This window comes from Sporomusa sp. 246TCP1 (genome assembly GCF_057319775.1).
This window is the reverse complement of the sequence record NZ_CM170492.1, coordinates 5,710,515-5,768,185: the sequence shown is the minus strand read 5'-3', so window position 1 is coordinate 5,768,185 and position 57,671 is coordinate 5,710,515. Positions and strand designations below refer to the sequence as shown.

Sequence of the window (57,671 nt, the reverse complement as noted above, 5' to 3'; positions counted from 1 at the left end):
TTCAAGAGAAATGGGCCGAATGCGCGATGAAGGTCTGATTGAATATTATCGATCAGCTATAAAAATTAAAAATCTGGATGCTCTGAAAAAGATTATCCGGTAAAAAACTCAGGACTACAGCTCTAGGCTGAGTCCTGAGTTTTACATTCTATTTATTCACTGCTTAATACTAGAAAAGGTTTATACCGGCAGCCCGATTAGCAGACTCAATTGCCTGACGCGCGAATTCACTGGCTTGAGCGGCTGAATTCAGACTTTGATCAGGATTATGGAAACCCATGCTGCTTTCAGCAGCGACAAAATCCCAGTACCATTGGGCTTTGCGCACCAGTTCCCTGGCGTTAGCCAATTCGTCCTGATTCACATTAGGTATCTCGGAAGCTTTTTTGATAGCCTCATGGGCACGTGCCACGTTTTGACCAGCAGCATGCAATACTTCAAAGGTATAATCCTGGGTAGTCTTGACTTGATCCAGCAGCCAGGCGCTGCCTTGCGTATGACAAGCACCACATGACGCATCAAGGTTTTTGAGCGGGCTGGTCATCGTATGTGAACTATATTTTTGCCCGTCCTTGCGCTCATATGGCATATGGCAATCAGCACAAGCTACCCCCGCCTTACCATGGGTTCCTGTAGACCAAGTTTCAAAATCGGGATGTTGCGCTTTTAGCATTGCAGCTTTAGAATCCGGGTGTTGCCAGTCTTGCATAAAACCAAGTGGTTTATCAAGATAATAAGCATAAATATCACTAGGTTTCGAGCCTTTATCCCAGGGAAATACAACACGAGAAGTATTGGGCTCAAAAAAGTATTCTGCATGACATTGGCCACATACATAACTCCTCATGTCTTCACGACTCGCCTTAGTTACATCAACACCCTTGCGATCCATTGCTTCGATAAACGCCGGGTTAATGACCCGCAAATTCATATTTCCGGGATCATGGCAATTGGCGCAACTGATATAGCCGTGGGACGGAATCGTATCCATCACTTGGGAAAACGGAAGTTTAGCATAACCCCAGCCTGTCTCCTGGACAAGCTTTTCCAGATAAGGAGTCTTGCAGGTTATGCAGGCTCCCGGCGATTTGGGCCCAATCCGCTTTGTTTCTTTAATATCCTCAAGTGCATAAACATGACCACGATCTTCGGTATAGTCTACACTGAAAGGATTACCTTTAAAATTAGTTTTGATTTCAGGCATCATATCAGATTTCTGAACTTTCAAACTGCCGCCATACCCTGTTGGCGATGACTCCATAATAGAGTTTTTCATATAACTCTCATACTCCAATGGATAAAACTTCCCCCATACCGCCGGATCATATTCCCCTGCCGGAATTTTTGCTATTTTGACGGTAGATGCGGGCTTGGCAAAGCCAATCCTGATAATAACAAAACCAAAGAAAACTAGCAGCACACCTAGCAAAGCAATCATAGATTTCTGTGATTTATTCAAGCTTTATCCCTCCTTTGCTTTTGTTCATGCCATGGACTAAGCCCCGATGGCATTGGGTGCAATCCTGCCCACCGGCCCCCATGCCGGTTTTTTCAACCGTAGACTGATGACAGTGCAGGCAGTTATCTGCTATATAGCCTTTTCCCTTTGTTGATACCTGGATTGTTGCCGGATAATCTCTCAGTACTTCATGATACACATCATTCATACCGGTCTGAGCTTTAGCAGCCAATTTTACCGCTATATTGCCATTTGGCAGATGACACTCAGCGCATTCAATCTGTTTGTGGTTAGACGCCTGCCAGGATGTATAAGCCTGTTCCATAGAATGGCAGCTTCCACAAAACTCAGGTGTTTCCGCGTGAGCATAGCCAAAAGCTCCAAACAAAACCCCCACCACTGCGACAGCGCAACCAATTGCCATCAGCTTTAACGCGTTACGGTTTAAGTACTGACTTATATCCAACAATATCCCTCCTCTCCTCTTTTTTGGGCTAATTATAAGTCCCGGCAGAAGGACAATGACCCCTTGACAACGTTGTAGCACCTACTCAAAATAGCGCATACTGATCTTTTTTAATTCCTGAGTACTGTAAAATATCTTTTAGCGCCCACAGCTGCACCACGGCTCCTCTGCTAAATAATTGCCATCCGAGTAATAATAAGCTCTAGCTCGGCAACCGCCGCAGATGTCATCATAGCCGCACCGGCTGCAAGCACCTGTCAACGGTTCATGCCTGAACTCATGAAAGAGCGGACTTTCTTTCCAAAGTAAGTCGAATGCTTTTTCCCGCACATTCCCTGCTTTTAGCGGCAAGTACGGACAAGGATGCACATCTCCGTTAGGCAAAATAACACAATAGGATGTACCTGCCAGGCAGCCTTTGGTAAAACGCGTTGGTATATTTTTTTGTTTGGCAATACGCATAAATTGCGGCGCACAAGTCGGCTTGATCTCGATAGGTACCTCAGTCTGTTTATCAAGAATGCGCTCTAATAGGGCCTCATAATCGGCCGTCTTAAGCGTAGTCGCTTCAATATCCTTGCCGCGCCCGGTAGGCACCAGGAAAAATATGTGATGAGCCACCGCCCCTAATTCAACAGCAAAGTCGGTAATGGCGGTAATCTCGCCTTGATTATTGTTCGTAACAGTAGTATGGATCTGAAATGGCAACCCGGCAGAGCGGCAGGCCGCCATGCCGCTCAATGTTTTATCCCAAGCGCCGTCTGAACCGCGAAACTTGTCATGCTGAGCCTTATCCTTACTATCCAGACTGATCCCGGCGCATACCAGACCGGCTTCTTTTAACTTACCGCCAATTTCAGGAGTTATCAGAATACCGTTGGTCCCTAGCACCGGGCGCATACCTAAATTGCGGGCGTGACTGATCAATTCGTAAATATCAGGCCTGAGCAGCGGTTCACCGCCACTAAAAATCATAATCTTAAAGCCAGCCTTCGCTATTTCCGAGAGCAGTTTCTTTCCTTCAGCAGTATCCAGTTCGTCGCTGCGCTTAATCCCGGCGTCGCGATAGCAGTGAATACAGCTAATGTTACAAGCCTGCGTTGTATTCCAGGAGATAATCATCGTACTTGCTCCTTTCAGTCATATTGATAGCATCCTTTTTTTTCTCTGTGTTCTATTTAAGAAGACGCCGCCTTTTTATTCATACAAAGCTTTCGCCGACTAACGCCTGCCGCGACCGTGCCGATCGTTATTAAAACAGTTCCCAGCCAGACAAGGTTTATGAGCGGCTTGCGGCTGATTTCCACATCTACGCGCGACTGCTCCGGCGGCGCCGCTAAATCTTTTATCCCAACTGTTACTGTCCCATCCCCCATATTGAGTGCCGTAAGAATTAGTTCATAATGGCCGAATACTTTAAAAGGTACCGGTATCATCTGCCCGTTGCGTGATATTAATTCCGGCTTAGCCTCTTCGGCATTACCATCCTGAGTAACTTCCAGCAGTGCATATACCCGCATGTCACCACTGGCCCCACTGCCGCCCATACCGTACCGGATGAGCTTAACCGCTACTGCTTCTTCCTGTTTCTGTTCACCTTTATGTAAGGTCATTTCTTTATGCGGGCTTTCCTCTTGCTGCATAGCTGGCGCTAAATAGATATCTGCGGACAACATCCGATAAATTCCGGGTTCCCGCGCTGCCGGACGGCCTTCCTTATTCAACTTTGTATATGGCTCTAAAACAGTATTGGCTTCACCTGCCAAGGAAAAGCTTTGGTAAAAGCCCTGCTCCTCAGTATCCGGCCGCATTCCCAGGTAAGTAAAGTCAGTTCCCAAAACCTGTTTACTTTCCCCCTGCTCAAAGCTTACATACACAGATTGAGTAGCCAAGGATGAAAACAGAATGCCGATAAGAGTGATCGCTACGCCAACATGAGTAAGTCCGGCACCACGGCTAATTCTCTTAACTCTTACCGCCACTATACTGGCGGCAATAATCGCCGCAGACAGCCCGACTGTCACGAAAGCAACCGGCTGACGAATTCCACCGGCTACCGCAAGAACCATCGAAATAATGGCTAAGCCTGCAATCCACCAATAGCGAGCCAATAAACTGGTTCTAGTTTCGCCCCAGCCAACTAAAGATCCGACAGCAAGCAGCAAGGCCAAACCAGCCGCCAGCGGCAAAGTCGTTGTATTGTAGAAGGCGGTACTGACATTTTGCGGATTGCTTAGCAACATGGCCACAAGTGGTGTTGACATGCCGACAAGGACGATAACTCCTAGCGCCGCAAAAATAATTGCCGTTGCCGCCAGGAAAAATTCCCGGCTCTTAACCGCCGGATACAACTCACCCTCAGGCAGAGTCGGCCAGCGAATAATCAGTATCCCCAGAGCGCTAACCGCAGTAATTAGTACAAAACTGGCCAATATTCCGCCCACCCCTTCGTCGCTAAAAGAGTGGGTTGAAAAATCACTTAGTATTCCGCTGCGAGTGAGGAAAGTTCCATACATAACCAGGACAAAAGTAAATAGTGCGGCAAAACTGGCCGGTCTGACGGCTGCTAACCTGACACGTGCCAACAATAAAAGATGTACCAGCGCACCGCAGGCCAACCAGGGAACAAGCGAAGAATTTTCAACCGGGTCCCACCCCCAATAGCCACCCCAGCCTAACACCTTATAAGCCCAAAAACCGCCTAAAAATATCCCGGCTCCCAATGCTGCCCAGGCAAACAGTGTCCAGGGCAGTGCCTGACTTACCCAGTTTTTATGACGTCCGGTTATGATGCCATCCATGGCGTAGGCAAAAGGCACTGCCAACCCGGCATAGCCAAGAAATAGTACTGGCGGATGAACCACCATCCAGGGGTCTTTCAATAACGGATTGAGACCAAATCCGTCCAGCCGGGGTTCTGTCAGCATCATAAACGGGCTCTTGGCAAGCAAAATAATAAGCAGCATAATTTGCACTCCGGTGTATACCGTCATAGCACAGGGTTGATTTTTCCGGGCCAATAACAAACCAAAACTGACATGAAAGAGCGCCCACAACAGGAAAGATCCTTCCTGTCCGGCCCAAAAGGCCGACAGCTTATAAATCAGACTAAGATCCCGGGATGAGTAGCCAAATACATAAGCAAACTGAAATTGATCGCTTACAATAATATAAAACAAATACAAGGCTGTAACGGCGATAAACAGAGCAGATAAGCGATAGTAGAATAATCCCTTGTCCCGGCTAGCCGATAACCTCTGAGCTGAACGGCGGGTCGATGAGGCCATATGGGCATTTAGATAACAAAACAATGCAATCCCTGTTGTCAATAAAGCCATAAATAGTGCTGCATAGCCAATCATGCTGGTTTCACACTCCCCTGGTATTTAGATGGACACTTAATCAGCAATTTTTCGGCCATAAACTGGCCGTTTTGATATTTTCCAACAGCCACAATACTAGTGGCTTGATCCAGCCCCTCCGGTTTGGTCCCCTGATAAATAACCGGCACCGCTTCACCGGTTTCATCTCTCAACAAAAACGTAACAGTCTTGCCGTTCTCTGTCACCGATATCTTTTCTGTGGCAAGCACCCCACGTACCTGAACTGCTCCAGTCGAAGACTTGGCCTGGGCAAAACTGACATAGGGTGTTAGGGAAGTCTGAAAGGCAATAAAGCTATAAGCCACAAAGACAATAATAATCAACAAACCGATACTATGCCGTAATTTCATCATTTCACGCCTTCTTCCCCGCTAATGGCCGCCGCTTCGCGCTGACGCCGGGAGTTGATCCGGCAGTTTAGTAACTGCCAGAAGATAGCCGTGCAGGCAATCAAGGCAGCAATAAGCACAACCAGCATACTAGTATCCATTTCGATTCTGGCACCACTGTTAATGACCGGTGCAGGGTGCAGCGAAAAATAATAACGTGGAATAATAAATACTAAAAATGGTACTGTGATGAAGGAACAAAGGGAATATACCGCTGCGATGCGGGCTTTTTGTTCTTCATCTTCAATGGCTGAGCGCAGGGCCAAATACGCCCCGTAAATCAACAGCAAAATAAAAATAGTTGTCTGCCTGGGATCCCAGTTCCAGTAAGCTCCCCAGGTTAGTTTGGCGAAGACTGCGCCACTGACTGTCGCCAGAATGCAGAAAATAAAGCCCAGGGATGCCGCGGCCGAACTTCTCCAGTCGTACTCAGCCTTGCGGGTACGCAGATACATAAATGCCCAGACAGCAGACAATAGCAAGGCCAATACGGAAACCCAGGCCACCGGTATGTGAAAAAAAGCAATTCGAACCAAATTACCTAAGCCTTGGGCTGGCGGCACAATATAAAATACTGCATAGAGAACGCCGACCGTCCAGATGCAAATACCGGAAATGCTTACATAACTGCGTTTCACCGGAAAGCCCCCTTTCAATTCTCCCAGAGATAGTCGAATAAAATTGATGCCGCAATTATCACTGTAATATCATAGCCTGCCATAAACAAGAAGTCCTGTACTCCAGGCAGGATACCGTCAAATACACAGGTAGTAGCTGCAATCACCATCAGGAATTGCGGCAATAACAAGGGAAAAGTAACTACAGTAAACAGTGCTCCCTTGCCGCCTGCCTGGCAAACCATTAGCGCAGTCAGCGTAGCTATCGTGGCGATTCCCACATCACCCAGCACCAGCACGGCACCAAGCTCCAGCCATAGTGGTATTGTAACGTTAAGCAATATAACAAATAACGGGATAACAAGCACAGTTACGGCTATTAGTACTAAACCATTGAACAGTGTCTTGCCAAAATAGACCGCCTGCCCATTGGCGTACAGGCGAAGTGTGAACAGCGTTCCCGCTTCCTGCTCTTGAACGAATACTCGTGATAAACCGGCCATAGCACAAAAGAAAAGAATTATCCATAACAGTGCCGCAGCCAACGCAGAACTGATAGCCGCGCCAGCCAAACTCATACTAATGCTAGCCAGCGTAACAAGGGCAAACATCGTCAGGGCGCTAAACGCATAGCTAGACCGCAGCTCACACAGCGCATCCTTGTGAACTATCGCCCACACCATACTATACCAAGGCAATTTTTTGTCCGGCATAGTTGGCCTCCTCTCGCTCATTAGTAGCTATAATGACTGCCACCTGCTGCGCCAGTGCGTCCTTTATCAACTGCTTTACAAGCTTCCTGCCTTCTTCATCAAGATTGGAGGAAGGTTCATCCAGCAGCCAAATTGGCGGCCTTAGGGCATCCAATATGGCAAACTTTAACCGTTGCCGCATTCCGGTTGAATAGGTACTGAGCAGTTCCTGCTGGCGTCCGCCTAGTCCCACGTTCTCAAGACAGCTTTGCAGTCGTTCAGCCGATAACTCTATTCCGCGGGCCTGTACCAGGAACTGAAGATTTTCATAGCCTGTCATGGCGTTATAGAGGATTAATTCCGGCGATATCAGGCCAAAACAGCCCCTTCGGTTATCAACAGCTACTTCATGGCCGTGATTATGTACATTTACTATACCAGAGCTTGGCCTAATCAGACCCGCAATAATTTTGAGTAGTGTGGATTTACCGGAACCGTTGGGACCCATTACCACAATGCAGTCTCCCGAACAAATCCGCCGGTTTACATTAATGAATAATTGCCGATGACCGTATCTTTTAGAAACATTAACAAGTTCTACCTCGATCCCCTGCATTGTCATTCCCCCAGAGTCCCTCTTATTTGTAATACTTTCTTAAGATCTTACCCATTGCGCCACATAGGAGCCCATTTTATACTTAACTAAACAACAATAATATTTTAAGGAGGTATACAAAGTCAATGGCAATTTCAAGTATGATTATACAACCGGTGACTGGCTCTATCAGCATGGTATTACAAGCATTGTCAGCCATAAGCGGTGTTACCGTTCATTCCGTATCCCCTAAGCAAGAGATCATCATTGTGGTAGAAGCGGCCTCGTTAACACAAGTCAACGAAGTCGCCCGCACCATTGAAGTTAGTCCCGGTGTACTCGGCGTCTTCCCCACATACATAACAACAGCCGATGAGAAGGAAGATAGGATCAGTTAAGCTTTCGCCAGTTTTACAGCACATATTTTATATTCGGGCTGCTTGGAGACATCGTCAAAAGCATCAATTGTCACAAAATTAATCATTCTGATCATTTCAGTGTCGTGAAATGGCACGTACACCATCCCTGGCCGTGGTTGACCACGGCCATTAATTTTAGCCTTCAGCTGGCACTCACCGCGACGGGAAGTTATTTTTACTAATTCACCATCGTTTACTCCTATTTTACCAGCATCAGTCTGGTTAAGTTCAACATACATTTCCGGCATAGCACGTTTGAGTTCTGGCACATTCATTGTCATAGTGGACGTGTGCCAATGCTCCAGAACACGGCCGGTAGATAAATAAAAGGGATATTCAGCATCAGGGACTTCCTGCGGGTTGGCATGAGGTCTGGCAAAAATAACGGCCCGGCCATCAGGTTTGCCGTAAAACTGGATGCCTTCCTTAACATATGGATCATAGGGCGCGGCATAACGGATATAGGTATCCGGGCCGTTTGGATCCGGCACAGGCCAGGTCAAGCCCCGCTCTTTTTTCAGTCTATCATAAGACGGTAACTCCATTTTCGTACCGATAGTGCATTTACGGTATTCTTCCCAGATTTCGTCATTCGTTTTATAAGGAAATAGATCTCCAAAACCTAGCCGCTTAGCTACTTCTATAAGAGCCCAAACATCTGGTTTGGCTTCCCCTGGTGCTTCCACGGCCTTGGCAATATGCTGCGTACGACGTTCACCGTTGCCAAAGACCCCTTCCTTCTCCATCCATAATGCCGCTGGTAGAACAACATCAGCCAGTTCGCTGGTTCGCGTCGGATGGTAGGTTTCGGAAACAATCATAAACGTCTTTTCCATCCCCTCACGGTAAGGTTTAAGGTTAGGGATAGACTGTCCGGGGTTAGTACAGACAACCCATAATACTTTGAGCGCACCACTCGCTGCCGCCCGGAACAGTTCGATGGTATGATATCCCGGTTTCGGACTGATTTTAGCAGGATCTATCCCCCAGATTTTGGCGATTTCTTCCCGGTGTTTAGGATTAGCCACTACGCGATGAGCAGGCAGCAGATGAGATAGTGCACCTACTTCACGGATACTGCCGCAAGCACTTGGTTGGCCGGTAAGCGAAAACGGCGTATTCCCCGGTCGGCAGATTTTGCCTGTAAGAAGATGCAGGTTGTGCACCAGATTGTTGGCCCAAGTGCCATGAATCCGCTGGTTAAGTCCCATCGTCCACATCGACATCGTATTTTGGCCCTTTGCCGCAAATAAACGAGCCACTTCGCGAATTTGTTCTGCAGGCAGCTCTATCAGTCCTGTTACCCTTTCCGGCGCATAATCAGCGAGGAATGTTTTAAATTCATCAAAGGACAGTTTTTTCTCACCTTGCATAAAATTTGTATGTTGATCTACAAAGTCCTTGTCAACTAAGTTTTCCTCAATAATCACATAGGCCATGCTATTTAACAGAGCTAAGTCGGTTCCAGGTACAAACTGTAGAAAAACATCAGCTATATCGGCAGTACGGGTACGCCGGGGATCGACAACAATAATTTTGACGTTAGGATTACTATTTTTACGATCAACCAGCCTTGAATACAAAACCGGGTGAGCTTCCGCCATATTGGCACCAATAATGAAAAATACATCGGCTTGCTCAATATCCGCGTAGGACCCCATTGGTTCGTCTTCGCCAAAGGTGGTTACATACCCTGCTACCGCACTGGCCATACAGGTGCGGGGATTACCATCAATATTATTGGTACCAATCGCTCCCTTAAATAGTTTATTAGCAACATAAGCTTCTTCCGCGATATTCTGACCGGAACCATAATACCCCACTGAATCCGGCCCAAATTGGGCAATGGCTTCTTTGAATTTTGTGGCAATGAGATCCAAGGCCTCATCCCACGAAACGTTAACAAATTGACCGTCTTTTTTAACCATTGGATGGAGCAAACGATCTTTGGTATCCATAATTTCAGGCAGAAGTATCCCTTTGACACACAACTTGCCCTTATTAACAGTATTTTCCGGATCGCCTTTAACCGCAACTATTTTTCCTTTACTGACTCCTGCCAGTACGCCGCAGCCTACACCGCAGTACCGGCAAACACCCTTGACCCATTTTTCCGCGTCGTGCTGCGAGGTTGTCCCCTGTGCACCTCTACCGCCAGAGTCAAGCGAACAGCCAGAACTAACTAATGCCGTACTAACGGCAATCGCTTTTAAAAAATCCCGGCGAGAAAACTTCATGAAAAAACCTCCCGGCAAAATAGTAGTCTTATTTCTGCATTGCATCCAAGTGGCATCTGGCACAAGTATCGCGGCTTGGTACCGCGTTGTTGCGTTTGGTATCATGGACTAGGCCGCTATGACAGGTAACACAGGTCATGCCATCGTCAAAGTGTTTGACTGTATGCGGATCCTTTGCTGCCAGCGCCTTATCGGCATTGAGTTTTACTTTATCCTGATGACAGTTGTAGCAATTAATATCGTGCTCATTAGCTTTGGGCTCGATCTTTGAACTGGTAATATGCACATAGACTTCTTTCATTCCTTTGGCCTTAGTCTTCACGAGTCCGATGGCTCCCGGCTCGCCATGGCAATCCTCGCAGCCAACATTTTTATGTGCAGACATTTGCCAAGACTGATACGTTGAATTCATTTCATGACAAGAAGAACCACAAAACTCCGGACGAGATGAGTAATCGGCCATCCAGCCGGCAAAAATCAGTAAGATAACAAATATAGTGCCAACTACTCCTATATGCCGTCCTGTCAATTTTTCTTTACCTCTTACTACCATCCACAGATTCACTCTGTACAACACCTCCTTTCTGCTTGTTTTTCCATGTAAAATAGACCGCTTTTGCCGCGCAAGCATCTACGCAGTCGCCACAATTGGTGCAGGTCAGCTGATCAAGCGACCTGTGATTGCCGACATCCACCTGCATGGTACATGCATTTCTGCATTTATGGCAACTCAAACAATTGGAATGGTCAATACCAATTGATACCAGTCGCCATTTTCCTAGCAGGCCGTATAACGCCCCAACCGGACATACATTACGGCACCATGCTTTACGGTCATAAAGCCATTCCAAGGCAATAAGCGCCACCACAAAAAGTAATTCAAGTCCGACGCCGATGGCAACTGTTCTGGACAAAATGCCAATTGGTGATAGCATGGTAAACAGCGGTAAATTTGTTATTAACGCGGCTAATAAAAACAGAGCCAGTATTTGATAAGGCAACCAGCCATTTCTGTTTCTGCGAACCCTGGGGGCCCTGATACTGGCTGCAAGTTCAAACACCGTATTTAACGGACAAATCCAGCTGCAGAAAACCCGTCCTAACAGTAACGTTGCTAAAAGCAGCGGGATCATCGACCCAATAAGCGGCCACCAAATCATCTTGCCAGCCAACATAACCTCAATCGCCGCCAGCGGATCAGTAAGCGCCATTCCTACTGCCTGAGAGGATAAATAGGTTCCGAGCCACATCCAATTCGCAGGCCAAACAAGCGGCAGAAACAACAGAGAAAAAGCCAAAAGCTGAACCGTTCGCCGTACAACCTTAACCTTCATTAGCGTTTTCCTGCCTGAACTTTGATTGCCGCCGGCTCGGCAATACATACATGTTCACAGACGCCACACCCAACACAAATGTCCTTGTCGATAATCGGGCGTTTATGATCTTCCAGTTTGATGGCTTGATTATAAAACGGGCAGCTGGTATAACAGATTTTACACTCATCACCCAGCCAGGCCAGACAGGAGTCATGGTCGATCTCTGCCAGTCCCATCCGGACATTTGCTTTTTCAACTGGCCGCAGTGCACCGCTGGAACAGACACCAATACAATCCAGGCACAAATTGCATGCTGCCTCCCGGGGTATGAGATATGGTGTACCGATAGCCAACCCGCTATTGCCCTGCCCGATTTTAATCACCTGTTGCGGGCAAACCTCCGCACACTTACCGCAGCGAAGGCAGGTTGCCAAAAACTCCGGTTCATTCAGCGCCCCCGGCGGCCGGAGCAAGGCATTTTTCGCTTTATTATCAGTAAAACCAGATAGCAATAATGTCATGACGCCGCCGATAAACAAGGCTGCCTTAGCACCCCTTTCCATAAAATAAGCCTCCCTTAATTCTTCTCTGTCATCATCATACCGAAAGATAATGACAGAATTATTAAGTAATTCTTACAAAAGTATTACATTTCAGCAAGCAACGTAAAAGAAAAAGCCACCGATATAAAATCGGCAGCTGAAAAATATATTATTAAGCTCCTATATTGCATTAAAAGCTACATCCTGGTAAAAACCTGCTGAGAATTACTTATGTATCTTTACTACGAATACTAAATTCTGAACTTGCTTACAGCAACATCTCTACACGTTACTATTAAAACGTCATGCTTTTATCTTTTTGTAACCATTCAATTAAAATATTTTCCCGTGTTTTTTTGATTTTTTGTAATGCCTCCGGTGTCCAATCATAAAGTCCTGTACCGGTTTTCGCACCAAGATTTCCTTCCCGCATTGCCTTCTTTAGCAACTCGGAGGGTTCATTAACATCGCATAAATCAGCATATAAATAAGCAGCGATGTTATGGAAAATATCCAAGCCGCCTAAATCTGCTGTTTCTAGTGGGCCTGTCGTTGACAGGCGGCGGCCAATACTGTATTTTACAGCTGTATCAACAGCCTCCTGGGTGGCAATTCCGGATTCCACAATATATAAAGCTTCACGCAGCAGCGCCAGCTGCAAACGGTTGCCAATAAACCCTAGTGCTTCCCGCTTTAATGCTACTGGCTTTTTATCAATTATTTCAATTAGTTTCCAGGTGATGTCAACCGTTTCTTGTGACGTGTGTTTTCCTGGAACAATCTCAACTAAAGGAACAAGATGCGGCGGATTCCAGAAATGGGCAACAACAAACTTTTCTTTTCTTTGTAGCCCTTCGGCAATGGCTGTTGGACTAAGCCCCGAAGTATTTGTCGCAAAAATTGCATGCGGTTTCGTAAGTGCTTCAATTTTGGCCCAAACTTCTTTTTTTACAGCCAGATCCTCGGCAATCGACTCAATAACAAAATCTGCTCCTTCAGCTGCTTCTTCTAACGTTGTACAACCCTTAATTCTAGCTATAATTTGCGGAATTTCCTCTACTGTCACCAGCTGATTCTCTTTATATGTTTCTAAAGCTGCTTTAATATTGGCAAAACCACGTTCAACACTTGCTTTTGAACGGCCAAACATCCGGACATTATACCCTTTCTTAGCAAACAGCAATGCCGTGCTAAACCCCATTGTCCCTGTTCCTAAATTACAAATATTTTTAATATCTTCTACCTTCATGCAATACCCTTCCCTTCTTCATTTTATATTTCGTTTATACCGCAAACGGTATAAAGGTTAACCCTAGGAACATAATGATCCCCAAAACAATAAAGGCTACAAATGAATAACCGACAAAATCTTTAAACTCAAGTCCTGTAACGGCCATAAATGGTACCGCAAAAAACGGCTGTACTAAGGCTACCAAATCTCCGCCAAACATATAGGCAATAATTGTCTTTGCATCCGGTACACCTAAAGCTTGCCCTGCCGGAATCAGAAACGGTGCTTCAATAACCCATTTACTGCCCCCTGATGGGATAAAGTAACCAATAACTGCTGTAAGCATTGCAGCAATGGCTGGAAATGTAAATTCTGTACTGAAACTGATAACCCATTTAGATAAAATATCAACCAATCCAGTAAATTTCATAATACCAAAAATCCCGGCATAAAACGGAAATTGCAGAATAACTCCCCATGATGCGGAAGTAGATGCTTTAATTGCCTTTATCAAGTCTGCCGGTCTCTTATACAAAAAAATAATCAACATCAAGAAAATAAAATTGAGCACATTAATATCAAGTGATTTACCAAGTTCTACAAAATGATAATAAAGATACACGATAAACATGATCCCAATTATATAAGAAAACCACGGTGAGTATGTAAACCATTCACTTGGCGTTGTAATTTTAACGTTTTGAACGGTTTCCACTTTTTCGTCTTGTGCTAAATCCGGTCTTAAGTCGGCAAAAGTTTTAATTTTTGCCGCATCTGTCGGCAGCAAAATTTTCCAGAACAATAAGATAATTGCCAATACAGACACGCCAGTCAGAATTAAATTATAGGGATGAAAAATCGTTTGTGTGATCGGAATAACACCAATTTCTTTTACCATGAAGTGATTTGCTGTCGCAACAAGCAACGGAGCTGAACCAGATAACCCCATGTGCCAAATATAAAACGTAGTCCAACTAGCACCGCATAAGAAGCGATAATCAACCAAAATTCCTTTTTTCGCCGCCTGTCTTGCTAATTCTTTTGTGATTAATGCTGCAAAAACTAACCCAAATCCCCAGTTAAGATAATAACCAATGGAGGAAATAAGAACAGCCCATAAATACACTTGCGGTGCAGACTTCGGCTTGCTGCAAACATTGATAATCAGATTTTTACAAAGAGGTGTTGTCGCCAATGCATATCCGGTAATAACAATCAAAGCCATCTGCATTGAGAATTCCAGTAAAGTCCAAAACCCTTTTCCCCAGGCCTGCACAATTTTGTACGGATTATTGGGAGTAAAAATTGCCGCTAGCGCGAATGCTACAACGCTCAATACAAGCGCTATGACATATGAATCCGGTACCCAGCGTTCGGCGAATTCTGTAAAATAATCGGTCAATTTTTTTTTGCTTTGTTGACTTGCTTCATGACCAGTCATATAAAATTTCTCTCCTCGTTTCCCCATTTTTACTTACATTAACCACAACGAAAAGCCACACCTAATGTCCCGTCAGGATATTTCCATTGAACAATTCCTTTATCCTTACACATAATACGGCAGGTCCCGCATTCCAGACACCCGGCATAATCAAAGCTAATCTCACCATTATCATTCAGCCTGTATAATTTTGCCGGACAAACAACTAAGCATGGTTTATCTTTGCAGTTTGCACAAATCTCTTTATTCAAAAGAATATGGGCATTTTCTTCGTCTACATTAAATTTATCTAAGCCAAGTAATTCATCAACCCCTTGTCTTTTTACTGTCATATTGATTTGAACCCCTTCCATGCATCTGAGAGCAACTGTCCCATGCTTACGTATTTTTTCAAAATCTGATACATTGCTTTTGGCATTTTTTCTGGGACAGAGCCATCTACTTTAAATAAAAAACCCATCATTTCATTTGCCATTGCGGGGTAGGCAGTAACCATGCGTTCAATTCCCGTGATTTGCGGCCAACCAGCAAACAATTTCATTGTTGCTGTTACATGTAATTTTTCTAATTCCCTTACATATTCCGGTCCGACTTCACTTGAAGCTGCCCCTGCTAATACCGCATGTGCGGCAGCTACCCCGCTCACAATGGCCAAATCTATACCTCGGATAATTGTCCCCGTATTGATCACAAGCCCTGCCGCATCACCAATTACAAGAAAACCATCTCTATACAGTTTTTCCGGCACACTATGCCAGCCATTTTCTGGCACCAGGTGGGCACTGTACTCTATTGTCGTCCCGCCTTCTATGGCACGATATATGGCTGGGTGCATTTTGAAATCCTGATATATGTCGGCAATTGAGCGTTTTTGCCGGGCCAGTGCTTCCGGACTGAGTACAAGCCCAAGTGATATGCTGTCTTTATTGGTATAAAGAAAACCACCACCCTGCACGCCTGCGGTGTTACCAAGCAGTGTTCTTGCTACCCCTTCAGCTTCACAGACCTGAAAACGATTGTTGATAACCTCTGGCGGCAATTCAATGATTTCTTTTACCCCAACCCCGACTTCATGACCATTCCACTCTTTTTTTAAGCCGGCTTTTTGGGCCATAAAAGAATTTACGCCATCTGCGGCAATCACAATATCAGCATACATCTCATCTTCGCCGGCTTTAACGCCAACAACTTTGCCGTTTTTAATGATTAAATTGTTCACTAAAATTCCGGCGGCAAGCATAGCTCCCTGTTCTTCAGTTTTACCTGCAAACCATTCGTCAAAAGGTGCTCGAAGTACTGTATAGGACTGTGGGGGTATTGTTTCACTTTGTTCTGTTTCATCAAAATAGTCGATGGTTAATCCTGTTTTTTCTGTGAGCAGCATGATTTGTTCACGTACAACTTTACGTTCCAGAATGGCTTCTTTATACAATCCAGGTTCTACCAGTTCCAAAGCATATGTATATAAGCGACCTCCTGTAACGTTTTTATTGCCAGCTGTATCTCCACGTTCAATAACAAGGACACTTTTTCCTTCTCGTGCTAATACATAAGCGCACGCTGAACCGGCCGGACCGGCGCCAACAATTATCGCATCAAATTTTTCTTCATCTTCCACTGTATTTCACCTCCGGTCAGTCAGCATTTATTTAGCCAGTTTTTGAATTAATGCTGGTACAATTTCATAAAGATCACCAACGATGCCATAGTCAGCCGCTGCAAAAATTGGTGCATTTTCATTTTTATCAATTGCTGCAATAATTTTTGAATCACGAATCCCAGCTACATGCTGGATTTGTCCGGATACGCCAACCGAAATATACAGGTCCGGCTTTACCTTCTGTCCGGATAACCCAATATAAACGTCTGCCGGTAACCAATGATAATCTTCAGCGATACTTCTCGTACAGCCAATCACGCCACCTGTTTTCTCTGCCAAATTTTCGGCCAACTTCATATCTTCTTTAGTACCTAGCCCGCGACCAACACAGATAACTGTCTTGGCTGTTGTAATATCTGCCCCCTGCCGTACAATGGGTTCAGCACGGTCTACGTTAATTACACTGGCAATGGCAATATCTATTGCTACAACTTCTCCATTTATTGCGGTATCCAAACAAGCCTTTTCATAGGTGCGTGGCTCTATCGTCACAAGGCAGCCCTCGCTAAGTTCTTCTGTGCAAACAGCTAAACCACCGTACATCATCCGACTTGTTTCAATATTTCCGTCTTGCACATCAATACTAAATGCACTGTTAACTAACCCGCTGTTTAGCTGCGCCGCAAGTTTTGCAGCAACATCCTTTCCGCTTAAAGTACCACCAATTAAGACAACTTTCGGATTTTCGGCACGTAATACTTCAGCGATTGGTTGTGCATAATTTTCTATCCAATCGGTTTGTCCTGCCAATACCATTACTTTATCTACCCCGCAAGCAATCAACTCTGCTGCACATTCTTGTTTCGTCGTAATGGCAATTATTTTTTCATTTATTTTTTTTGCAAGATTCTGGCCTGCCGTTAAAAGTTGCAAAGCTACCGTACAGTCTTCAGAATATATCCAAATTCCAGCCATCGCTATTTCCTCCTTTACAACACACCATCTTTAGTCAATGCCGCAACAAAAGCTTCGACTTTTTCATCCACTGTACCGGCTTTATAAATTTGATTTTTGCGTTTCATAACAAAACCTTGTATTGATTTTATCTTAGTTTTTGGCTCAAGCGCCTTTACCTCCAAACCCAGATCAGTAACCTTCCATTCTTGCATCGGCTTCTTCGCTGCACCAAGAACTTGTTTCAGACTTGGAATTCTTGGCTTATTAATTTCAGGCAAAACGGTAATCACTACAGGCAATTTTGCACTAATTTGTTCTGTGCAATTTTCAAGTTTTCTTGTTGCGGTTACCGTATCTCCCTCAATCTTAAATTGTGAAACAAAAGTAATTGCCGGTATTCCTAATAAAGCAGCAACTCGCGGGCCTACTTGCTGCCCATAGGTATCTGAAGAACCTTCACCAAATAGTACCAAACCATAGTCGCCGATTTTTTTTATTGCTGTCGCAAGCACATTGGCAGTTACATAGCCGTCTGCCATATCCGCGGCGGCATCATTCACCCAATAACCTTTTGCCGGACCGCGCGACAAAGCATCTTTTAATGACTGCTTCGCTTTGCTGCTGCCAAAGGTCAAACTAATTACTTCCCCCTCACAGCCCTCAGCCTGCATAACTGCTTCTTCTATGGCATTCTTATCATACTCACTGATTTTTCCCTTGGCACGGCTCGTATCCAACGCCAGACTTCCAGCTGTAATCTTTATATCTTGTTCATCCAATACCCATTTGTAACAGGCAATAATGTTCATTTTATCAACCTCGCTAGAAAAGTTTGTCCATTGCCGCATTATCTTTTTGTAAAATTACCGGTAAACTGAGGTTTTTCTTTATTAGTAAAAGCACCCATTCCTTCAGCTTGATCTTCGCCGCTGAAACACAGGCCAAAAATGTAAGCTTCATACTGCATAGCATTGGCCATTGACATTTCTGACCCTCGATTGATTGCATCCTTAGCAAAACGAACAGCGGTCTGACTCTTCGAGATAATTGTTTGTGCTATTTTCTTAGCTTCTGCCAACAAATTTTCTAAAGGAACCACTTTCTGTACCAAACCAATTCGATAGGCTTCATCGGCTTTGATCATATCGGCGGTATAAATAAGGTATTTTGCCATACCGCGTCCAACTAACCGGCTCAAGCGTTGTGTACCGCCAAATCCCGGAATAATCCCCAGACCAACTTCAGGCTGACCAAATTTTGCATTCTCAGCTGCAATTCGAATATCACAGGCCATCGCAATTTCGCAGCCACCGCCAAGAGCAAATCCGTTGATTGCTGCAATAACAGGTTTTTCACACTGTTCAATTTTCAGGAATGTGCCTTCACCCTTTTCCGCCCAGCGTTTGGCCTCATCTGCATTTAAATCTTTCATTTCTTTTATGTCTGCACCGGCAACAAAAGATTTTTCTCCGGAACCGGTGAGAATAATAACTTTTATACTATCTTTTTTATTGATTTCTGTAAAAACATCGCTAATTTCCGACATTAATGCATCATTTAATGCATTCAGTGCTTTCGGTCGATTAAACGTTACTACCGCAGTGCCTGCTTCTTCTTGCACCAGTAAATTATTATATTCACCCATTTTTATCGACTCCTCTACGCATTTATATAGTAGCTGCCAACCCCATAATTTCATCTCTAAAGATTCTTTCATCCATGACTGTAAGGTTTGGCGATACTTTAACTTCGGCATCAATCTGTTCCAATACATCCTGCTGCAAATTAATCCCTGGAGCTATTTCTGTTAATACAAGACCTTCTGCCTGCAATTCAAACACAGCTCTTTCTGTAATAAAGAGAACAGGCTGATGAATCAACTTTGCATATTCAGCACTAAACGTAATCTGTTCAACTTTGGGAATAAACTTCTTTGCCTTGCCCTCTTTTTCAATTACCAGCTTGCCGTCTTCAACTCTGACTTTAAGACCACCTGCTGTCAAAGTTCCACAGAAAACAATCTTCTTTGCATTTTGCGAAATATTAATAAATCCGCCACAGCCAGGAATTTTAGGCCCAAATTTACTAACATTCAGATTGCCTTCACTATCAACCTGGGCAATTCCCAGACAGGTAATATCCAGATTGCCACCGTCATAAAAATCGAACATATCGGTCTGACAAACCATTGCTTCGGCATCTACGGTTGCGCCAAAACTTGCCCCGGCAGCAGGGACACCACCAAAACCACCAGATTCAACAGTCATTGTCAATGTATTCCCAAAACCCTCCTCTGCTGCCACTGCCGCAATTCCTTCAGGCATTCCAATACCAAGATTTGCCACAAAATTTGCTTTTAATTCCATTGCCGCCCGTCTCGCAATGATTTTGCGTTCAGTTAATGGTAATGGTTTTACCGCACCAAGAGGTAATTTTACTTCACCCGTATAAGCAGGATTGTAGTACTCACCGTTTGTTTGCAGAAATTTATCATTATCACCAATAACTACATAATCAACCAAAACGCCCGGGACTTTAATATCCATCGGCTTTAAAGAACCCTTAAGCGCAAGCCGTTCTACTTCGGCAATGACAATACCGCCATTTGCTTTCGCTGCGCCCGCTATGGCATAAGCTTCAGCAATGACAGATTCACGCTCCATTGTCAAGTTGCCATTTTCATCTACAGTACTTGCGCGAATCAAGGCTACATCAGGTTTATAAGCCTTATAATATAAATACTCTTCTCCATCGATTTCCATTAATTTTACGATATCTTCTGTTGTCTTGGCGTTAAGCTTCCCGCCTTCTAGGCGCGGATCGATAAAAGTCTTCAAACCGACTTTACTCAATACACCGGGCTTATTTCCTGCGGCCGCTCGCCAAAGATGGGTAACAATTCCCTGGGGAAGATTATATGCTTCTGTTTGATTGTTCGAAATAAGTTCACCCAAGCGAGGCGCCAGGCCATAATGCCCGCCAATAATACGCTTAACCATCCCCGGATTGCCAAAGTGATTTGACCCTTTCGTCTTGCCATCGCCAATACCGGCACTAAATTGAATTGTCAAATTTCTTGGATGACCACTCTTAAAAAAACTTTCTTCACAAACTGCTGTCAAAGTTTCCGGATGTGCACATCCAACAAACCCAACCATTCCGACGAAAGCATCATCTTTAATTAGCTGAACAGCTTCTTCTTTCGTAATGATTTTCATCTATACCACATCCCCTAAATTCTTCTGCTATCAATTATCGCAATAATGCACCGGCAATAACCATACGCTGCACTTCACTTGTACCTTCATATAAAGAACAGATTTTAGCATCACGGTAGCAACGTTCCACTTTAAACTGTTTAATATAACCATAACCACCATGCACTTGAATGGCTTTTGTACAAACATAATCGGCAGCCTCTGCTGCAAATAATTTTGCCATTGCAGCTTCTTTACTAAATACTTCTCCTCTATCCTTGGCTGCCGCTGCATTATACACCAGTAACCGTGCGGCTTGAATATGAGTCTCCATATCTGCCAGCATCCATTGAATTGCTTGCTTAGTTGCGATTGGCTTACCAAATTGAAATCTTTCTTTAGCGAACTTGATTGCTTCATCCAAAGCGCCCTGGGCAATCCCCAATGCTTGTGCTGCAACGCCAATACGTCCACCATCTAACGTTTGCATTGCATACTTGAACCCTTTACCTTCTTCGCCGATTAAATTAACTTTGGGAATACGGCAATTTTTAAAGATCAGTTCTGTTGTTTGAGAACCGCGAATTCCCATTTTATCTTCATGTTTACCGATTTCGAAACCAAGTAAATCTTTTTCTACAACAAATGCACTTAAGCCCTTTACACCTTTAGAAGGGTCTGTCAAAGCAAAAATAACATAAACATCTGCTACGCCGCCATTGGTAATAAAACATTTCGTGCCATTCAAAACATACGAATCATTTTCTAATGTAGCAGTACACGTGCCTGATGCCGCGTCTGTCCCGGCACCTGGTTCTGTTAAAGCAAATGCCCCCAATTTTTCACCTTTGCATAATGGTACAAGATATTTTTGCTTCAACTCTTCCAAGCCCCATTTATAAATAGGCCATAAGCCTAAAGAACAATGTGCTGAATATATAATTCCTGTAGATGCACATACTTTTGAAATTTCTTCCACGGCTAAGATATAACTTAAATAATCTGTTCCGGTTCCGCCATATTCCTCAGGATAAGGCATTCCCATAAAATCATGTGCCGCCATCTGCTTTATTGTTTCTGCTGGATATCTTCCCGTCTGGTCGATTTCGGCTGCAATTGGTTGACAGTACTCCATTGCAAATTCTTTTGCATTTTGTTGTAATAAAGATTGTTCTTCTGTCAGTTGAAAGTCCACAATAAAATCCTCCTTATACGCCATTCTTTCTCTAGACACTTTCGTCTGTTGTTTTTTGCATTGTGTCTATTAATTCTGTCTGACTTTTATTAACGCAATTCCCATGCCAAACCCTATAGAGTTGACCTAACTTTTTCATCATTACAAACCTTTAAAATAGTAAGATAATTGATTTTACTAAACGCAGCGGCTATTTTTATTCACGAAATTTATTTATTCTCAATTTTATTAACCTCGTTTTAAGACACAAATTCTAGATATCCTACACAAAAAAGTGTTGGAACAGCAGACACCCACCGTCTGTCCAACACTTTTATTTTTTCCGACATAAAAAGTGTCGGAAAGCAACCATTAGTCATTTGTCCTATCATTTTAAATTGCCGACAATACAAAGTGTTGGCATAGTAGACACTAGTCTCTATGCCAACACTTCGTTTTTTCCGACATTATGTGTCGGATTTGTATTGTATCGCAAATTTTTTCATCTTTTCGTATAAAGTCGATCTATGAATACCCAAAATTTTAGCTGCCACAGCTTTATTACCATGTGCTTCTGCTAATGCCGCCCGTAACTGCGATGGCTCATCTATTGCCGCAAGTCCTAATCGTTTCCCATTACTTTTATCCATCTGCCAATTAGACATGGGTAGCTGTTTCGCAGTAATTATCATACTCTCAACAGTCGCCGCGATCTGCTCAAGCACATTAATCAATTCTCTTATATTACCAGGCCATTTATAGGCAATCATTTTTTCAAGCGCATCCTCGGAAATCTGTTTAATCGTTATATTCAGATTATTGCAGATAACCGGCATCATCATTTCAATAATCTCACAAATATCTTCCTTGCGTTCCCGGAGGGGGGGTATCTCTAAGCAAACAACATGTAAACGATAATACAAATCTTCTCTAAATAAGCCTTTTGCCACTAGCTCCTGCAAATTTTTATTTGTCGCTGCAATAAATCTTACATTACAGACACGAACACTTTCCCCGCCCACATGCTCAAATGTCTTATTCTGCATAACTCTAAGCAATTTAGCTTGCATAACAAGCGGCATATCACCAATTTCATCTAAAAATAAAGTACCACCTTCAGCAACCTCAAACTTTCCTTTTTTTCCGCCCTTTTTGGCACCAGTAAAAGCACCCTCATCATATCCAAACAGTTCCGCCTCCAACAGTTCAGACGGAATCGCCGCGCAATTAATAGCTACTAATTCCTTATTTCTTCGATTACTCGCATTATGTATGGCTTGCGCAAAAAGATCCTTTCCTGTTCCACTTTCCCCCAAAATGAGAACAGTAGTATCAGTCGCCGCAATCTTAGCTGCTAAATTCTTTGCTCGAATCATCTTACTTGATTGACCAATAATATTTTCAAATGTCATCAATTGGGGCTGCAAATTATCACTTTTAATTCGTTTCCTAGCAGGATTTTTCTCCATAATTTTTCTATTCCGTTCCAGCAATTGTTCCACTTGACTAATATCCTTAAATACCGCTTCCCCAATTGCACCAACAACCTTACCATCTTTAAAAAATGGCAGCCGGTGAGCTATAATTTGACGACCATTAACCGACTGCATGTCGTCAATTTCTGGTACTCCGGTTTTTAACACAATATGCATTCTTGAATTTTCGACCGTCTCTTGTGCATTATGGTTTAATAAATTTTCCCGGGGAATTCCCATAATTTCTTCATAAGCATTGTTAACCAAACGGATAATATTATTCGTATCTACAACAATTAATCCTTGTTTCAGACTACTAAAAACCTGCTCAAGTATTTCCAGTTTAGCTTTCATCATAACAATTTTTTCTTGTTCAAAGTTATCCTTAGGTTGGATATCCTGTATGATTACTGTCGCACCAACAATTTTATAGCCTTCACAAATTGGTGCACGGTTCACAGTTAATTGCTGTCCATTTACCTCTATCGTTGCATTCAATTCCTTTTTTCCGGTAGTCATCACTTCCATAAGACGTGTATTCGGGATAATATCAGAAATAACTCTCCCTAATGCGCCCTCTTTCGTTACTCCAATCAATCGGGCTGCAACCTCGTTGATTTGAATGATAATCCCATAGAGATTAATGCAGATAACCCCGCTATACGACAATTGACTTAATAGCTCTACCGCACATTTATATTTACTTAAACTTTCATAAAAAATCTTAACAAAATCCTGTCGATTCAATAACCCAATAATTTTATCATCATAATCAACAACAGGTAAATGTGTAATCGGTATTTGCCAAGCTTCTTCCAACGTATTATCCGGATGTATCGTCACTACACTTTTTGTCATAATAGATTCAACACTAATAGAGGTTGGCAGCTGATTCATCATCGTATCAACAATATCTGTTCGCGTAATAAGACCACACAGCCTTTTTTCTTCATCCACAACAGGTACAGCTTCTAGCTTGTACTTATAAAATAAATTCACTACGTCTTTTAGTTGGGCTTTTTTATCTAATACATGAGGATTAGGCGCCATAAAATCTCGTACTAACATGGTATTTCTTCTCTCCCGTCCATTCTACGTTAGAATCTTATCAATGATTTCAAAATCCGAAAAATCACTACTCACCTACAAACTTATAGCCTACTCCCCACACAGTTTTAATGTGCGTGGGGGATGAAGGCGTAGGCTCAATTTTCTCCCTTAATCGCCGGACATGGACAGTCACGGTATTTTCATCACCCTCATAATCACTATGCCAAATCTTATTCAATAGCTGCATCCTGGTAAAAACCTGCTGAGGATTACTTACCAACAGCCAAAGCAATTCAAATTCCTTACTGGTAAGATTAACAGCTGTACCATTAATCGTAACCGCCCTGCTGCCAGGATCAATATACAGAGTACCACACTCCAAAGCCTGACTTGTCTGATTTTTCCCCTGCCCTTGTACCCGGCGAATAACCGCCTGTACCCTGAGAACCAATTCGATTGGACTAAAAGGCTTAGTTAAATAGTCGTCCACCCCTAGTCTAAGCCCTACAATCCGGTCAAGTTCATCGCCCTTAGCCGATAAAATGATGATGGGAACCGTGTACTCAGCGGTTAAAATCCTGCAGACATCAAGACCGTTGAGTTTTGGCAGCATTAAATCAAGGATCACTAAATCAGGCTGCTCTTTTTTGGCAACAGCCAGCGCACCCTCACCGTCAACAGCTTTGACAACCAGAAAATTTTCCCTTTCAAGACAATGCTTCACTATCTTTAGTATCTTCGCATCATCATCTACAACTAAAATCTTCTCGCCAGACAAACCTAACACCCCTTCACAATGACCGGTAAAACAAAGGTAAACGTACTGCCCCGGCCAACTTCACTTTCCACCCAGATCCGTCCCCCGTGCATTTCAACCAAATTGCGCGCCAGTGCTAATCCTAAGCCGCTTCCCGGATATTCCCTTGCTTCAGCACTATCAACCTGGCGAAACTTATCAAAAATATATTTTTGATCTTCCTGGTTAATACCGATACCAGTATCTTGTATCTTGACAACAACCTCCGGCACCTTTTCCTGATCGTACACCAAAGCTGCTGAAATAGTAATTTTCCCACCATTTGACGTAAATTTAATGGCATTACTGATTAGATTGCGGAAAATGTGAATCACTTTTTCACGATCAGCTACAATATTGGGAATGTCAGCGGAGATAGCAACAATAAACGTAAGTCCGTTCTTGCTTACTAGGGGAGAAATACTATGCATTAAATGATTCAGCACTTCTTTAATATCAATCTGGTTACAGTTAATTTTGGCAAGCCCGGCTTCAATTTTAGACATATTAAGAATGTCGTTGATCTGGCTAAGTAATTGGTGCCCACTTTCAAAGATATCCTGCAGATATTCCTGCTGTAGACTGCTGAGCGATTCACCCTCAGCCAATAGAATTTCCGCAAAGGCAATGATTGCCGTAAGGGGAGTGCGGAGTTCATGACTCATAACCGCCAAAAATTCTGATTTGAGGCGGTCTGTCTCGGTCAACTTGGCATTCATTGCTTGAAGCTTACTTCCTTGCTCCAGCAAACGCTGATTCGCGTCCGACAACAGCGCCGTACGCTCGGTTACTTTTTCCTCCAGGCCGTTATAGAGTTCGTTAAGTTTACTGGCCATCGTATTAAACTCTTCCGCCAAACTCCGCATTTCATCATAGGTTTGAATCTCGGTCAGCTGCGCTGATAAATTCCCCCGGCCCAGCTCGGCTACCTTGCCTGTCAATTCACGGATAGGCATGATAATAATATGTTCCATCATTAAATAAGTCAGCCCAATACTGACAAACATAATATAACGGCACTAAATACCGGAAAACACGATTGCCGTCAATTTCATCATAACCCCATAATTCCTTGAGGCTTTTGTCGGCAGCTAACTGTTTCATTGCTTCAATTTCAAAATTGTCCGGAGCATTATAAGGATCACGTACAATGGGCCGGGTCTGTTTAAATTTATAGCCGGAGTAGCCGTTAAAAATTTCACCGATGCCCTTGCCGACAGCTGCAGGATTTAAGTGTTTAAATTCATAACCGCCATCATAATTGGCATTAATCAAATCTTGCTTATCTGCAATAAATGATCTTGTAGCAATAAGCTGCTGAGCAATAACCTCCGCTTTTTCCTTCATTTCCGATTCAGCCTGAAAATTATATTGTCTAATATTCCAAAGGAGATTTACTGTCATCAAAACAATGGTTATGATGGCAATTCCTATCATAAATTTTATCGTAAGACTATTTTTAAACCGCATAAATTTATTACTCCCCAAAACGGAATATCACTTTATAAAAACCATTCTGCTTAAAAATGACAAAATCCTTTATTATTTTCATACCATGCTTCGCCTTTCCTGTTAAGGAAAATAGTCATAACCTACTTTTTTAGTAAGTTATGACTATTTACTCTACCAAGAATAGTATGTTCTGCTATTTTTATTCCTGCGTATTACGCTATGGATAAAATGCAAGTTCTGGAAAAAGTGCAAGTGAAGAAGTTTCAACCTGAAGCTCGGGAAAAAACACGAAACCAGGCTGAGGGGAAGGATTATCATCCCCACAACAAGGACATTCGCCCTGATAATAATGATAATCAAACTCGCAACCACACCACGGGCACACCTTATATAATCTAAAGGAACATACTTCATATAGTTTTAAGATCGAAGTGTATGTTTTGACACATTTTTTAGTGGGCTTCCGCAAATTCCAGTCAGCACAAGCATAACGAACCACAAGGATGCCTCCCATAATAGATTTTAATCTATACTATGTTAAGCACTAGCCACATGTCACATATAAAAAAGCGCGCGCCCTTGAGGATACGGCTCTAACCGCAGAGTACACAGAGAGCGCAGAAGGGAGATTATATCGAGACATTCCCTCTGCGTACTCTGCGTCTCTGCGGTTCAAAAAACATATACTTCTTATCTTAAGATAAACCGCTATCGCGGCCTTTTAATCTTCAGCCAATATAATAGTAATAATATCTATTATTTTAAAATAAGACCTTTTAAACTTTATTGTTTGAGTAATAACACTTCATACGACTGCGCCATTATCGTCAAGGCTGCACGTTCCTGACTGTCTAATGAATTATATTCTAATTGCCGAATTACGTAGTAGGCGGTAGAGTTTTTCGCCACTGCCTTTTTAATGTCCTCACCGGATATAACTTCAGTGCCATAGACATCTGTGTAAAAAGCAAATCCCGGATGTAAGAATTTCACGACATATACTGGTGACTTTCCATCATACACAGCACTAAAATGGCTGGCAATATCACGAGTGGTAACTTGAGGGGCTACTGCCGGTACTAGTACTGCCACCAATATAGTTGCGACAATAGTCATCGCCACAACTTGCCCCCAAAATCCAACAGCAGGATTACCTCGTCTCACTGCATACCAAACCGTACCGGCCATTGTTATCAGCATGGCAGCCATTACTAATAATCCGGTTGTCAGCTCAGGCATCGCCTTAACTCCAAAATATATACCGCCGACCAAAAGGACAACGAGTCCTGATAGTACAACTGGCCAGCTATAGCACAATCGATTATGTCTGTCCCCATCAAGCCAGCGCCCATGATACCAGCCAACCAGTAAAGCTAGTGGTGGATACATGGGAAGTATATACGTCACTAGCTTGGTGCTTGAAATGGTAAAGAAGATAAAAATAAAGAATGCCCAGATATTTAAAAATAGCAAAGCAGGTACCTGTTTTCTCCCTTCAGCCAACGAAGCGTAGACAGCTTGAACCAGGAGCGCTGTCCATGGGAAAAAGCCTAGCATCAACACCGGTATGAAGAAATACCAGCCGGAAGTCTCAGTGTGTTCTGCCATCGTAAACCGGGTGATGTTATGAAAGCCAATAAATGTATCCAGAAAAGCCGCACCATGAATTTGATACATTACAATATACCAGGGCAGCGCCACCACTGAGTAAATAATAACCCCTGCCGGTATCTTCATATTTTTTAGTTCTTGCCAATTCTTAGTTGCAAGCAAGTAAAAAAAGATAATCGCCACCGGAAACAGTAACCCTATAGGTCCTTTAGTGACACTGGCTAACGCCGCACAGAAATAGAAAAGATAATATTTCCTCTCCAAAAACGAAAGCAGAGCAGCAGTTAGAAATAGCGTTAATGTAATATCTGTCACTGCCGCTTTGGCGACATAAAAATACTCGATACTTGTGGCTAATGCCAGCGCCCCGACAATACCTGCAGTCTGGCCAAACAGTTTGCTCCCTGCCCGATACACCAGCAGCACACACAGCACACCTAACAATGCCGACGGAAAGCGGGCCGCAAATTCATTAACGCCGAAAACCTTGAAAGCTACTGCCACCAGCCAGTAATACATCGGTGGCTTATCATACCAATATTCACCATAAATCCGGGGTGAAACAAAATCGTCAAATGCAAGCATTTCCTTAGGCGTCTCCGCGTAAACCGGCTCATCCGGATCAAGCAAAGGAAAACTCCCTAGATGAAAAAATATAATAAATGCTGTGATACCTGCCACAATCCAAAATAGTAGTTTATTTTTTGGGATCATAATTTTCTCCATCATCTATTAACAATCTTATCGTTTGTCCCGCCGAAACAAAAGTACTCGTATGTATCCCCTTGAACTTATTCCTGTAAACTATTCTACCACAACACGTACTTTTCAAACACTGTTTTTGTTTTTGCACCAGAACCCCATAGCAAATACCTATTTTTTTATGCCTACTCAGCGGCTAAAAATTATTCTTGACAACAACTCCCAGCAAGCTCTATAATTTGAATGAATTCAATTATAGAGGTGCTACAATGGCTAGAACTCCACAAGACCCACAAATTAGAATCACTGAAATCTTAGATACTGCCGAATACTTATTTTCCAGCAAGGGCTACCTTGGAACTACAATTAGCGATATCGCCAAAAAAATGGGCGTTGCCCAAGGAATGCTCTATTACTACTTTAAGTCCAAAGAGGAAATTTTAGAATCATTAGTTATTCGTCAATCTTCTTCCTTCCTGGCTGAAATCAAAAAGATTGCTTATTCCGACAGTCTTATCCCTCCCCGCAAAATTGAATTAATGATATCTACCCTGCTCCAGGGCGTTCAATACAAAGGCGGATTGTATCTTGACTTATTGCATGACGATCAGCTCCAACAGGTTAGGTATAAAATATCTCGCCACAGTAACCTCTTCCTCTCACCATGGATATTAGAAGTCATTAATGAAGGAAACGAAAAACAATATTTTCATGTATCCCATCCACAGACAGTTTTGGATTTCATCCTGGTAATTACTGATCTTCTCATTGTTGCCTTGCCTCAGAAACTACCTGCTGAACTTTTGTCCTATCGCTTGAGAATGGCTGAATCCATTATCGAAAAAACGTTAGGAGCGCAGGACGGAACCATCCATATATCGCTATAAATCAGTATGCTATAATGCAATTTAATAAAAAAATTCCGCCAGCCAATGAAATGGGTGGGCGGCTTTTTTTAGTCTATTAATTGAATATATTCAATTAATAGACTAACTCAGCATCAAACTCTACCACTCACTAGCAAGTTAGCTAACCACGCAAACGAAAGGAGGCCTGAATCTGTTAAGTTTATCTCCCTCAAAAATTAATTGTGAATGAACTAAGGAGTGAAACAATGCAACAACTAAATTGGTTAAGTAAAATACCACCAAAGAAATTATATTGCGGTTTAGCCACAGCAATCATCGGTCTCGGTATCATCGGGGGCGTTATCTTGAAAGATCATAACAAACCAGTAGCTGCAGCCGAAGAGATTGCAATAGTACGCACCGCGGTAATTGGCACGACAAAAAATACCCAGGAATATACCTATTCCGGTGAAGTACGCGGCCGCTATGAAAGTCAATTGGCTTTCCAGGTCAATGGAAGAATTACCAGCCGGAATGTTCAATTAGGCAGCCACGTTAGCGCAGGCGATTCGTTGATGCAAATTGACGCCAAAGATGTTGTGCAAACCGTTAATAGCAATTCCGCTCAGGTGTATTCGGCTGAGTCGCAGCTACAGTTAGCAGAGAGCAATCTCAACCGGTACCGTGAATTATTGGAAGGTGGTGCTATCAGTCAATCCCAATATGACCAGTATGCCAATGCCTACAATGTAGCCATTGCCGGGGTGCGGCAAGCCTCCGCTCAATATGAGCAAGGTACTAATCAACTGGATTACACGCTTTTAAAGGCCAATAAATCAGGTATTGTCTCCAGCATCTCTGCCGAAATAGGCCAGGTAGTCACTGCTGGACAAATCATTGCCACCGTAGTACAGGACGGTGACCGTGAAGTGGAAATCAGTGTACCTGAAAACCGCATTGAAGAACTGCGCCAAGCTAAAGACATCAAAGTCACTTTTTGGGCATTAGCCAACAATATGATTACTGGTACAATAAGAGAGATTGCCCCTATGGCTGATACAACCACTCGTACCTTTAAAGTACGCATTAGCTTACTAAACCCGCCACCAGAAATGAAATTAGGCATGACCGCTAGTGTAACCGTGGTCAGCAGCAATGTACCGCAAACCATAACTATTCCACTGACTGCCATTTATCAAACCGGCGATACGCCAACCGTTTGGGTGGTAACAGACAATATACTTACCTTGCGCCCCATAAAATTGGGCAACTTTATTAATGAAACATCACTTGAGGTCCTCAAAGGCTTACAGCAGGGTGATTGCATCGTAACCAAAGGCGTACATAAACTCAAAGCAGGACAAAAGGTACAAGTTGGCGGTGAGTCCCTGTGAAAAATTTCAATCTAACCGAGTGGTCGCTGAATCATAAACATTTTATCTACTTTTTCATGCTCCTATTTTTTGTCACCGGCCTCTACTCCTATAATAACCTCGGCCGGATGGAAGATCCGGACTTTACCATCAAACAAATGATTGTCAATGTCTCCTGGCCGGGTGCTGCTGCGCGGGAAGTGGAAGAACAAGTTACCGACAAAATAGAAAAAAAGCTACAGGACTTGCCAGGGCTTGATTATGTAAAAAGCTTCTCCAAGCCTGGGATAGCAGTTATTTACGTTCACTTAAAAGACACCGTTCCCCAAAAAGATGTCCGTCTTAGGTGGCTAGAAGCCCAGAAAATGGTTAACGACATTAAAAATACTTTACCGTCTGGGGCCTCTGAACCCGCGTTTAATGACCGGTTCGACGATGTATATGGTGTAATGTATGCACTTACCGGTGATGGCTATACCTATGAAGAAATGCGAGAAAAATCCGAACGTATCCGCCGTATTTTGCTGGGTGTCCCCTCTGTTAATAAAGTTCAACTTGTAGGTGTGCAAACAGAAAAAATTTATATTGAAATAGAAAATAGTAAATTGGCGCAGTTGGGAATTAGTCCTGATCTGCTTACTTCCACCCTAGCAGCACAAAACGCCAAGACAGCTGCCGGTATGTTGGAAACAGTATCTGACAATATCTATTTACGTATTACCGGTATGTTTGAGCAGTTGGAAGATATCCGCAATGTTCCTATTCAAGCTAACGGACGTACTTTCCGCTTAGGTGACATTGCCAAAGTAACCCGCGCCTACGCCGAGCCTAGTGACCCTAAATTTTATTATAACGGTGAGCCCGCCATTGGCATTTCGCTGGCGATGAAGCCTGGTGATAATATTCTTACCTTAGGCGAAAACCTGGCTAAGACTATTGAACAAGTAAAAAAAGAGCTGCCTGCCGGGCTGGAAATCCACCAAACCGTTAATCAGCCTGAGGTAGTAAAAACTTCGATTAATTTATTCATAGAATCACTAATCGAAGCCGTCGCTATCGTTTTACTTGTTAGCTTTGCCAGTCTGGGCGCCCGCGCCGGTCTGATTGTCGCCATGTGCATTCCCCTGGTTATTTTGATAACCTTCTGCTTTATGGATATGCTTGGTATTCAGTTGCAGCGAATATCACTGGGTGCCCTGATTATCGCGTTAGGTTTGCTAGTAGATGATGCCATCATCACCATTGAAACCATAATTGTCAAATTGGAACAGGGTTGGACCCGTTTCAATGCTGCCTGTTTTTCCTATACCTCAACAGGCTATCCGCGCTTAACCGGTGCCCTGGTCACTGTTGCCAGCTTTATCCCTGTCAGCTTGGCTGCCGGCAGCGGCTCTGAGTATTGTATAACTATTTTCTCCGTCATCGCCATTGCCCTGATTTCCTCCTGGGTCGTAGCCGGTACAGTTACCCCGTTAATGTCTTACTTGTTTATTAAGATTAAACCAAAAGCAACGAACGAAGACGAACATGATGTCTATGACACCAAGTTTTATAACCTATTTAAGCACACCTTGAATTGGTGCATGTTGCATCGCAAAATCGTGCTTGCTGTTACTGTAGCCTGCTTTTTCGGCGCCGTGGGTTTAATGGGCTTCGTCAAGCAGCAATTCTTCGCCAATTCTACCCGACCGGAGCTTATTGTTCAATTACAATTACCGGAAGGAGCCGCGATAAACAATACCGATGAAATCGCTAACCAAGTTGCCGAAAAACTGAACGACAATCCCCAGATTTCGTATTATACCTACCATGTGGGTGAAGGGGCGCCCCGGTTTGTCTTAAGTTTTGAGCCGACTTTTTCCAAAACTAACTTTGCCGAATTTATCATTGTTGCTAACGATTATAAGGCCCGTGACCAGTTGAACGTTTCACTCAGTAAGTTAGTGAATGATGAGTTTCCCAGCGTGCATGTTCATACCAAGATTATTCCCAACGGACCATCAGCTGATTACCCGGTTATGCTGCGCGTCAATGGCTATGACCAGGATAAGGTCCTCGAGATAGCCGAAAAAGTACGTATTGCCATGGAAGCCAACCCGGGAGCCAAAAATGTTAACCTCAACTGGAATGAAAAAAGTAAAACTATTCATTTAGCTGTTGATCAAGATAAAGCCCGCAATTTAGGCATTACCTCCCAGACGCTGTCTAATGCTCTCCAAGCCCAGTTAAGTGGTACGCCTTTTGCAGAATTTAGGGAATATGACAAAACCGTCAATATGGTTTTTCGCTTTGATTCACAGGACCGCTATGATCCCTCCCGCATAAAAAACCTCAATATTCAAGCCAGTAATGGTCAATATATTCCCCTTGATCAAATTGCCAAAATTAGCTTTGATACCGAACATGGCTTGATTTATCGCCGTGATTTAAAACCCATGGTTTGGGTACAGGCGGAAATAATCCCGGGAGCAACCGGTGATGATATCGCCCAGCAAGTATATGAAAGTCTTGCTGATGTACGCGCCAATCTGCCTTTAGGCTATAGCATCGATTATGATGGTACTAAAAGCGACAGTCTAAAAGCGACTACATATATAAATGCGACTATCCCGGCGATGCTTATTTCCATCATGGTTCTACTGATCACTCAGCTGCAAAGTATCCCGAAATTAATTCTAACACTGTTAACAGCGCCGTTAGGACTCATCGGGGTGTCTATCGGTCTTTTGGTTACCAACAGTGCCATGGGCTTTGTGGTAACTTTAGGAATTCTGTCCTTAGCAGGGATTATTATGCGTAACACAGTTGTCTTGATGGATCAAATCTCTCAACAGCTTGAAGCCGGTGAATCCCTTTGGGATGCCATTGTCAACGCTACAATCATCCGCTTTCGCCCCATCTGCTTAACAGCAGCTGCAGCTATTCTCGGGATGATTCCTCTATTTGCCGATGAGTTTTGGGGACCAATGGCGATCGCCATCGCCGCCGGTTTGGCCGGCGCAACAATACTAACCCTGGTCGTACTGCCAGTTATGTATGCTACCTTGTACAGAGCACAACCAGCTACAAACACACAGGATTCTGAAACAGCTACTATTGAAAATAAACCTTCTGTTTAATAATCCTTACTTGGTAAATATATTGAAATGGAGTTGTTACCTATGGAAAAACTGTACAAAAAAATTTTGGTGCCTATTGACGGGTCCAAAAATTCACTTAAGGCTTTGTCACACGCAGTGGCAATGGCACGTTCCTTAGATGCCGAAATCACCATCCTTTATGTATCAGTTTTATCGCAACAAACACCCTTATACGATCAGGTGAAAGGGACTACCATTCCGGCAAACATCTCTACAGATCCTGCAAATTTCGCTAAACAAATGCTTACAGAAGCTTTAAAACATGTTCCCGAAGGCACTCAAATTCAAACATATAATAAAGTGGGCGAACCCCGCATTGCTATTACAGAATTTGCTGAGCAAAATGGCTATGATATCATCATTATTGGCAGCCGGGGACTAGGAACCATTTCAGGCTTACTCCTAGGAAGTGTCAGCACCTACGTCGTCCGAAACTCCCACTGCCCTGTTCTAGTTGTCAAATAAGTTTACATTTAACCCTTTCATATATATATCTAGAAGGAGCCATTTTGTTCTAAGGAGTTGGTGACTATGAAAGACAATAAAAAAAAAATCATTATAGATATCGCCACATCTTTATTTGCCAAACATGGATTTGAAAACATTAGCTTAAAGCAATTGGCAATGGAAGCCCACGTAAATGTCGCCTCGATTTCATACTACTTTGGTGGTAAAGAACCACTTTACCAATTGATTTTGCAAAACCACTTTTCACCGGCCCTCAAGTCACTTCAGGAAATTGAAACAATAAATGGATTAACTGCAACTGAACGTCTTACCCAAGCCATTGTTAGATTAAAACGTCAACAGCCTTACCTGACTTCATTTTGGCATTATGAAAGATTGCGAGCCCCTATAAATGACAGTTCCATTGTAAAACAATATACCGCTGAGCTATATCATTGTCTTTTTACTTGCCTCAGCCAGGGGATTTCTGAACAGGAATTTATCCCTACCCTTCAGCAGCATCACCTAACAATCCTACTGCTGGAAATCATTCATTCCCCTTTTTGCGCTCCTGGACTAATGACCGAATCTACTCCTCTTGTTAAAGACGATTATAAAGACTATTCCCAGCAGGCATTTTATATTTTTATACAAGGGATAAAAAGAATTGAAAATTATCCTAACGAACAATCCTTTGTTGGTTAACAATAAAAAACCAGACAACAACAATACAGCTCCTCCATCCGTACAGAGTACTACTGGAAGAATGGGCTGAACTTACAGTCTATTGGTCACTAGTTAGCATTGAGATTATCGTGGGTTTAAAAAACCAGGCAATGCAATCTGTGATGAAAGTTTTGAATTCAAAATATACACAATGACTAGATGGCGGCAAATGAAGGCGGCGACAGCTGCATATCACCATGGTGGTATGCAACTATCGCCGTCTTTCACTAACTTTAGACCAAAGTTAGAATTTGGTTAAAAATACTAAATATCCTTTTCAATAGGGGAAAAAAATGGTTATATAGAAGATGGATATTTATTGACCAGGAGGTAAAAATTTATGCATGCTGACTATAAAAAAATATTAATTGTAGAGGATGAGCAGAAAATCGCCCGTTTTCTGCAAATGGAATTGGAACATGAGAGCTTTAAAACATTCATTGAGTCAAATGGACGTATAGCACTGGACCGTATTATCCAGGAAAGCTATGACCTGGTTCTCTTGGATATCATGTTACCGGAAATGGATGGAATAGAAATTTGCAAACGGGTGCGGGAGTTATCGGAAGTTCCTATCATTATGTTAACTGCTAAAGATGATATTATCGACAAAGTTACCGGGCTTGACACTGGCGCAGATGACTATATAACGAAACCGTTTGCTACCCCGGAACTTATTGCTCGTATTCGGGCTGCACTGCGGAAAAATAAAACGGCGCCTCCTTCATCGAATGACAATGAATTTCGGGTAAAAAAACTAGTTTTGTATCCTGAACGGTATGAAGCACACATTGATCAACAGGCGATAGAATTAACGAAAAAAGAATACGACCTCCTGGAATACCTAATCCGCAATCGAAATATTGTTCTAAGTCGCGAGCGTATCCTGCAGGAGGTTTGGGGGTATGAATTTATGGGAAATACCAAAGTAGTAGATGTCTATATTCGCTATTTGCGCAGTAAGCTGGATGAACGTTGTAAGCAAAAATATATTTACACAGTCAGAGGAGTTGGCTATGTGGTCAAAGATTAAACTTCTGCAGATGCCTATTTCTATTAAATTAACGATCCTTTACGCGTTCATTTTGTCATGCATCCTTCTGTTTACGAGCTGTCTAACTGTTGCAGGATTACTTTATGTATTTTTTACCCAAGCCCACGATGATTTACGGCAAAGTGTACTAAACGTAACTCATTACATCGAAAAAAATACCATTGACGATAGGTTATTATTATTAAAGGAAAACATCCTGTCTCAGGGGGTAATACTAAAAATATATGATGAGCAAAATTCCCTGATTATTGATAGCGATGCACATGTGTTGGGTAAGCATCCCTCTACTTGGAAAAACCATGATTTTGACTATTATAGAATTATATCTATGAAAGACGAGTTGTCACAACTTATCCACACTGATCATCTTTATTTCTATGAAACGAAAAAACAGTTTTCCATAAATGGACATTTGTTTAAGTTATATCTTATGAAACCGATGGTAGAGCAAAACCAATTCCTAAAAAATTTAATTGTAAACCTTTTTATCGCTAATATGCTGGGACTTATTATTGCAATCATCTCTGGTATATTTATTAGCAACAGGATACTACGACCTATTCGCAACATAACGGAAGCTGCCAAAGAAATAGAAATCAAAAATTTAGAAAAACGGATTACGCCGACAGATAGCAACGATGAACTTCATGAATTGGCTAAAACCTTTAATCATATGCTAAACCGAATTCAAATGGGTTTTGATAAGCAACGCCGGTTTGCATCAGATGCCTCCCATGAACTTAGAACACCGATAACGGTTATCAGCGGCTATGCCGACATGCTGGACCGCTGGGGCAAAAACGATCCTGCCGCCTTGCAAGAGGGAATTGAAGCGATAAAATCGGAAGCCAAAAACATGTATGACTTAATTGAGAAATTACTGTTTCTGGCCAGAGCTGACCAAAACCGCCAAGTTCTCAATAAGACCCCATTCAATACTTCGCACCTCATTGAAGAAATTTATCAGGAAACTTGTATGATTGCACCAAACCATACCATTATTCTTGCACAAAACCAACCCGCCGATATTTATGCAGACGCTGCCTCCATCAAGCAAATGTTGAGAATTTTTATTGAAAATAGTATAAACTATACCCCGAACGGCGGAAAAATCATTATTGACGCACAAAAATTAGAATCGCATTTTGAAATTACTGTTAAAGATTCAGGAACAGGTATCCCAGACGAAGATCTGCCTCATGTCTTCAATCGTTTTTACCGGGTTGATAAGTCCCGTTCCAAAGTTACCGGCGGCACCGGGCTTGGGCTTTCCATTGCCAGTTGGATTGCCGATCAGCATAATAGTACAATTCACTTAGACAGTACACTTGGTGAAGGAACTGAAATAATTGTCCATATTCCGCTCTGTTAAGTAAGCAACTGCAAACAACAGCTACAGCAAAACAAAACTGTGTAACCCTCCCTTATTGCCCGGAGGATTACACAGCTTTTTCATGTATTTTCAATCATAACTTCATCAAAATCTGCCTATTATATTTTCTATTTATACTATGTGATACATATCCTCAGCAAATCTTTTTAACGTCCTTTGCGTCTGTACTTGGTGTCCGCTTTGCCCACCAGGAAGCAAGAATAGGACCAGAGATATTATGCCATACACTAAATATAGCGCTAGGCAGTGCGGCAACAGGTGAAAGGTGAACCATAGCGAGGGCTGCACCCAAGCCCGAATTTTGCATGCCCACTTCAAAGGCTAAAGCTTTCGCTTTGGCTTCCGACATGCCGAATATTCTTTTGGCAGTAAAGTGTGCCAGAGCATAACCACAAAGGTTATGGATTATTACACCAATTACAACAATTCCTGCAACAACGACAAGACGCTCCGCGCTGGCGGCAACAACGGCCGCCACAATTGCTATAATCGACAGCACCGAAATTAGTGGCACAACCTTAATTAGTTTCTGCACGGTTGCACTAAAGATCTGCCGGAGGACAACTCCGAGAATGATGGGCACCAACACAATTTTAAGAATATCTATTAAAAGTGCGGTCGCATTTACCGGTATAAACTTGCCGCCCAGCCAAAGGAACAAGTAAGGTGTGACAAAAGGCGCAATAAATGTTGTAATAGAACTGATGGTGACCGAAAGGGCTACATCTCCTTTGGCCAGATACGTCATTACGTTAGATGCCGTACCGCTTGGCACGCAGCCGACCAAAATAAAACCGGCAGCCAAATCCGGGCTTACGCCCATAACTGATGCGATAAAATAGCCAAGCAGCGGCATAATAATAAACTGCAGCAGAATGCCGACTACAACGTCCATAGGCCGTTCAAACACCGCCTTAAAATCATCTTTGGTCAGTGTTAGACCCATTCCCAGCATAACGAGTCCTAAAAGCTGAGGTATGTATGGAACGGCAGCCTTAAATGGCGGTGGAAAGATGAATGCAAAAACTGCCACCACAATAACAAGCATCGCAAAATAGTTGCTTAAAAATTTTACAATCTTATCTATCATCGCATAAAGATCCCCTGTTTTTATTTTCATGCTCTCTCCTCCCACAAAATGTAAGCTGGGACGAACTGGACAACTGTGAAAACGCTCGTATAGATGGTACCGGTGCTTATTTTCGCTACCCGGTGGAAGTCTATGGTACCAACGGCACTACCAGGCTGGCAATGATGTATTTAAAAAGCCGGTTGGGAAACGCATCTCTTGCCAGTTCAGAATACATGGCACAGGTGCTGCAAGGAGCAACAACACAGGGATTGCCGGCCCCCTATATTGAAAAACTGCAAGCAATAGAAACAAAACCAGCTTTATATCCGGTACCCAGGCGTCCAGCTTATGAGCGTAGCAGTGGTTGTAACACAATGGACTGCGAGGCCTGTATAATTGATTGTGATAGCAGTAAATGAAATCTACAACCAGGAGGTTTTTGGCATGTCAGGAAAAAAGAAATGCACTAAATTGCAAATCTGGAAACAGCGTTGCGCAGGTTTTCAGCCATTTTTGCTAACGCCTTACTGGATGCCTCAATCTCTTGCATAGCAGCCGATTGTTCTTCGCCGGCAGCAGAAACAGTCTGGGTATGGCTTGCTGTATCCTTACTCACTTCGTCAATTTTCCGCACATAGCCAACCATTTGCTTACTACCACTGACCATCTGCTGAATATCACCCGATATTCTCTGCACCTGACCAGATACATGCTGGATAAGAGTAGCTATCTCTTCAAAGGTTTTGCCTGCACTATCAACAACCTCTGTCCCAATTTGGACTTCTCTGGTTCCGCCCTCCATAGCTTGAACGGCCGCTATTGTATCTGTCTGAATTTCACCAATTAATTCGCCAATCTGCCTTGCCGCCCCTTGTGACTGTTCAGCAAGTTTTCTTACCTCCTCGGCAACCACGGCAAACCCCCGGCCCTGTTCACCGGCTCGAGCGGCTTCAATAGCAGCATTTAGTGCCAATAAATTCGTCTGTCCGGCAATACTAGAGATAGCCTCAACAATTTGTCCAATTTCTTTAGACCGTTCCCCAAGCTTGGCAACAGCTTGCGCTGAACTGGTCACAGAATTTTTAATGTTAACCATCTGAATTGTAGCCTTGTCAACCGCTTCAACTCCGGTGACCGCAGCGTCGCTTGCCTTTTCGGTACTGGCAGCAACATTACCCGCGTTATTGGCAATTTGCGAAATACCATCAGACATCTTTTCCATATTCATTTGAGCAGCACTTGACGTCTCCAACTGGCTTGTCGCCCCCATGGCAACATTGGTAATAACGGTAGCAACCTGATTAGCTGTCTGCGCACATTCATAAGAACTTGCCGCCAACTGTTCAGAAGATGCAGCAACCTGCTCTACCGCCTGGTAGATATTTTTAATCAAGTTGTTTGTATTATTTCGCATAATATTTAAAGCAACCGCCAGATCACCAAGCTCATCATTAGCAGACACATGTACCGACTCACGCCAATCTCCTTCAGCAAATCTGCGAGTCTGCGTAAGCATTGTCGTAAGTGGGTTCCGAATTCTGCTGACAATGAAAAAACTTAGTATTACTCCAACAAGTAAAGATATGACACTCATAATACCGGCTACAGAAATTAGTCTGTTAGCTCCACCGATAGCATTGTCGGCACTACTTTGTACCTGCCCGTCATTGTATTCTTTTACTTCATCCATTAGCTTCGTTAGTTCAGTAGTAACAGGTACCTGAACGCTGGCATTTTGGTTCAGTTGGGCTTGAAACAACTGAATGCCTGCGGAATTGCCAGCCGCCTTTTCCCGGGCTAAGCTGCGAAGTATGGGTAGCGACTCATTAAGCGCTATATCCTTCCACTTTTTTGTGACATCAATCAGGCGTTGTACCTGCTCCTTTTTCTCATCAGGCGTTATAGCCAGCAATTGGTTTTGTTGCTCTATCATTTTATTCAATTCTTGCTCAACTTGCTGGTAATACTTTTCGTCTCCATAGGCAATCACACCGCGCATAGCAACAGCAACCCCCCGCTGCGACAACGCCGCACTGGCCGATATCCCACTACGCTGACTTGCCAGCTGGATCTCAGCGATTCGTTCCTTCATGGTTTGCAGCGAACTAAAGCAAATACCACTCAAAATAACGATTAATAAAAGGTTTACCGCAAAACCTCCCGCAATCTTTTTTCCAACAGTCAGTTTCAAAAACCACTCCCCCTTTTTTATAATTCCCGACTCCATTCTAGACATATTTCCACTCCCTGCCTGGCATCATCAACCCAGGCATCGGCATTGGTATATTCTCTTACTTTTTCATTAACTATCCCACCAATGAGAATTTTTATTTTTTTATCACGCTCAATTAGTCGAACCAATTGAATTGTTCGTTTTATGGACTCGATGCCGGGAGTAAGCAAACTACATAGACAAAGTACCCGAGCACCTGTTTCGGTTAAAGCCAGAATAAACTTATCTGGCGGTACATCAACCCCAAGGTCATACACTTCAAAGCCGTAACAGCGTAACAAAGAACCTACCAAGTTTTTACCGATATCATGAATATCACCCTCAATCGTGCCAAAAACAATTTTGCCAATAATCGGTCTTTTCTCAGTAGTTTCAACAACCGGCCCCAGAATGTCCATAATTTCTGAAAATATTTCTGAGGAAAGAATTAAATCGCCTAAAAAATATTCACCCCGCGAATACCTGTTCCCAACAGCCACCAGCCCGTCTCGGCATTTCTCAACAATATCCAGTGGTAATATACCAAGATTCAGACTTTTTTTAACCAGTTCGAGCGCCAATGGTTCATCAAGTTCACTGATAGCGTTCGCCAGAAGTTCTAACACCGTCAACGTTCCCCCTTCAAAGGTTGTTTGTCCGAAACTAACGAATACCGATCACCGCGATAGTAAAAAACCCCAACTCCGATAGGCTGATTATCATCGTCATACAAAGCCTGCTGCAATTTTAGTACAGGCTCCCCTTGCGCTACATTGAGTAATTTAGCATCAAATTCCCCGGCACTTTCAGCAGTAAGAATAGCTTGACTTCTTACTGGTAAAATAGAGGTATGAATCATAACAACCTCAGAAAAAGCCTTATATTGCAACTCATTCTCCAGAATGGGGCGCCCCTTGCTATACAGCATATATTTATGTTCAACAGCGATAGGTTCATTATCCGCCAAAAGAAGCCGGCAGTAATACAATATACCCTGATTAGCCTTCATACCTAACTTCACAGCAAATTCAGGGAGTTGTTTAAGAAACTGTACATTAATCAGCCGGCATCCGGGCTCTTTGCCCCGATTTGTCATATGAGCATGAAATTCTTCCATTAAAAATTCAGCTCGATCCAATAACGGTCTTGATACGAATGTCCCTTTTCCTTGTTGAGTACTAATAAGTCCGCGTTCGGCAAGCAGGCTCAGACATTTGCGGACAGTGGTACGGCTAATCTCATATTCACGGCTAAGCTCATTTTCTGATGGCAGCGACTCACCGGCCTTTAACTCTCCTACCAGTATTTTCTTCTCCAGTATAGTTGCCAATTGATAAAAGGGAGGAGTAAATGAATTTTTGTTAATTCTTTCCATTTTGTATTGAAATCCACCACCTTATCATAGCTGTTTATTATTGCCATTTACTTCTACATGAACAATACCCTTTCCTCCTCAAAATAGGGGATAGCCCCGGGTTGCCCCGGGGCGGATAATGAAACTTATCACACAAATTTATTTGGCAGCCGGTGGACGCAGAGGCAAAAGCATTAATATACCCACAATCGGCCCGGCAGCCATCATATACCAAACAGTGTTGAAGCTGCCGCTCATATCAATAACACCACCTAACACTAACGGGCCAATCATCGAAGCAATCTGAAAAATAAAGTTAGCAATACCATTAGCCGTCGCTGCCCATTCTTTTCCCGCATACTCTGAAACCATCAGGCTTAAATGCGGATTGGCGAGGTAAGAACAAAAACCGTATACAAAACCAATAATATTTAACATCTGCAAAGTTGTTTGCGAACCAAAATATACGGTCAATGGCACGCTTATGGCATAAGCAGCAATTAGAATATTTTTACGGTTACCTATTTTATCAGATATCCAGCCTGATACGACCGGTGCTATTAAGCCGCCCAAGCTATACCAAATCAGTACCATTCCGGCTTCTTTTACCGAAAACCCTAATTTCTTGACGTAAGCATTAGCCCAGGTAGCTAAACCAAGCTCCATCCACATCAGACAGAAACCGGCAATGGCAACCAATACAATATTACGGTTAGTAAAAAATACCTTGAAGCCACCAAAAAATGATTTTTCTCCTTTAGGTTCATCTGAAGTCTTAACCAGAAAATAAATCAATACCCCGAGTATTGCCGTAGCAATGCCTATTCCCTGGAACGCACCCTGCCAGTTGAAGGCATTATTCAGGGCAGGTACAACATAGTTTGCCAGCAATAATCCACCTGATGGTGCTGCCAGCAGCAAACCAAAGGCGGTTCCCCGTTCCCTGGCTGGAAACCATTCCATCAGCGCCCTGGCACAGCAGGACATGATGGCCCCAGCTCCTAAACCTGTCACAACCCGCAAGGTAAAGCCAATATCAAACGACGTTATTGACCCCATTGCCCACGTAGATATTCCCTCAAGCACTAAACTTACCCCTAAAATAGTACGGACACCAAAGCGGTCGGCTAATATGCCGGCAGGTACCTGAGTAATAACATAGCCGATATAAAATGCCGTCATATAAGCGCCTGCTTGCGACATGTTCATTTTCAGCACCGGCACAACTACCGGAATTAACGGCGGCCAGGCAAAACGCGACAGAAATGTAAGCACAAAACTGGCAAACATAAGCGCCATTATTACCCAACGATACTGACTATATTCTTCTTTCTGAACTTGGTTAACCATACAATTCCCTCCTTCAATTTGAGTAGTATATTTAGATATTAATAGAAAAATTCAAACTTTGTCATGTAAGTTTTGCCAAGATCATCTGATGCCAAACCAGTAAGATTTTTATTCTTTATTTTTAGATCTTGTCCTTCAATAGTCCAAATAACATTTTTGCTTATCGTCTTTTGGAAAGCTACGAAGAGCCCTTTAATATTGTCGGTACCTTTAATCATTGTTGAGTAGGGATCTGTAGCATAGCTGACCGCCTGAACGTCAAATCCGCCGGCACCGGACGGAACTGCCCCGGCATCAAGGCTGCGATAGGAAACTGACCAGCCAAAATCACCTTTTTTCTTATAGTCTACAAGATATTTCCCTCCAAAAAAGACATGAGGTTGTTTAGTAGCACTGGTAAGCTCAACAACCCAGCCTTTTGGAGACGTCGGCAGGTTTTGCGCTCCTGTAAGGCTGGTCGAAATATATTCACCGATAAGTAGATAGTTTCCTACTTTAGCATCAATGCCCGCTACCCAGCCTTTAGATTGCGTGAAAGATCCAATATTGGTATTTAGGGTGCCTGTTCCGGTTGTTGTGCTGGTACCAGGAACATCTGACCAGTAGTAGCCGGCTTTCCAGCCCAAATTATTGCTGGCCTTACCTGTAAACTGAGCTGTAGTAAGTGTTTTCGCATCGCCACTGTCCCCGGTGCCGGTACCTTGGTTAGTGTTACTCTTAATGTCATTTACTGAGCCAGTGAATAACACCGTACCCAAATTTTTGTCAATGCGAACACCGTCAACGCCTATTGCTTTACTAAAGAGGCCATAAGAAAAGTCATCATAAGGGAAGCGACCAATACGAACTTTATCAAGACCAAGAACATTCTTGGCAGTTATAGCAAACATGTCAAAAGCAGCAGTACTTCCATCAGTAGTATTATAATTACCCGCTTTACCTTGGGCTTGAACCCGTGCTATCCAGGAAACATCCTCATTAATAGTTCCCTGAAATTTGACGCGTTGACGGTAATCGAACCGGTCTGAGCCATGCAGCTTGGTTCCGCCGGCCTTGGGATTATTGCCCATATAACGTAACCGGGTCTCACCACTTACCCAGGTATTAGTCTTAGCTTCTACTTTAGCCACCCTGGTACCCAAGCGGTTGAGTTCGCCGGCAAATTCGGCAGACAATTTGTCAATCAGCTGCTTATTAGTTTCATCGGCTGCCTCAAACTTGTCCATTGCTTTGGCAACAATAAAGGCAAATTCGTACCGGCTCATGGTTTTGTCACCTTTAAAGGACTTATCGCCATATCCGTCTACAATTCCAGCCTTCGCTAATTTACCTACAGCATCATAGGCCCAGTGCCCAGACGGAACATCACTGAATGAAGGAGAAGCAGCTGCATAAACAGGAGTGTCAAATACCGGTGTACCTGCCATAGTAATCGACATAAGCGCCAAAGGAACAATTGCTATCCACTTCTTAATTTTCTGATTTCTTTCCATAAATATCTCCCCCTCATATAAATAAAATTATCCTAAACCCAACTAAATCACTGATTTTTCACGTACGCCTAGAATAAAAAGTATCGACATTACCGGCCCCATTGCTAAAATCCACCATACATAATCAAATATACCTGTTGAGTCTATAACTACCCCTATAAACCAGGGACTTAGTAAAGATGCCAATTGAAATAAGAAATTCGATACTCCATTTGCGGTTGCAGCCCATTTCATGCCGGCAAACTGGGATATCATTATTGTTAGTTGAGGGTTCACAATGTATGACATAAACCCAGCAGCCAAGCCGACAATACATAACATGCTAAATGAAGTCTGCTGCCCAAATAGTATTGTGGTTGGTATTACAGCAACTAGAGCTGCAAGAACCAGTGATTTTCGACAGTCCAGCCGATCAGACAGTATTCCTGAAACAAGCGGGGCGACTACTCCACCGAGACCGTACCAAGCCATTACTTGACCAGCCTGGCTAATTGAAAAGCCTAAACTTTTGATATAGGCATTCGCCCATGTAGCTGTTCCTAATTGCAGCCACATTAGAAAGAAGCCAGTAGCGGCAGTTAGCATCAGATCACGGTTTCCAAAAATCAACCTTAATCCTTCACTTACATCTCCGCTTTTCTCATTATAAGTGCAATTAGATTTCATAAGCAGTAGTATCAATACGCCTGCCGTAAATGTCAGCGAACCAACGGCCAGGAAGGCTCCATGCCACCCTAATGACTGATTTAACTGCGGAACTAAAACATTCGTAATTAAAATCCCACCAGACGGAGCCGCCATGAGCAACCCAAAAGCCAATCCCTGTTCTTTAGGCGGAAACCACTCTACTAAGGCTCGTGAACAGGATGCAAAAACCGCTCCGGCGCCGAACCCGGCTAATATGCGCAGATTAAAACCTAGTTCGTAACTATCTATCAGCGACAACGCCATCGTAGCAGTTCCCTCAATAAGCAAGCTTAACGATAGTATGACTCGTGCACCATAGCGATCAGCCAAAACCCCTGCTGGAATCTGGGTAATGAGATAACCGAGATAAAAAGCGCTCATGAAAGCTCCAGCTTGACCCATCGTCATACCTAATGCTGGTACGACCACCGATATTAGTGGCGGCCACGTGAAACGGGTAATAAAAGTAAACAGAAAACATAAAGCACAAAGTATCAAAATAACCCACCGGTATCTTAAAGGAGCCTCATTATTTTCCATTCGCTGCACCAAACTTTCTAGTGGTTGTAGCATAAGACAGACAAGTTATTTAATCCAGAACTTGAAGATCATATATCACTCGTCGTAGTATAGCGTAGCCGGGATTATTAATTAGAGGGCTGAGCTAAAGGTCAGCCCTCTAGCATTAGTAAGTAGTAGAATCTAAGTGGCATTTATCTATTGATAAAGCCAAGTTACATTAAAATGCCCAACTCCATAACCAGTTAAAGGCCATGCCCTCAATAGTTTCCCACGGTTTACTAATTAGCGCTTCATTACCTGTAACACCGCCCAAATCAGCTTTTTTAACCTCCCATGGGGTAAGAACCTGCTGCTGGCCTAGTCCAGGTATTTCGCTGCTGACTGGTAATGGTGGCAGTGGTCTGGGCTTGATATTCTTATCATACCAACCATATTTCATGACAGCATCAACCATGGCCCGTACGTTCTCAGGTTTGGAATTTACCGGGAGATAGCATCCCCCACCCATCATATAGCCGCCACCTACACCAAGCTTTTCACATAATATTTTAACTCGGGCATCAATCTCCTCCGGAGTGCCAAGAATAAACATCTGGCTGGGAATGCCGCCGGCGATACACATATGATGGCCAATATCTTCTTTGGCTTTAAAAATATCACCCTGATCATCAATATCGCAAACTACCGAACCTTTTGGCAGTTCTAACATATGATGCCAATGCTTACCCCAATCCCCTTCCATATACAGCCTAATTTTATGCCCGGCGGCAATAATCATTTCCATTGTTTTCTTGAAAGAAGGCCAATAGAAGGTATCAAATTGTTTAGGTGACATAAACGTCGGCTTATGAGTAGGTACAAATATTGGATACCGGCGCAGCGGATCAGCAGTCGCCAAGGCATGTCGGGCCATAATAGGTGCCAATATATCGCATGCCTCCAGTACTTTGTCCGGCTGACGGCGAATATCACGAAGAATTCCGGTTAGACCGCGCAAAACGTCACCAAGCAGGTCAAAGGGGGCGAGAAAGGCTCCGGTCATGGGCTGAGGCATACCACACTGATTTTGTAATTGTATGGATCTATTGCGCATAATCTCAGCAAACATGCCTTGTGCCATACCGGCTTTGAGGAAGGCAAAATGGGAACGGGTTGAACCTTTGTCCATTTCACCGAATACTCTTGGCAAAAATTTTTCCATCATAAACTGCCCCGGATTTGCAATTAAAACATCATATTCATCGGCAAGCATATTTTCAGCTTCGGAAAATTGAATAGCAACATGAGGAGCTAGGTCACGTCCGGGAAACTTATAAGTTTTAACACCTAGAACATCATAAATTGGAGCCCAAAACCGGTTATTTCGCAAGACATCAAATTCGGGAAAGTCGCGAATGAAATCCATCTCACTCTGAAGCCATTTTTGCGGATCATAAATGACTTCTTGGTTGCTGGCGGTGTAAGATTCAGCGAAATTATTACTGCCAATGGCAATTGGAATTCGGTCCACCGGCTCCAACGCAATGGCGGCTTGATATCTACCAAGCCGTTGTTCATAAATTTCTTTCATGTCTACAGACACTTGACATCACTCTCTTCCTTTTGTATATATAATTTCTTAAGCACCTGCGGCATTTCTAACGATTACCGTCATTATACTTAAGGTTTACCAATCCATCATCATTACTATACTTGTCCCCAGTATCAGGCGTACTCTTAACCGGCCAGTCAGCATCCCGGCGAGCTTGCATAATAATATAACCAAATGATTACCCTTCTCATACTTATTTATTACATCGAGTTTCCAATTAAAATCCCCCCATTCCTCTCCACAATATAATCGGATTCCAATATTTTTGAATAGTCACCTACATGTCTACACAAGTATACTTCTAGACTTGATACAAAAATCCTGCTATTTGTTGATCGTTTTTTAAAAAAATTTTTAATATTTAAATAATCTTCTCCCTTATCATTATCAAAAAAGACAGCCGAACCGAAACTCAGCTGTCTTCTATATTCAACAGGTAATTCTTATGAGTGAATTCCCTCTGGTCTTCTTAGTGTTTTTTCTGTTTGAACTAGCCCAGTTTCATAGCGTGCAATTTTATAATCCAGCCGTTCCAGTGTTTTCTTCATATCTTCCATTCTTGCTTTGAGCTGCGCACGCTGCTCAATTAAGAGTTCTTTTCTTGCCTCAACGGTTTCATCGCCCTGTTGAAACAGCCCAACATACTCAATCAACACTTCAATTGGCAGACCTGCACCTCGCATACATTTGATAAATTCGACCCACCTGCAGTCTTCTTCCGTATAATCCCTGATTCTGCTTTTATTGCGGTTCACATGGGGAATCAGTCCAATGCGTTCATAATAGCGGAGTGTATCCTGTGGGATATCATATTTTTCACTTACTTCTGAAATCATCATACGGTTCACCTCCTTGCTTATCCACCTAAGATTTCTGTTCCCTATCTGTAGAAAGAAAGTTATGATTCAAAGGCACCAGCTACATCCTTTAAACATTTTGTAATCTCAATATGCTGTGGACAATTACTTTCACACTGCTTACAGCTGATACAGTCTGATGCCTTACCATACGTTTTTATATAGTTTTCATAATATACCTTTTGTATCGAGAAGCCGGTGAATATGGATTGTTTCTCATTATTGTATAATGCAAAATATTTCGGAATGGCTATATTTTTCGGACAGCCTTCTACACAATACTGACAGGCTGTACACCCAATCGCAGTTGCTTCGTTTATAATTTCAACAGCTTTTTTAACAACATCATATTCTTCCTTTACAAATGGCCTAAAATCCTGCATATAACCTGTGTTGTCCAGTAACTGCTCCATATCGGACATTCCACTTAATACCATCATAATTCCCTCGTGACTTGTCACGAAACGGATAGCCCATGATGGTACAGACATATCCGGATGATAGTCTTTAAATAATTGCTCTGCTTTTTCGGGCACTTTTGCAAGCGTGCCACCTTTGACAGGTTCCATAACGATAACCGGTTTATTATGTTTTCTTGCTACTTCATAGCATTTCCTTGACTGAATACTCTCATTGTCCCAATCCAGATAATTAATCTGTAACTGAACAAAATCCACTTCCGGATGTGCTGTAAGAATTTCCTCCAACAAATCCGCATTATCATGATAAGAAAATCCAATCTGTCTGATTTTACCTTCTTTTTTCTTTTCCTGAATAAACGCAAAACTATCAAATTTTTGGACTATCTCATAATGTTTTACACCGAGGTTATGAAGAAGATAGTAATCAAAATAATTCACACCACATTTTTCCAGCTGTTCCTTAAATATTTTTTCCTGATCTTCCCTTGTTTTCAAAAACATCGTTGGCAATTTTGTTGCCAACGTAAAACTGTCTCTTTTATGACGTTTTACTAACGACTCTCGCAAAGCTATTTCACTCTTATACGCATGATACATATAAGCTGTATCAAAATAGGTAAAGCCTCTTTCCAAAAAGGTATCCACCATCTGATTTAATGTATCCATATCAATACTTGATGGATCATTTTGGCTCTTTACCGGTAAACGCATAAATCCAAATCCTAATTTTTTGTTTTCCATATCTCTATGCTCTCCTTTACTTCTGCAATTCTTCATGGGTAACTCTAGTTTAGCACCTGGAGTTAACTCCTAGTCAAGTATTTTTAAATATACCCTTTTATATTAGCAAAAGCCATAAAAGCGGAGCTGTGGATAACTTATTTCTAAGTTTTTCCACAGCCCACTACATAAATTCGAGCATCAATAATTTAACCCTTTATTCAATATAAACTTTATTATTGGTACCCCCGTTTACTTCCAGCACATGACCTGTTACATAATCAGACATATCAGTCGTTAAAAATTCGATGCCATACGCGCAATCTTCCGGAGTACCAAACCGTTGCAGTGAAATATTGCGGAGAAATTTTTCCTCACCGGCTGCTTTAAAACCGGTTTTCAGTCTGGCGGTGCCGATATATCCCGGTGCAATGCAGTTTACATTGATACCATAAGGCCCTAGTTCATTAGCAAGCAACATCGTATAATGGATAATCGCGGCTTTAGATATGGCATAATGCGCGTAAGTTCCATCAAAATTCGCCATTTGCCCTCCGACAGAAGCAACCGTTACAATTTTCCCTGTCCGGTTTTTCTTCATCATCGGTGCTACAGCCGTAACGGTATATACTGTGCCGTGCAGATTTCTTGCCACAACTTTTTGATAAATATCTAAGTCCATTTGTGAAGCCTTACCTTCAGTCAACGGTCCCATACCACCGCCAGCATTACAAATCAGGATTGAAACGTCACCAATTTCATCACTGATCTTTTTCACAGCGGCAAATACCTGTTCCTGATTGGAAATATCCGCTTCAGCACCTACTGCTTTTACACCTAGTGCCTGCAGCTCTTCAACTACAGTATCTGCCGTCAATTGGTCGGCTTCTGCCTGAAACTCTTGAAAAGAGCGCAGATTAATATCAATAGCGCCAACATTTGCTCCAAGTTTTGCCAAATGTAGTGCATATACTCTGCCCAGTCCGCGGGCAGCCCCTGTGATAATGGCTGTTTGTCCAGTTAGTTTACCCAATGCCCTTCACCTCATTTTAATATTTAGTTATTCTGTTGACTAGCCCTTCTCAATTCAAACTTCTTAATCTTACCACTTGGCGTTCGAGGAAGTCGATCTACAAACTCATAAAATTCAGGAACCCTATACTTAGCCATACGCTCCAATAACCACTGCCTGGCGGCCTCAGCAGTCAAAGAATCCTTTTGTTTGGGAACAATATAGGCTTTGATCCGTTGACCTAAGCACTTATCGGGAACTCCAATAACTGCTACTTCAGCAACCATCGGATGCTCCTCCAGTACAATTTCTATATAACGTGAATAGATTTTCTCACCCCCGCGCACAATCACATCCCTTTTGCGTTCAACTATGTATAGATAACCTTCGTCGTCAAAATGTCCTATGTCACCGGTATGCAGAAAACCATCCCTTACGATCTCCACAAATTTCTCAGGTTTATTTAAATAGCCCATCATAACACAGTCACCTTTGATGCAAACTTCACCATCTACATTATTAGGTAGAATGTTGCCTTCATTATCCATGATCTCGATTTGCTCTTCTGAATGGGTCATCCCGCAGGAGCCTTCCTTAAAATGCCCCAAAGCAGGCTCAGTGGTATTCCCGCCACATCCTTCAGTAAGACCATATCCAACTAAAATATCTGTGTTGAATTTTTCCTTAAATCCCCGTCGCGTGGCCGATGAGATAGCAGCTCCACCAGTAAATGCATACCGTACTTTTACCTTGGTCTTATCAATTTTTTCAGGGTCAACCTTATTTAAGATATAATCAAACATGGTAGGTACGCCCATAATAATAGTAATGCCATATTGCATAACTGCCGGCCAAAAATCATTGGTAGAATACTTGGTACGAATGCACAAAGCTTGTCCCGCATAGCTTATTGGGTAAGTAAATACGCAAAGTGGATTGGCATGAAACATGGGCAACATAATCATCATGATATCATTGCCTTTTATGTATCCCTGACGATTAATGTTCCGGCATTGTGACAGCTGAGACCTGTTAGAAAGTAAGACTCCCTTGGGTTCTCCAGTAGTCCCTGATGAGTATAGTAACATAAAAGGATCATCCAGACTTTGCTTGACTAGACATTCATCAAGCGGATACTTACCCAGAATATCCGTCATATTCATTTGAGCTATTTTTGATTCATGCTTCACCTCGGTTACAACTTCAACCACATAGGGCTTGGAATCCGTTTTTTCATATCCCTTAGTAAATTCGTCCATATAATCGCTTCCAACAAAAACTACCTTAGGCTTGGAATCATTCAGTACATATGCAATTTCCGGAGCCTTTAAGCAATAGTTCATGGCTATAGCAATCGCTCCCAGTTTTTGGGCACCCCACATGGCATAATAAATTTCAGGAGCATTTAGGATCATTACCGCAACAATGTCACCCTTTTTGATACCTTTTTCCTTGAGAAAATTGGCTACCTGGTTAGCCCGGTCATTGGTGTCTTTATAGGTTAATATTTGATCATAGTAATACACATGTGGCACTTCCGGAGTTTCATTTGATCGTATAGTCAACATTTGCGCAATACTCTCAAATTCTAAGCGTCTTCCTTTCAAATGAGACTGTTCCTCAAGTTGAATAATTGGCATTTGGGGTCTCATTAGTAAATTCTCCTTCAATAGTTTAAATATTGACCGCAAAGGCTACCTTATAAATCTACTACTTATTTATCAATCTTTCTTTACACTTTGTATATCTCTATGCCATTGTTAGTTCCATCCTTCTTGTTTATATTATCACATTTTAACAGCTGAGCAGTTGGTTACTTGTTGAATAAATCTACGCCTTTTTCGGAAATACACCCATAGTACATCTTGCAATACATATAAGTTCTCCGGACTCATTCATAATCCTGATATCCCACACTACAATGGTTCGCCCACGATGAACGGGTTTGCCCACCGCTATAACAACACCGTCGGTTTTGCTTCTGACATGGTTAGCATTAATTTCAATGCCAACAGCGTATTCTTTATCTTTATTAATAAGGTAATATGTACCTGAACTAGCCACTGTTTCTGCGAGAGCGACGGACGCTCCACCATGTAAAATCCCAAACGGCTGGCGGGTAGCTTCATTTACAGGCATAGTTGCAACAACCTGCTCCTCGCCCATTTCAGTTATCTTAATACCCAAACTATCCATCAGAGTATCTTTATAATTTACTTTTTCCATTGTTAACTCCTTGTTTCCTCTTTCGCTACAGCCGGAAACCGGTTACTGCGTTCTGTAGATCCTGGGCTAGTTTGGCTAACTCTTGACTTGATGATGCTATTTCCTCCATAGAGGCCAATTGTTCTTCCGCTGCCGCCGAAACACCCTGAGCCTCACCTGCCGATTTTTTACCAAGGCTGTCAATCTTTTTAACCGAACCCACGATCTGCTGGCTACCAGCCACCATTTGTTGCATAGCGGCGGAAATCTCCTTTACTTGACCAGATACCTCAGACACCAGACCGGCAATTTCCCTAAAAGCCGTGCCGGCAGTATTAACGACCTCGGCTCCAGTCTTGACTTCCCGAGTACCATTGTCCATAGCCACAACAGCTTTGCCGGTATCAACCTGGATTTCACCAATTAAATCAGCAATTTTTTTAGCCGCTTCCTGGGACTGCTCCGCTAATTTGCGCACTTCTTCGGCTACCACGGCAAAGCCCCGACCTTGTTCTCCTGCCCGCGCTGCCTCAATGGCCGCATTTAGGGCCAAAAGGTTAGTCTGTCCGGCAATACCAGAAATGGTATCAACAATCTGACCAATTTCTTTGGAGCGTTCGCCTAATTTTGTTACAACCTGGGCTGAGGTTGTGACTGTTGCTTCGATTTGATTCATCTGAATTACTGCTTTTTCTACTACTTTATCGCCATTTTTTGCTTTTTCGGCCGCTTGAGCCGAATTATCAGCTACCTGGTTGGCATTAGTGGCTATCTGCTGAATGCTGGCTGTCATCTGTTCCACCACCGCCGTAGTATCGTTGGCTGCATCCAACTGTTTATTAGCTCCTGCAGCCACATCGGTTATCGCTGAGGCAATTTGATTGGCCGCCTGAGCCGATTGCTCTGAGCTGGCTGTCAGTTCTTCCGACGAAGCTGCTACTTGTCCTGAAGAAGTACTAATCTGATTTACCAAATTGCGCAAATTTCCAGCCATGGTTTCAAAAGCCCGGGCTAAATGCCCCAGCTCATCCTGGGAAACAACAGCAACTTGCGTTATGCTTAGATCGCCACCCGCAATGCGGTTAACTGCCTCTTTAAGTGTCTGTAAAGGCTTTGTTATACGAACCGTTCCCCACATTATTGCAAGAACAGCAAGGATAAGTACGATAACAATTGTTATCAAAGACGTCCAGGTAAATGCACTCAACTTAGCGGTAGCTTCACTTACAGGTATATTAACGGCAAGCGACCAGTCAGTTCCTTTTATTGGCGCATATGCTTGATATTTATCTACACCTTCATGTTTATATTTAGTAATTCCCCTCTCGCCATTCATCATTTTTCCTATAGCACCCTTTAACGTAGGATCAGTCCTGGCGTCGGTATATGAATTAATTTTGCCGGCGACATCCTTAACAGGGTAAACGATAACTAATCCGTCACCTCGTATCAGATATGCATAACCAGTTTGTCCCATCTTTATATTCAAAATCTGTTTCTCAATTGACTCGATATTAACTGATCCAAAGAGCATACCAATAACCCTGTCACCGGCAAAAATTGGCGTAGTTACCATAATAATTGTCTTGCCTGTTGCCATTGATAGAGCAGGGTCGGAAATAACCGTTTCCCCCTTCATTGCCAGTTTAAAATATTCTTTGTTTCCTAGATTGCCAGACTTGCCCATATGATCAATAAAGTTGCCTTTATTATCAGTATATGTAACTGTTTCGTAGATCTTATTTTTAGCTGTTTCAGCAGCAAGGTAAGCCATAATGGCTTCATGATTACCACTGGTCATTATCGGCGTCCGGGCTACGGCAGACAGTTCCATCTTAACACCGTCCAAAAACGCGCTAATTTCTTGACTATTGCTTTGTGTCGTGATGCCTATCTCTGTTTCAACATCTTGTATCAGCATCTTTTCTGCTTGCCAATAATTTAATCCCGCTAACATACCTAATGAAACTACAAACAATACAATAACTCCTACTGCAAGCTTAGCCCTAATGCTTTTCATAATTTTAACCATCCCTTCTATACATAATTTTTTGTCTGCTGCATTTCCGGGACTGCCTCTGACTCCAAGTTTAAAAAACGATAATAGCACCTTTGCCTGCTGACAAGGTGCTATAAAAATAATAAGAGGTTACAGAATTATCTTCTTAGCTTGCTTTAATTTTCTTGATTTCTTCAATGAGCACAGGAATAACCTCAAATAAATCGGCTACAATACCATAATCGGCCGCATCAAAAATCGGCGCCTCAGGATCTTTATTAATGGCTACAATAACATCTGAAGAGGACATGCCTGCCAAGTGCTGTATAGCTCCCGAAATACCGCAAGCAAAGTAAATCTTGGGACTTACTGTTTTGCCTGTCTGGCCTACCTGCTGTAACGGAGGCATCCAGCCTGCATCTACAGCTGCCCTTGATGCTCCAACAGCTCCACCCAGAAGATTGGCAAGTTCTTTAAGTAAAGCAAAATTTTCAGGTTTACCCATGCCTCTGCCGCCGGAAACAATTATATCTGCTTCTTCAATCTTAACGCCAGATTCGTTTACCGCTTTTATCAATTCGACTACTTTTGTAAGAATCGTATCAGCTGGCGTATGAATCTCTTCCTTGGTAATCGGTGCAGTTCTCGCGGTATCAGGTTCAACTTTTTTAAATACGCCTGGTCTTACTGTACCCATCTGTGGTCTGGTATCAGAGCAAAAAATGGTAGCCATTAGGTTGCCGCCAAATGCCGGTCTGGTCCATGCAACATCTTTGGTTTCCTCATTAACCGCAAGACCTGTACAATCAGCAGTCAACCCTGTTTTCAGGCGTGCTGCAACCCGCGGACCTAAATCTCTGCCGTTATTGGAAGCTCCGATTAAGAGGACCGAGGGTTTATACTTTTCAACTAACTTCACCATAGCATTGGTATAGGCATCAGTAGTATAGTCTTTATATTCATCGCCTTCTACCAGCAACACTTCCTCAGCGCCGTAAGCAACAGCCGCTTTAACTACCGCGTCAACCTCTTTGCCAATAACGACAGCAATAACCTTTTCCTGATTAGCGTCAGCCAAAACCCGGGCTTGGCTTAATAACTCTAAACCTACATTTTTTGTTTCACCGTAAGCATGTTCAATATATACCCATACATTTTTATAGTCAGCAATATTCATTATTCCACTCCCCCTTAAACAAGTTTAGCTGCCACTAATTTTTCAACTAATTTTAGTGCCGCTGCACTGCCAGTTTCTTCACAAATTCTAATGCCAGACTCTCTTTTAGGAGGGGTAAATGTTTTCTTTACTCTTGTCGGTGAACCTTTAAGTCCTATTTTTTCCGGATTAATTTCTGGCAAATCTGCAGCAGTAATTACGTCTATCTTTGCTCTGTTAGCGGCCATTTTACTCTTAATAGACGGATATCTGGGAGTATTAATGGATTTAACCACCGTAACTACTGCCGGGAACTTGGCTCCTACAACTTCATAACCTTCATCAAGCTCTCTGTTAACGGTAATAGTATCGCCTTTAATATCTATTTTCGCGACAAAGGTCAATTGAGCTACTTCCAAATGCTCTGCGATTTCCGGCCCCACTTGCCCAGTATCTCCGTCGATGGCCTGCTTGCCACAAAGAATAAGATCAAACTTGCCAAGTTTTTTAATGGCGTTAGCCAATATGTAACTTGTCGCTAACGTATCAGACCCGCCAAACACTCTATCGCTTACCAGCACTGCCTTGTCAGCACCAAGTGAAATGCATTCCTTTAACATATTTTTGGCCTGCTCCGGCCCCATGGTTAGTACAGTTACGGTACCACCGTTAGCCTCTTTTAGTTGCACTGCCGCTTCCAGGGCATTGGCATCAAAGGGATTTAAAATGCTTGGCACACCATCTCGAATAAGTCTATTCGTTTCTCGATCTATTTTTATCTCAGCTGTATCCGGTACCTGCTTTACACAAACTAAAATATCCATAAACTACTCCTCCTTTAGCCGTTACTTAAGCGTTTCTCTTACAATAACGATTCTTTGATTTTGATGTGATATTTAAATAGACCTATTCAGTCAATAATACCTTTACCTTTTAAAGCCTCGATTTCGCTAACACTATAGTCCAGCAGATCAGTAAGAATTCTCTCTGTATCCTGCCCTAAAGCCGGAGCGCCACGCCATACTTCCCCCGGAGTTTCCGAGAGCTTAGGCATAACACCAAAGGCTTCCACTTCCTTGTTTAGAGTCTGATCGGTGTATTTTACCCAGTCGCCTCTCATGCGCCAATGCGGTTCATTGTAAACCTCCTCAGCGGTTTTAATATGTGCTGCTGAAATCTTGTTGTCAATGCAAATGTTTATTGCTTCCTGTGCCGTATGGTCCTTAAAGAATTTTTT

Annotated in this window: 54 protein-coding genes (2 of these 54 cut by a window edge); 11 read left to right on the top strand and 43 right to left on the bottom strand. The window is 42.8% G+C overall.

What is annotated here, in order from left to right; genetic code table 11:
* Window positions 1-103 carry the 3' portion of a Crp/Fnr family transcriptional regulator gene (locus AC1ECB_RS27275; RefSeq protein WP_485666685.1) on the top strand. The gene continues 590 nt to the left of window position 1, outside the view, so the window shows 103 of its 693 coding nt (coding positions 591-693); its start codon lies beyond the left edge, outside the window; it ends in the stop codon at window positions 101-103.
* Window positions 104-169: 66 nt separating this feature from the next.
* On the opposite strand, the gene AC1ECB_RS27270 is transcribed toward AC1ECB_RS27275, so the two are convergent.
* The 8 genes from AC1ECB_RS27270 to AC1ECB_RS27235 form a co-directional block, all read right to left on the bottom strand.
* A complete protein-coding gene (locus AC1ECB_RS27270; RefSeq protein WP_485666684.1) occupies window positions 170-1,459 on the bottom strand; it encodes an ammonia-forming cytochrome c nitrite reductase subunit c552 in 1,290 nt (429 codons plus the stop codon).
* Window positions 1,452-1,925 carry a cytochrome c3 family protein gene (locus AC1ECB_RS27265; protein ID WP_485666683.1) on the bottom strand — a complete coding sequence of 158 codons (474 nt, stop codon included), beginning with the start codon at window positions 1,923-1,925 and terminating at the stop codon, window positions 1,452-1,454. Before AC1ECB_RS27265 ends, AC1ECB_RS27270 begins: the two co-directional genes overlap by 8 nt.
* Before the next feature lie 138 nt (window positions 1,926-2,063).
* Window positions 2,064-3,047 carry a putative heme d1 biosynthesis radical SAM protein NirJ2 gene (gene nirJ2, locus AC1ECB_RS27260; protein WP_485666682.1) on the bottom strand — a complete coding sequence of 328 codons (984 nt, stop codon included), beginning with the start codon at window positions 3,045-3,047 and terminating at the stop codon, window positions 2,064-2,066.
* Window positions 3,048-3,103: 56 nt separating this feature from the next.
* On the bottom strand, window positions 3,104-5,287 hold the full coding sequence (ccsA, locus tag AC1ECB_RS27255) for a cytochrome c biogenesis protein CcsA (protein ID WP_485666681.1): 2,184 nt from the start codon (window positions 5,285-5,287) through the stop codon (window positions 3,104-3,106).
* Window positions 5,284-5,661 carry a cytochrome c maturation protein CcmE domain-containing protein gene (locus AC1ECB_RS27250; protein ID WP_485666680.1) on the bottom strand — a complete coding sequence of 126 codons (378 nt, stop codon included), beginning with the start codon at window positions 5,659-5,661 and terminating at the stop codon, window positions 5,284-5,286. Before AC1ECB_RS27250 ends, ccsA begins: the two co-directional genes overlap by 4 nt.
* Complete coding sequence (locus tag AC1ECB_RS27245; RefSeq protein ID WP_485666679.1) at window positions 5,658-6,335, bottom strand: cytochrome c biogenesis protein; 678 nt, start codon at window positions 6,333-6,335, stop codon at window positions 5,658-5,660. The genes AC1ECB_RS27250 and AC1ECB_RS27245 overlap by 4 nt, the downstream gene beginning before the upstream one ends.
* Window positions 6,336-6,349: 14 nt before the next feature.
* On the bottom strand, window positions 6,350-7,027 hold the full coding sequence (locus tag AC1ECB_RS27240) for a heme exporter protein CcmB (protein WP_485666678.1): 678 nt from the start codon (window positions 7,025-7,027) through the stop codon (window positions 6,350-6,352).
* Window positions 6,999-7,622, bottom strand: coding sequence for an ABC transporter ATP-binding protein (locus tag AC1ECB_RS27235; RefSeq protein WP_485666677.1), 624 nt, complete (start codon window positions 7,620-7,622; stop codon window positions 6,999-7,001). The genes AC1ECB_RS27240 and AC1ECB_RS27235 overlap by 29 nt, the downstream gene beginning before the upstream one ends.
* Before the next feature lie 125 nt (window positions 7,623-7,747).
* Between AC1ECB_RS27235 and AC1ECB_RS27230 the strand changes: the two genes are divergently transcribed.
* Window positions 7,748-7,999: a chaperone NapD gene (locus tag AC1ECB_RS27230; RefSeq protein WP_485666676.1), complete on the top strand. Its 252-nt coding sequence runs from the start codon at window positions 7,748-7,750 to the stop codon at window positions 7,997-7,999.
* Here the strand turns inward: AC1ECB_RS27230 and AC1ECB_RS27225 are convergent.
* From AC1ECB_RS27225 to AC1ECB_RS27145, 17 genes are all read right to left on the bottom strand, one after another.
* Window positions 7,996-10,257, bottom strand: coding sequence for a molybdopterin-dependent oxidoreductase (locus tag AC1ECB_RS27225; RefSeq protein WP_485666675.1), 2,262 nt, complete (start codon window positions 10,255-10,257; stop codon window positions 7,996-7,998). The two genes, AC1ECB_RS27230 and AC1ECB_RS27225, sit on opposite strands and share 4 nt — an antisense overlap.
* A gap of 28 nt (window positions 10,258-10,285) precedes the next feature.
* Window positions 10,286-10,822, bottom strand: a complete 537-nt coding sequence (locus AC1ECB_RS27220) for a cytochrome c3 family protein (protein ID WP_485666674.1) — start codon at window positions 10,820-10,822, stop codon at window positions 10,286-10,288.
* Entirely contained in the window at window positions 10,794-11,591 is a 798-nt protein-coding gene (locus tag AC1ECB_RS27215) for a 4Fe-4S binding protein (protein WP_485666673.1), read from the bottom strand. The genes AC1ECB_RS27220 and AC1ECB_RS27215 overlap by 29 nt, the downstream gene beginning before the upstream one ends.
* Complete coding sequence (locus AC1ECB_RS27210; RefSeq protein ID WP_485666672.1) at window positions 11,591-12,136, bottom strand: 4Fe-4S dicluster domain-containing protein; 546 nt, start codon at window positions 12,134-12,136, stop codon at window positions 11,591-11,593. The genes AC1ECB_RS27215 and AC1ECB_RS27210 overlap by 1 nt, the downstream gene beginning before the upstream one ends.
* Before the next feature lie 274 nt (window positions 12,137-12,410).
* Window positions 12,411-13,364, bottom strand: a complete 954-nt coding sequence (locus AC1ECB_RS27205) for a 3-hydroxyacyl-CoA dehydrogenase family protein (protein WP_485666671.1) — start codon at window positions 13,362-13,364, stop codon at window positions 12,411-12,413.
* A 34-nt stretch (window positions 13,365-13,398) separates the two neighbouring features.
* Window positions 13,399-14,787 carry a short-chain fatty acid transporter gene (locus AC1ECB_RS27200; protein ID WP_485666670.1) on the bottom strand — a complete coding sequence of 463 codons (1,389 nt, stop codon included), beginning with the start codon at window positions 14,785-14,787 and terminating at the stop codon, window positions 13,399-13,401.
* A 38-nt stretch (window positions 14,788-14,825) separates the two neighbouring features.
* Window positions 14,826-15,119: a ferredoxin family protein gene (locus tag AC1ECB_RS27195; RefSeq protein ID WP_485666669.1), complete on the bottom strand. Its 294-nt coding sequence runs from the start codon at window positions 15,117-15,119 to the stop codon at window positions 14,826-14,828.
* Window positions 15,116-16,405, bottom strand: a complete 1,290-nt coding sequence (locus AC1ECB_RS27190) for an FAD-dependent oxidoreductase (RefSeq protein ID WP_485666668.1) — start codon at window positions 16,403-16,405, stop codon at window positions 15,116-15,118. The genes AC1ECB_RS27195 and AC1ECB_RS27190 overlap by 4 nt, the downstream gene beginning before the upstream one ends.
* A gap of 27 nt (window positions 16,406-16,432) precedes the next feature.
* Complete coding sequence (locus AC1ECB_RS27185) at window positions 16,433-17,362, bottom strand: electron transfer flavoprotein subunit alpha/FixB family protein (RefSeq protein ID WP_485666667.1); 930 nt, start codon at window positions 17,360-17,362, stop codon at window positions 16,433-16,435.
* Between the two features lie 14 nt (window positions 17,363-17,376).
* Window positions 17,377-18,153 carry an electron transfer flavoprotein subunit beta/FixA family protein gene (locus AC1ECB_RS27180; RefSeq protein WP_485666666.1) on the bottom strand — a complete coding sequence of 259 codons (777 nt, stop codon included), beginning with the start codon at window positions 18,151-18,153 and terminating at the stop codon, window positions 17,377-17,379.
* A 38-nt stretch (window positions 18,154-18,191) separates the two neighbouring features.
* The gene (locus tag AC1ECB_RS27175; protein ID WP_485666665.1) at window positions 18,192-18,989 is read right to left on the bottom strand and encodes an enoyl-CoA hydratase-related protein; all 798 of its coding nucleotides are present in this window, start codon (window positions 18,987-18,989) and stop codon (window positions 18,192-18,194) included.
* A gap of 22 nt (window positions 18,990-19,011) precedes the next feature.
* Complete coding sequence (locus AC1ECB_RS27170; RefSeq protein WP_485666664.1) at window positions 19,012-20,562, bottom strand: acyl CoA:acetate/3-ketoacid CoA transferase; 1,551 nt, start codon at window positions 20,560-20,562, stop codon at window positions 19,012-19,014.
* Window positions 20,563-20,596: 34 nt separating this feature from the next.
* Window positions 20,597-21,736: an acyl-CoA dehydrogenase gene (locus AC1ECB_RS27165; protein ID WP_485666663.1), complete on the bottom strand. Its 1,140-nt coding sequence runs from the start codon at window positions 21,734-21,736 to the stop codon at window positions 20,597-20,599.
* 446 nt (window positions 21,737-22,182) lie between these two features.
* Window positions 22,183-24,258 (bottom strand): sigma 54-interacting transcriptional regulator, encoded by a 2,076-nt coding sequence (locus AC1ECB_RS27160; RefSeq protein ID WP_485666662.1) that lies wholly within the window; start codon window positions 24,256-24,258, stop codon window positions 22,183-22,185.
* Window positions 24,259-24,325: 67 nt separating this feature from the next.
* Window positions 24,326-25,018, bottom strand: coding sequence for a response regulator transcription factor (locus AC1ECB_RS27155; RefSeq protein ID WP_485666661.1), 693 nt, complete (start codon window positions 25,016-25,018; stop codon window positions 24,326-24,328).
* 2 nt (window positions 25,019-25,020) lie between these two features.
* Complete coding sequence (locus AC1ECB_RS27150; RefSeq protein ID WP_485666660.1) at window positions 25,021-26,013, bottom strand: sensor histidine kinase; 993 nt, start codon at window positions 26,011-26,013, stop codon at window positions 25,021-25,023.
* The gene (locus AC1ECB_RS27145; RefSeq protein WP_485666659.1) at window positions 25,979-26,506 is read right to left on the bottom strand and encodes a Tll0287-like domain-containing protein; all 528 of its coding nucleotides are present in this window, start codon (window positions 26,504-26,506) and stop codon (window positions 25,979-25,981) included. The genes AC1ECB_RS27150 and AC1ECB_RS27145 overlap by 35 nt, the downstream gene beginning before the upstream one ends.
* Window positions 26,507-26,707: 201 nt before the next feature.
* Between AC1ECB_RS27145 and AC1ECB_RS27140 the strand changes: the two genes are divergently transcribed.
* Window positions 26,708-26,887: a hypothetical protein gene (locus tag AC1ECB_RS27140; protein WP_485666658.1), complete on the top strand. Its 180-nt coding sequence runs from the start codon at window positions 26,708-26,710 to the stop codon at window positions 26,885-26,887.
* Between the two features lie 384 nt (window positions 26,888-27,271).
* On the opposite strand, the gene AC1ECB_RS27135 is transcribed toward AC1ECB_RS27140, so the two are convergent.
* Window positions 27,272-28,813 carry an ArnT family glycosyltransferase gene (locus tag AC1ECB_RS27135; protein WP_485666657.1) on the bottom strand — a complete coding sequence of 514 codons (1,542 nt, stop codon included), beginning with the start codon at window positions 28,811-28,813 and terminating at the stop codon, window positions 27,272-27,274.
* A gap of 257 nt (window positions 28,814-29,070) precedes the next feature.
* Here AC1ECB_RS27135 and AC1ECB_RS27130 point away from each other — a divergent pair, with 257 nt between their 5' ends.
* The 7 genes from AC1ECB_RS27130 (at window position 29,071) to AC1ECB_RS27100 (ending at window position 37,761) form a co-directional block, all read left to right on the top strand.
* Window positions 29,071-29,688: a TetR/AcrR family transcriptional regulator gene (locus tag AC1ECB_RS27130; protein WP_485666656.1), complete on the top strand. Its 618-nt coding sequence runs from the start codon at window positions 29,071-29,073 to the stop codon at window positions 29,686-29,688.
* 227 nt (window positions 29,689-29,915) lie between these two features.
* On the top strand, window positions 29,916-31,043 hold the full coding sequence (locus tag AC1ECB_RS27125) for an efflux RND transporter periplasmic adaptor subunit (protein WP_485666655.1): 1,128 nt from the start codon (window positions 29,916-29,918) through the stop codon (window positions 31,041-31,043).
* Window positions 31,040-34,141: an efflux RND transporter permease subunit gene (locus AC1ECB_RS27120; RefSeq protein WP_485666654.1), complete on the top strand. Its 3,102-nt coding sequence runs from the start codon at window positions 31,040-31,042 to the stop codon at window positions 34,139-34,141. Before AC1ECB_RS27125 ends, AC1ECB_RS27120 begins: the two co-directional genes overlap by 4 nt.
* Before the next feature lie 42 nt (window positions 34,142-34,183).
* A complete protein-coding gene (locus AC1ECB_RS27115) occupies window positions 34,184-34,627 on the top strand; it encodes a universal stress protein (protein ID WP_485666653.1) in 444 nt (147 codons plus the stop codon).
* Window positions 34,628-34,693: 66 nt separating this feature from the next.
* Complete coding sequence (locus tag AC1ECB_RS27110; RefSeq protein ID WP_485666652.1) at window positions 34,694-35,314, top strand: TetR family transcriptional regulator; 621 nt, start codon at window positions 34,694-34,696, stop codon at window positions 35,312-35,314.
* Window positions 35,315-35,675: 361 nt separating this feature from the next.
* Window positions 35,676-36,368: a response regulator transcription factor gene (locus AC1ECB_RS27105; RefSeq protein WP_485666651.1), complete on the top strand. Its 693-nt coding sequence runs from the start codon at window positions 35,676-35,678 to the stop codon at window positions 36,366-36,368.
* Window positions 36,352-37,761: a sensor histidine kinase gene (locus AC1ECB_RS27100; protein WP_485666650.1), complete on the top strand. Its 1,410-nt coding sequence runs from the start codon at window positions 36,352-36,354 to the stop codon at window positions 37,759-37,761. The genes AC1ECB_RS27105 and AC1ECB_RS27100 overlap by 17 nt, the downstream gene beginning before the upstream one ends.
* 154 nt (window positions 37,762-37,915) lie before the next feature.
* On the opposite strand, the gene AC1ECB_RS27095 is transcribed toward AC1ECB_RS27100, so the two are convergent.
* Complete coding sequence (locus AC1ECB_RS27095; RefSeq protein ID WP_485666649.1) at window positions 37,916-38,902, bottom strand: bile acid:sodium symporter family protein; 987 nt, start codon at window positions 38,900-38,902, stop codon at window positions 37,916-37,918.
* Here AC1ECB_RS27095 and AC1ECB_RS27090 point away from each other — a divergent pair.
* Entirely contained in the window at window positions 38,851-39,273 is a 423-nt protein-coding gene (locus AC1ECB_RS27090; protein WP_485669416.1) for a gamma-glutamylcyclotransferase, read from the top strand. The genes AC1ECB_RS27095 and AC1ECB_RS27090 overlap by 52 nt on opposite strands.
* 47 nt (window positions 39,274-39,320) lie before the next feature.
* Here the strand turns inward: AC1ECB_RS27090 and AC1ECB_RS27085 are convergent, their stop codons facing one another.
* From AC1ECB_RS27085 to AC1ECB_RS27010, 16 genes are all read right to left on the bottom strand, one after another.
* Entirely contained in the window at window positions 39,321-41,045 is a 1,725-nt protein-coding gene (locus AC1ECB_RS27085; protein WP_485666648.1) for a methyl-accepting chemotaxis protein, read from the bottom strand.
* 17 nt (window positions 41,046-41,062) lie between these two features.
* A complete protein-coding gene (locus AC1ECB_RS27080) occupies window positions 41,063-41,692 on the bottom strand; it encodes a cobalamin B12-binding domain-containing protein (protein WP_485666647.1) in 630 nt (209 codons plus the stop codon).
* Between the two features lie 2 nt (window positions 41,693-41,694).
* Window positions 41,695-42,441: a GntR family transcriptional regulator gene (locus AC1ECB_RS27075; protein WP_485666646.1), complete on the bottom strand. Its 747-nt coding sequence runs from the start codon at window positions 42,439-42,441 to the stop codon at window positions 41,695-41,697.
* A 138-nt stretch (window positions 42,442-42,579) separates the two neighbouring features.
* Window positions 42,580-43,770, bottom strand: coding sequence for an MFS transporter (locus tag AC1ECB_RS27070; protein ID WP_485666645.1), 1,191 nt, complete (start codon window positions 43,768-43,770; stop codon window positions 42,580-42,582).
* A gap of 38 nt (window positions 43,771-43,808) precedes the next feature.
* A complete protein-coding gene (locus AC1ECB_RS27065; RefSeq protein ID WP_485666644.1) occupies window positions 43,809-45,263 on the bottom strand; it encodes an S-layer homology domain-containing protein in 1,455 nt (484 codons plus the stop codon).
* Window positions 45,264-45,305: 42 nt separating this feature from the next.
* The gene (locus tag AC1ECB_RS27060) at window positions 45,306-46,490 is read right to left on the bottom strand and encodes an MFS transporter (protein WP_485666643.1); all 1,185 of its coding nucleotides are present in this window, start codon (window positions 46,488-46,490) and stop codon (window positions 45,306-45,308) included.
* 199 nt (window positions 46,491-46,689) lie between these two features.
* On the bottom strand, window positions 46,690-48,054 hold the full coding sequence (locus AC1ECB_RS27055; protein ID WP_485666642.1) for a uroporphyrinogen decarboxylase family protein: 1,365 nt from the start codon (window positions 48,052-48,054) through the stop codon (window positions 46,690-46,692).
* A gap of 452 nt (window positions 48,055-48,506) precedes the next feature.
* A complete protein-coding gene (locus AC1ECB_RS27050; protein ID WP_485666641.1) occupies window positions 48,507-48,902 on the bottom strand; it encodes a MerR family transcriptional regulator in 396 nt (131 codons plus the stop codon).
* 59 nt (window positions 48,903-48,961) lie between these two features.
* Window positions 48,962-50,083: an aldo/keto reductase gene (locus AC1ECB_RS27045; protein ID WP_485666640.1), complete on the bottom strand. Its 1,122-nt coding sequence runs from the start codon at window positions 50,081-50,083 to the stop codon at window positions 48,962-48,964.
* Window positions 50,084-50,279: 196 nt separating this feature from the next.
* On the bottom strand, window positions 50,280-51,095 hold the full coding sequence (locus tag AC1ECB_RS27040) for an SDR family NAD(P)-dependent oxidoreductase (protein WP_485666639.1): 816 nt from the start codon (window positions 51,093-51,095) through the stop codon (window positions 50,280-50,282).
* 23 nt (window positions 51,096-51,118) lie between these two features.
* Complete coding sequence (locus AC1ECB_RS27035; protein WP_485666638.1) at window positions 51,119-52,726, bottom strand: class I adenylate-forming enzyme family protein; 1,608 nt, start codon at window positions 52,724-52,726, stop codon at window positions 51,119-51,121.
* Between the two features lie 178 nt (window positions 52,727-52,904).
* The gene (locus AC1ECB_RS27030; RefSeq protein WP_485666637.1) at window positions 52,905-53,300 is read right to left on the bottom strand and encodes a hotdog fold thioesterase; all 396 of its coding nucleotides are present in this window, start codon (window positions 53,298-53,300) and stop codon (window positions 52,905-52,907) included.
* Window positions 53,301-53,325: 25 nt separating this feature from the next.
* The gene (locus tag AC1ECB_RS27025; RefSeq protein ID WP_485666636.1) at window positions 53,326-55,299 is read right to left on the bottom strand and encodes a methyl-accepting chemotaxis protein; all 1,974 of its coding nucleotides are present in this window, start codon (window positions 55,297-55,299) and stop codon (window positions 53,326-53,328) included.
* A gap of 145 nt (window positions 55,300-55,444) precedes the next feature.
* Complete coding sequence (locus AC1ECB_RS27020; RefSeq protein WP_485666635.1) at window positions 55,445-56,455, bottom strand: electron transfer flavoprotein subunit alpha/FixB family protein; 1,011 nt, start codon at window positions 56,453-56,455, stop codon at window positions 55,445-55,447.
* Between the two features lie 14 nt (window positions 56,456-56,469).
* Window positions 56,470-57,258: an electron transfer flavoprotein subunit beta/FixA family protein gene (locus AC1ECB_RS27015; RefSeq protein WP_485666634.1), complete on the bottom strand. Its 789-nt coding sequence runs from the start codon at window positions 57,256-57,258 to the stop codon at window positions 56,470-56,472.
* Between the two features lie 86 nt (window positions 57,259-57,344).
* Window positions 57,345-57,671: the 3' end of a CoA transferase gene (locus tag AC1ECB_RS27010; RefSeq protein WP_485666633.1), read on the bottom strand. Its footprint extends 963 nt past the window's final position; only the last 327 of its 1,290 coding nucleotides appear in the window; its start codon lies beyond the right edge, outside the window; the stop codon is at window positions 57,345-57,347.

Coding starts and splice junctions, on each gene's coding strand:
- AC1ECB_RS27025 (WP_485666636.1), bottom strand. CDS start 55,299: ATGAAAAGCATTAGGGCTAAGCTTGCAGTAGGAGTTATTGTATTGTTT.
- AC1ECB_RS27050 (WP_485666641.1), bottom strand. CDS start 48,902: ATGATGATTTCAGAAGTAAGTGAAAAATATGATATCCCACAGGATACA.
- ccsA (WP_485666681.1), bottom strand. CDS start 5,287: ATGATTGGCTATGCAGCACTATTTATGGCTTTATTGACAACAGGGATT.
- AC1ECB_RS27070 (WP_485666645.1), bottom strand. CDS start 43,770: ATGGTTAACCAAGTTCAGAAAGAAGAATATAGTCAGTATCGTTGGGTA.
- nirJ2 (WP_485666682.1), bottom strand. CDS start 3,047: ATGATTATCTCCTGGAATACAACGCAGGCTTGTAACATTAGCTGTATT.
- AC1ECB_RS27130 (WP_485666656.1), top strand. CDS start 29,071: ATGGCTAGAACTCCACAAGACCCACAAATTAGAATCACTGAAATCTTA.
- AC1ECB_RS27140 (WP_485666658.1), top strand. CDS start 26,708: ATGGATAAAATGCAAGTTCTGGAAAAAGTGCAAGTGAAGAAGTTTCAA.
- AC1ECB_RS27020 (WP_485666635.1), bottom strand. CDS start 56,455: ATGAATATTGCTGACTATAAAAATGTATGGGTATATATTGAACATGCT.
- AC1ECB_RS27060 (WP_485666643.1), bottom strand. CDS start 46,490: ATGGAAAATAATGAGGCTCCTTTAAGATACCGGTGGGTTATTTTGATA.
- AC1ECB_RS27045 (WP_485666640.1), bottom strand. CDS start 50,083: ATGGAAAACAAAAAATTAGGATTTGGATTTATGCGTTTACCGGTAAAG.
- AC1ECB_RS27175 (WP_485666665.1), bottom strand. CDS start 18,989: ATGGGTGAATATAATAATTTACTGGTGCAAGAAGAAGCAGGCACTGCG.
- AC1ECB_RS27160 (WP_485666662.1), bottom strand. CDS start 24,258: ATGTTAGTACGAGATTTTATGGCGCCTAATCCTCATGTATTAGATAAA.
- AC1ECB_RS27115 (WP_485666653.1), top strand. CDS start 34,184: ATGGAAAAACTGTACAAAAAAATTTTGGTGCCTATTGACGGGTCCAAA.
- AC1ECB_RS27170 (WP_485666664.1), bottom strand. CDS start 20,562: ATGAAAATCATTACGAAAGAAGAAGCTGTTCAGCTAATTAAAGATGAT.
- AC1ECB_RS27145 (WP_485666659.1), bottom strand. CDS start 26,506: ATGCGGTTTAAAAATAGTCTTACGATAAAATTTATGATAGGAATTGCC.
- AC1ECB_RS27095 (WP_485666649.1), bottom strand. CDS start 38,902: ATGAAAATAAAAACAGGGGATCTTTATGCGATGATAGATAAGATTGTA.
- AC1ECB_RS27205 (WP_485666671.1), bottom strand. CDS start 13,364: ATGAAGGTAGAAGATATTAAAAATATTTGTAATTTAGGAACAGGGACA.
- AC1ECB_RS27210 (WP_485666672.1), bottom strand. CDS start 12,136: ATGGAAAGGGGTGCTAAGGCAGCCTTGTTTATCGGCGGCGTCATGACA.
- AC1ECB_RS27215 (WP_485666673.1), bottom strand. CDS start 11,591: ATGAAGGTTAAGGTTGTACGGCGAACGGTTCAGCTTTTGGCTTTTTCT.
- AC1ECB_RS27100 (WP_485666650.1), top strand. CDS start 36,352: ATGTGGTCAAAGATTAAACTTCTGCAGATGCCTATTTCTATTAAATTA.
- AC1ECB_RS27075 (WP_485666646.1), bottom strand. CDS start 42,441: ATGGAAAGAATTAACAAAAATTCATTTACTCCTCCCTTTTATCAATTG.
- AC1ECB_RS27150 (WP_485666660.1), bottom strand. CDS start 26,013: ATGATGGAACATATTATTATCATGCCTATCCGTGAATTGACAGGCAAG.
- AC1ECB_RS27240 (WP_485666678.1), bottom strand. CDS start 7,027: ATGCCGGACAAAAAATTGCCTTGGTATAGTATGGTGTGGGCGATAGTT.
- AC1ECB_RS27250 (WP_485666680.1), bottom strand. CDS start 5,661: ATGATGAAATTACGGCATAGTATCGGTTTGTTGATTATTATTGTCTTT.
- AC1ECB_RS27230 (WP_485666676.1), top strand. CDS start 7,748: ATGGCAATTTCAAGTATGATTATACAACCGGTGACTGGCTCTATCAGC.
- AC1ECB_RS27135 (WP_485666657.1), bottom strand. CDS start 28,813: ATGATCCCAAAAAATAAACTACTATTTTGGATTGTGGCAGGTATCACA.
- AC1ECB_RS27035 (WP_485666638.1), bottom strand. CDS start 52,726: ATGAGACCCCAAATGCCAATTATTCAACTTGAGGAACAGTCTCATTTG.
- AC1ECB_RS27225 (WP_485666675.1), bottom strand. CDS start 10,257: ATGAAGTTTTCTCGCCGGGATTTTTTAAAAGCGATTGCCGTTAGTACG.
- AC1ECB_RS27065 (WP_485666644.1), bottom strand. CDS start 45,263: ATGGAAAGAAATCAGAAAATTAAGAAGTGGATAGCAATTGTTCCTTTG.
- AC1ECB_RS27200 (WP_485666670.1), bottom strand. CDS start 14,787: ATGACTGGTCATGAAGCAAGTCAACAAAGCAAAAAAAAATTGACCGAT.
- AC1ECB_RS27185 (WP_485666667.1), bottom strand. CDS start 17,362: ATGGCTGGAATTTGGATATATTCTGAAGACTGTACGGTAGCTTTGCAA.
- AC1ECB_RS27105 (WP_485666651.1), top strand. CDS start 35,676: ATGCATGCTGACTATAAAAAAATATTAATTGTAGAGGATGAGCAGAAA.
- AC1ECB_RS27110 (WP_485666652.1), top strand. CDS start 34,694: ATGAAAGACAATAAAAAAAAAATCATTATAGATATCGCCACATCTTTA.
- AC1ECB_RS27125 (WP_485666655.1), top strand. CDS start 29,916: ATGCAACAACTAAATTGGTTAAGTAAAATACCACCAAAGAAATTATAT.
- AC1ECB_RS27180 (WP_485666666.1), bottom strand. CDS start 18,153: ATGAACATTATTGCCTGTTACAAATGGGTATTGGATGAACAAGATATA.
- AC1ECB_RS27030 (WP_485666637.1), bottom strand. CDS start 53,300: ATGGAAAAAGTAAATTATAAAGATACTCTGATGGATAGTTTGGGTATT.
- AC1ECB_RS27235 (WP_485666677.1), bottom strand. CDS start 7,622: ATGCAGGGGATCGAGGTAGAACTTGTTAATGTTTCTAAAAGATACGGT.
- AC1ECB_RS27015 (WP_485666634.1), bottom strand. CDS start 57,258: ATGGATATTTTAGTTTGTGTAAAGCAGGTACCGGATACAGCTGAGATA.
- AC1ECB_RS27195 (WP_485666669.1), bottom strand. CDS start 15,119: ATGACAGTAAAAAGACAAGGGGTTGATGAATTACTTGGCTTAGATAAA.